Annotated in this window: 57 protein-coding genes (2 of these 57 running past the window's edge); 30 read left to right on the forward strand and 27 right to left on the reverse strand. The window is 72.6% G+C overall.

All coding sequences use genetic code 11. The features are described 5' to 3' along the window. From H7A69_RS03850 to H7A69_RS03860, 3 genes are all read right to left on the reverse strand, one after another. On the reverse strand, positions 1-983 hold the 5' portion of the coding sequence (locus tag H7A69_RS03850; protein WP_182045874.1) for a beta-N-acetylhexosaminidase. The gene continues 721 nt to the left of window position 1, outside the view; the window shows 983 of its 1,704 coding nt (coding positions 1-983); its start codon is at positions 981-983; its stop codon lies beyond the left edge, outside the window. 25 nt (positions 984-1,008) lie between these two features. Continuing rightward, a complete protein-coding gene (locus H7A69_RS03855; RefSeq protein ID WP_182045875.1) occupies positions 1,009-2,355 on the reverse strand; it encodes a hypothetical protein in 1,347 nt (448 codons plus the stop codon). 82 nt (positions 2,356-2,437) lie between these two features. Further along, positions 2,438-3,343: an ROK family protein gene (locus H7A69_RS03860; protein WP_182045876.1), complete on the reverse strand. Its 906-nt coding sequence runs from the start codon at positions 3,341-3,343 to the stop codon at positions 2,438-2,440. Positions 3,344-3,558: 215 nt separating this feature from the next. Between H7A69_RS03860 and H7A69_RS03865 the strand changes: the two genes are divergently transcribed. The 4 genes from H7A69_RS03865 to H7A69_RS03880 all read left to right on the forward strand — a co-directional run bounded on the left by H7A69_RS03865 (position 3,559) and on the right by H7A69_RS03880 (position 8,045). Beyond that, entirely contained in the window at positions 3,559-4,707 is a 1,149-nt protein-coding gene (locus tag H7A69_RS03865) for an ROK family transcriptional regulator (protein ID WP_182045877.1), read from the forward strand. 34 nt (positions 4,708-4,741) lie between these two features. Then, positions 4,742-6,070, forward strand: a complete 1,329-nt coding sequence (locus tag H7A69_RS03870; RefSeq protein WP_182045878.1) for a sugar ABC transporter substrate-binding protein — start codon at positions 4,742-4,744, stop codon at positions 6,068-6,070. Positions 6,071-6,138: 68 nt separating this feature from the next. After that, on the forward strand, positions 6,139-7,122 hold the full coding sequence (locus H7A69_RS03875) for a carbohydrate ABC transporter permease (RefSeq protein ID WP_220456187.1): 984 nt from the start codon (positions 6,139-6,141) through the stop codon (positions 7,120-7,122). Next, complete coding sequence (locus H7A69_RS03880) at positions 7,119-8,045, forward strand: carbohydrate ABC transporter permease (RefSeq protein ID WP_220456188.1); 927 nt, start codon at positions 7,119-7,121, stop codon at positions 8,043-8,045. The genes H7A69_RS03875 and H7A69_RS03880 overlap by 4 nt, the downstream gene beginning before the upstream one ends. A 91-nt stretch (positions 8,046-8,136) precedes the next feature. Here the strand turns inward: H7A69_RS03880 and H7A69_RS03885 are convergent, their stop codons facing one another. Together H7A69_RS03885 and H7A69_RS03890 are read right to left on the reverse strand one after the other, a co-directional pair. Continuing rightward, entirely contained in the window at positions 8,137-9,129 is a 993-nt protein-coding gene (locus H7A69_RS03885; protein WP_220456189.1) for an alpha/beta hydrolase, read from the reverse strand. Continuing rightward, on the reverse strand, positions 9,122-10,645 hold the full coding sequence (locus tag H7A69_RS03890) for an MFS transporter (protein ID WP_259346073.1): 1,524 nt from the start codon (positions 10,643-10,645) through the stop codon (positions 9,122-9,124). The genes H7A69_RS03885 and H7A69_RS03890 overlap by 8 nt, the downstream gene beginning before the upstream one ends. Before the next feature lie 147 nt (positions 10,646-10,792). Between H7A69_RS03890 and H7A69_RS03895 the strand changes: the two genes are divergently transcribed. After that, positions 10,793-11,596 carry an SDR family NAD(P)-dependent oxidoreductase gene (locus H7A69_RS03895; RefSeq protein WP_182045879.1) on the forward strand — a complete coding sequence of 268 codons (804 nt, stop codon included), beginning with the start codon at positions 10,793-10,795 and terminating at the stop codon, positions 11,594-11,596. Positions 11,597-11,630: 34 nt separating this feature from the next. Here the strand turns inward: H7A69_RS03895 and H7A69_RS03900 are convergent, their stop codons facing one another. The 3 genes from H7A69_RS03900 to H7A69_RS03910 form a co-directional block, all read right to left on the reverse strand. Continuing rightward, entirely contained in the window at positions 11,631-12,086 is a 456-nt protein-coding gene (locus tag H7A69_RS03900; protein WP_182045880.1) for a hypothetical protein, read from the reverse strand. A gap of 338 nt (positions 12,087-12,424) precedes the next feature. Next, positions 12,425-13,540 carry a Gfo/Idh/MocA family protein gene (locus H7A69_RS03905; protein WP_182045881.1) on the reverse strand — a complete coding sequence of 372 codons (1,116 nt, stop codon included), beginning with the start codon at positions 13,538-13,540 and terminating at the stop codon, positions 12,425-12,427. Continuing rightward, positions 13,537-14,337 carry a sugar phosphate isomerase/epimerase family protein gene (locus H7A69_RS03910; protein ID WP_182045882.1) on the reverse strand — a complete coding sequence of 267 codons (801 nt, stop codon included), beginning with the start codon at positions 14,335-14,337 and terminating at the stop codon, positions 13,537-13,539. Before H7A69_RS03910 ends, H7A69_RS03905 begins: the two co-directional genes overlap by 4 nt. Before the next feature lie 243 nt (positions 14,338-14,580). Here H7A69_RS03910 and H7A69_RS03915 point away from each other — a divergent pair, with 243 nt between their 5' ends. The 3 genes from H7A69_RS03915 (at position 14,581) to H7A69_RS03925 (ending at position 17,980) form a co-directional block, all read left to right on the forward strand. Then, positions 14,581-15,873 carry an MFS transporter gene (locus H7A69_RS03915; RefSeq protein ID WP_182045883.1) on the forward strand — a complete coding sequence of 431 codons (1,293 nt, stop codon included), beginning with the start codon at positions 14,581-14,583 and terminating at the stop codon, positions 15,871-15,873. Positions 15,874-15,967: 94 nt separating this feature from the next. Beyond that, entirely contained in the window at positions 15,968-17,290 is a 1,323-nt protein-coding gene (locus H7A69_RS03920) for a carboxylesterase family protein (protein ID WP_182045884.1), read from the forward strand. A gap of 99 nt (positions 17,291-17,389) precedes the next feature. Continuing rightward, entirely contained in the window at positions 17,390-17,980 is a 591-nt protein-coding gene (locus tag H7A69_RS03925) for a TetR/AcrR family transcriptional regulator (protein ID WP_182045885.1), read from the forward strand. Between the two features lie 69 nt (positions 17,981-18,049). Here H7A69_RS03925 and H7A69_RS03930 read toward each other — a convergent pair whose 3' ends face one another. Then, positions 18,050-18,817, reverse strand: a complete 768-nt coding sequence (locus H7A69_RS03930; RefSeq protein ID WP_182045886.1) for a DUF4184 family protein — start codon at positions 18,815-18,817, stop codon at positions 18,050-18,052. Positions 18,818-18,842: 25 nt separating this feature from the next. Further along, positions 18,843-20,126: an alpha/beta hydrolase gene (locus H7A69_RS03935; protein WP_182045887.1), complete on the reverse strand. Its 1,284-nt coding sequence runs from the start codon at positions 20,124-20,126 to the stop codon at positions 18,843-18,845. A 295-nt stretch (positions 20,127-20,421) separates the two neighbouring features. Here H7A69_RS03935 and H7A69_RS03940 point away from each other — a divergent pair, with 295 nt between their 5' ends. Together H7A69_RS03940 and H7A69_RS03945 are read left to right on the forward strand one after the other, a co-directional pair. Continuing rightward, positions 20,422-20,862, forward strand: a complete 441-nt coding sequence (locus H7A69_RS03940) for an NUDIX hydrolase (RefSeq protein WP_182045888.1) — start codon at positions 20,422-20,424, stop codon at positions 20,860-20,862. 99 nt (positions 20,863-20,961) lie between these two features. Then, the gene (locus tag H7A69_RS03945) at positions 20,962-21,312 is read left to right on the forward strand and encodes a hypothetical protein (protein WP_182045889.1); all 351 of its coding nucleotides are present in this window, start codon (positions 20,962-20,964) and stop codon (positions 21,310-21,312) included. A 28-nt stretch (positions 21,313-21,340) separates the two neighbouring features. Here the strand turns inward: H7A69_RS03945 and H7A69_RS03950 are convergent, their stop codons facing one another. Continuing rightward, positions 21,341-21,709: a VOC family protein gene (locus tag H7A69_RS03950; RefSeq protein ID WP_182045890.1), complete on the reverse strand. Its 369-nt coding sequence runs from the start codon at positions 21,707-21,709 to the stop codon at positions 21,341-21,343. A gap of 37 nt (positions 21,710-21,746) precedes the next feature. Between H7A69_RS03950 and H7A69_RS03955 the strand changes: the two genes are divergently transcribed. Both H7A69_RS03955 and H7A69_RS03960 read left to right on the forward strand, forming a co-directional pair. Then, the gene (locus tag H7A69_RS03955; RefSeq protein ID WP_220456190.1) at positions 21,747-22,388 is read left to right on the forward strand and encodes a nucleoside/nucleotide kinase family protein; all 642 of its coding nucleotides are present in this window, start codon (positions 21,747-21,749) and stop codon (positions 22,386-22,388) included. A 47-nt stretch (positions 22,389-22,435) separates the two neighbouring features. Then, positions 22,436-23,269, forward strand: coding sequence for an NmrA family NAD(P)-binding protein (locus H7A69_RS03960; protein ID WP_182045892.1), 834 nt, complete (start codon positions 22,436-22,438; stop codon positions 23,267-23,269). 408 nt (positions 23,270-23,677) lie between these two features. Here the strand turns inward: H7A69_RS03960 and H7A69_RS03965 are convergent, their stop codons facing one another. Together H7A69_RS03965 and H7A69_RS03970 are read right to left on the reverse strand one after the other, a co-directional pair. Next, the gene (locus H7A69_RS03965; protein WP_182045893.1) at positions 23,678-24,649 is read right to left on the reverse strand and encodes a helix-turn-helix transcriptional regulator; all 972 of its coding nucleotides are present in this window, start codon (positions 24,647-24,649) and stop codon (positions 23,678-23,680) included. 11 nt (positions 24,650-24,660) lie between these two features. Further along, complete coding sequence (locus tag H7A69_RS03970) at positions 24,661-25,614, reverse strand: AraC family transcriptional regulator (RefSeq protein ID WP_182045894.1); 954 nt, start codon at positions 25,612-25,614, stop codon at positions 24,661-24,663. 238 nt (positions 25,615-25,852) lie between these two features. Here H7A69_RS03970 and H7A69_RS03975 point away from each other — a divergent pair, with 238 nt between their 5' ends. The 3 genes from H7A69_RS03975 (at position 25,853) to H7A69_RS03985 (ending at position 26,996) form a co-directional block, all read left to right on the forward strand. Beyond that, a complete protein-coding gene (locus H7A69_RS03975) occupies positions 25,853-26,071 on the forward strand; it encodes a hypothetical protein (RefSeq protein WP_069712696.1) in 219 nt (72 codons plus the stop codon). 78 nt (positions 26,072-26,149) lie between these two features. Further along, the gene (locus H7A69_RS03980) at positions 26,150-26,329 is read left to right on the forward strand and encodes a hypothetical protein (protein ID WP_069712697.1); all 180 of its coding nucleotides are present in this window, start codon (positions 26,150-26,152) and stop codon (positions 26,327-26,329) included. Between the two features lie 70 nt (positions 26,330-26,399). Then, positions 26,400-26,996, forward strand: a complete 597-nt coding sequence (locus tag H7A69_RS03985) for a TetR/AcrR family transcriptional regulator (protein WP_182045895.1) — start codon at positions 26,400-26,402, stop codon at positions 26,994-26,996. A 324-nt stretch (positions 26,997-27,320) separates the two neighbouring features. Here the strand turns inward: H7A69_RS03985 and H7A69_RS03990 are convergent, their stop codons facing one another. The 4 genes from H7A69_RS03990 to H7A69_RS04005 all read right to left on the reverse strand — a co-directional run bounded on the left by H7A69_RS03990 (position 27,321) and on the right by H7A69_RS04005 (position 31,418). Next, on the reverse strand, positions 27,321-28,592 hold the full coding sequence (locus H7A69_RS03990) for a CynX/NimT family MFS transporter (RefSeq protein ID WP_182045896.1): 1,272 nt from the start codon (positions 28,590-28,592) through the stop codon (positions 27,321-27,323). After that, positions 28,589-29,251, reverse strand: coding sequence for an HAD hydrolase-like protein (locus H7A69_RS03995; protein WP_182045897.1), 663 nt, complete (start codon positions 29,249-29,251; stop codon positions 28,589-28,591). Before H7A69_RS03995 ends, H7A69_RS03990 begins: the two co-directional genes overlap by 4 nt. Positions 29,252-29,357: 106 nt before the next feature. Further along, positions 29,358-30,053 (reverse strand): endonuclease NucS, encoded by a 696-nt coding sequence (gene nucS, locus H7A69_RS04000; RefSeq protein WP_069712700.1) that lies wholly within the window; start codon positions 30,051-30,053, stop codon positions 29,358-29,360. Between the two features lie 9 nt (positions 30,054-30,062). Further along, the gene (locus H7A69_RS04005; protein WP_182045898.1) at positions 30,063-31,418 is read right to left on the reverse strand and encodes an MFS transporter; all 1,356 of its coding nucleotides are present in this window, start codon (positions 31,416-31,418) and stop codon (positions 30,063-30,065) included. Between the two features lie 106 nt (positions 31,419-31,524). Here H7A69_RS04005 and H7A69_RS04010 point away from each other — a divergent pair, with 106 nt between their 5' ends. Both H7A69_RS04010 and H7A69_RS04015 read left to right on the forward strand, forming a co-directional pair. Next, positions 31,525-32,673: a LacI family DNA-binding transcriptional regulator gene (locus H7A69_RS04010; RefSeq protein ID WP_182045899.1), complete on the forward strand. Its 1,149-nt coding sequence runs from the start codon at positions 31,525-31,527 to the stop codon at positions 32,671-32,673. 111 nt (positions 32,674-32,784) lie between these two features. Continuing rightward, on the forward strand, positions 32,785-33,864 hold the full coding sequence (locus H7A69_RS04015; RefSeq protein WP_182045900.1) for an alpha/beta hydrolase: 1,080 nt from the start codon (positions 32,785-32,787) through the stop codon (positions 33,862-33,864). 28 nt (positions 33,865-33,892) lie between these two features. On the opposite strand, the gene H7A69_RS04020 is transcribed toward H7A69_RS04015, so the two are convergent. From H7A69_RS04020 to H7A69_RS04030, 3 genes are all read right to left on the reverse strand, one after another. After that, positions 33,893-35,134: a lipopolysaccharide biosynthesis protein gene (locus H7A69_RS04020; RefSeq protein WP_182045901.1), complete on the reverse strand. Its 1,242-nt coding sequence runs from the start codon at positions 35,132-35,134 to the stop codon at positions 33,893-33,895. Then, on the reverse strand, positions 35,131-36,465 hold the full coding sequence (locus H7A69_RS04025; RefSeq protein ID WP_182045902.1) for an MATE family efflux transporter: 1,335 nt from the start codon (positions 36,463-36,465) through the stop codon (positions 35,131-35,133). The genes H7A69_RS04020 and H7A69_RS04025 overlap by 4 nt, the downstream gene beginning before the upstream one ends. 126 nt (positions 36,466-36,591) lie before the next feature. Further along, positions 36,592-37,929, reverse strand: coding sequence for a uracil-xanthine permease family protein (locus H7A69_RS04030; RefSeq protein WP_182045903.1), 1,338 nt, complete (start codon positions 37,927-37,929; stop codon positions 36,592-36,594). A 379-nt stretch (positions 37,930-38,308) separates the two neighbouring features. Between H7A69_RS04030 and H7A69_RS04040 the strand changes: the two genes are divergently transcribed. Next, positions 38,309-38,695, forward strand: coding sequence for a hypothetical protein (locus H7A69_RS04040; protein WP_182045905.1), 387 nt, complete (start codon positions 38,309-38,311; stop codon positions 38,693-38,695). A gap of 575 nt (positions 38,696-39,270) precedes the next feature. Here the strand turns inward: H7A69_RS04040 and H7A69_RS04045 are convergent. The 4 genes from H7A69_RS04045 to H7A69_RS04060 all read right to left on the reverse strand — a co-directional run bounded on the left by H7A69_RS04045 (position 39,271) and on the right by H7A69_RS04060 (position 43,358). Next, positions 39,271-39,786, reverse strand: coding sequence for a DUF3592 domain-containing protein (locus H7A69_RS04045; protein ID WP_182045906.1), 516 nt, complete (start codon positions 39,784-39,786; stop codon positions 39,271-39,273). Between the two features lie 242 nt (positions 39,787-40,028). Next, complete coding sequence (locus H7A69_RS04050) at positions 40,029-41,336, reverse strand: glutathionylspermidine synthase family protein (protein ID WP_182045907.1); 1,308 nt, start codon at positions 41,334-41,336, stop codon at positions 40,029-40,031. Next, on the reverse strand, positions 41,336-41,707 hold the full coding sequence (locus H7A69_RS04055) for a tRNA-dihydrouridine synthase (RefSeq protein WP_223246591.1): 372 nt from the start codon (positions 41,705-41,707) through the stop codon (positions 41,336-41,338). The genes H7A69_RS04050 and H7A69_RS04055 overlap by 1 nt, the downstream gene beginning before the upstream one ends. Positions 41,708-41,717: 10 nt before the next feature. Then, positions 41,718-43,358 (reverse strand): APC family permease, encoded by a 1,641-nt coding sequence (locus tag H7A69_RS04060; protein ID WP_182045908.1) that lies wholly within the window; start codon positions 43,356-43,358, stop codon positions 41,718-41,720. Between the two features lie 153 nt (positions 43,359-43,511). On the opposite strand from H7A69_RS04060, the gene H7A69_RS04065 reads away from it, so the two are divergent. Genes H7A69_RS04065 through H7A69_RS04075 form a run of 3 tightly spaced genes read left to right on the forward strand, consistent with a single transcriptional unit; the run spans position 43,512 to position 47,028 of the window. After that, positions 43,512-45,476: a M13 family metallopeptidase gene (locus H7A69_RS04065; protein ID WP_182045909.1), complete on the forward strand. Its 1,965-nt coding sequence runs from the start codon at positions 43,512-43,514 to the stop codon at positions 45,474-45,476. Next, positions 45,476-46,474 carry a serine hydrolase gene (locus tag H7A69_RS04070; protein ID WP_182045910.1) on the forward strand — a complete coding sequence of 333 codons (999 nt, stop codon included), beginning with the start codon at positions 45,476-45,478 and terminating at the stop codon, positions 46,472-46,474. The genes H7A69_RS04065 and H7A69_RS04070 overlap by 1 nt, the downstream gene beginning before the upstream one ends. Next, positions 46,471-47,028: a hypothetical protein gene (locus tag H7A69_RS04075; RefSeq protein ID WP_182045911.1), complete on the forward strand. Its 558-nt coding sequence runs from the start codon at positions 46,471-46,473 to the stop codon at positions 47,026-47,028. Before H7A69_RS04070 ends, H7A69_RS04075 begins: the two co-directional genes overlap by 4 nt. Before the next feature lie 18 nt (positions 47,029-47,046). On the opposite strand, the gene H7A69_RS04080 is transcribed toward H7A69_RS04075, so the two are convergent. Continuing rightward, positions 47,047-47,721, reverse strand: a complete 675-nt coding sequence (locus H7A69_RS04080) for a DUF4232 domain-containing protein (RefSeq protein ID WP_182045912.1) — start codon at positions 47,719-47,721, stop codon at positions 47,047-47,049. A 103-nt stretch (positions 47,722-47,824) separates the two neighbouring features. Here H7A69_RS04080 and H7A69_RS04085 point away from each other — a divergent pair, with 103 nt between their 5' ends. Beyond that, the gene (locus H7A69_RS04085; RefSeq protein ID WP_069712715.1) at positions 47,825-48,103 is read left to right on the forward strand and encodes a hypothetical protein; all 279 of its coding nucleotides are present in this window, start codon (positions 47,825-47,827) and stop codon (positions 48,101-48,103) included. Positions 48,104-48,155: 52 nt separating this feature from the next. Here the strand turns inward: H7A69_RS04085 and H7A69_RS04090 are convergent, their stop codons facing one another. Beyond that, entirely contained in the window at positions 48,156-48,587 is a 432-nt protein-coding gene (locus H7A69_RS04090) for an NUDIX hydrolase (RefSeq protein WP_182045935.1), read from the reverse strand. Continuing rightward, positions 48,584-49,906, reverse strand: coding sequence for a glutamyl-tRNA reductase (locus tag H7A69_RS04095; RefSeq protein ID WP_182045913.1), 1,323 nt, complete (start codon positions 49,904-49,906; stop codon positions 48,584-48,586). The genes H7A69_RS04090 and H7A69_RS04095 overlap by 4 nt, the downstream gene beginning before the upstream one ends. Before the next feature lie 117 nt (positions 49,907-50,023). Here H7A69_RS04095 and hemE point away from each other — a divergent pair, with 117 nt between their 5' ends. From hemE to hemC, 8 genes are all read left to right on the forward strand, one after another. After that, entirely contained in the window at positions 50,024-51,154 is a 1,131-nt protein-coding gene (gene hemE, locus H7A69_RS04100; protein ID WP_182045914.1) for a uroporphyrinogen decarboxylase, read from the forward strand. Continuing rightward, positions 51,151-52,479, forward strand: coding sequence for a protoporphyrinogen/coproporphyrinogen oxidase (locus H7A69_RS04105; protein ID WP_182045915.1), 1,329 nt, complete (start codon positions 51,151-51,153; stop codon positions 52,477-52,479). Before hemE ends, H7A69_RS04105 begins: the two co-directional genes overlap by 4 nt. Before the next feature lie 100 nt (positions 52,480-52,579). Continuing rightward, positions 52,580-52,834, forward strand: coding sequence for a hypothetical protein (locus H7A69_RS04110; protein WP_069712718.1), 255 nt, complete (start codon positions 52,580-52,582; stop codon positions 52,832-52,834). Continuing rightward, positions 52,831-53,265 (forward strand): phage holin family protein, encoded by a 435-nt coding sequence (locus H7A69_RS04115; protein WP_069712719.1) that lies wholly within the window; start codon positions 52,831-52,833, stop codon positions 53,263-53,265. The genes H7A69_RS04110 and H7A69_RS04115 overlap by 4 nt, the downstream gene beginning before the upstream one ends. 35 nt (positions 53,266-53,300) lie before the next feature. Further along, positions 53,301-53,531, forward strand: a complete 231-nt coding sequence (locus H7A69_RS04120; RefSeq protein WP_182045916.1) for a hypothetical protein — start codon at positions 53,301-53,303, stop codon at positions 53,529-53,531. Positions 53,532-53,601: 70 nt separating this feature from the next. After that, complete coding sequence (gene hemQ, locus H7A69_RS04125; protein WP_182045917.1) at positions 53,602-54,354, forward strand: hydrogen peroxide-dependent heme synthase; 753 nt, start codon at positions 53,602-53,604, stop codon at positions 54,352-54,354. A 56-nt stretch (positions 54,355-54,410) separates the two neighbouring features. Then, the gene (locus tag H7A69_RS04130; protein ID WP_182045936.1) at positions 54,411-55,631 is read left to right on the forward strand and encodes a ferrochelatase; all 1,221 of its coding nucleotides are present in this window, start codon (positions 54,411-54,413) and stop codon (positions 55,629-55,631) included. Continuing rightward, on the forward strand, positions 55,628-56,211 hold the 5' portion of the coding sequence (gene hemC, locus H7A69_RS04135; protein ID WP_182045918.1) for a hydroxymethylbilane synthase. 493 nt of this gene lie beyond the right edge of the window; 584 of the gene's 1,077 nt are visible here — the first part of the coding sequence; the start codon lies at positions 55,628-55,630; the stop codon falls past the right edge of the window. Before H7A69_RS04130 ends, hemC begins: the two co-directional genes overlap by 4 nt.

A 56,211-nucleotide genomic window follows, 5' to 3' on the forward strand; every position in this document is an offset into this window, starting at 1 on the left:
TTCGGGCACTCGTCCCCGCCGAGCCCGATGTACTCGGAGGGGAACAGCGCGACGACCTCGTCGAACACGTCGCGGAAGAACTGCACCGTGCTGTCCTCGGCGTTGAGCACGTCGTGCGCGATGCCCCACTCCGTCCAGACGTCGAGGTCGCGCTCGGGGTGCACGCCGAGCTCCGGGTAGGCGGCGAGGGCGGCGCGGACGTGGCCGGGCGTCTCGATCTCCGGGACGACGGTGACGAAGCGGTCCTCGGCGTAGGCGACGATCTCGCGGATGTCGTCCTGGGTGTAGGAGCCGCCGTGCGGGCGGCCGTCGTACCCGGCGACCCGCAGCGTGCCGTCGGCGTCCGGGACGTGCGCGCCGACCTGCGACTCGGTGCGCCAGGAACCGACCTCGGTGAGCCGCGGGTACTTCTTGATCTCGATCCGCCAGCCCTGGTCCTCGGTGAGGTGGAAGTGCAGGCGGTTGATGCGGTGCACCGCGAGCTGGTCGACCAGGCGCAGGACCTCGGCCTTCGTGCGGAAGTGCCGGGCGACGTCGAGCATCACCCCGCGCCAGGCGAAGGCCGGGGCGTCCTCGACCACCGTCGCCGGCAGCACCCACCCGTCCGTGCGGACCCGTCCGCGGCGGTACACGTCGGCGGGCAGGAGCTGCAGCAGGGCCTGGACGCCGTAGAAGACGCCGGCCGGTGCGCCGCCGGTGACGACCACGCCGTCCGTGGTGACCTCGAGCCGGAAGGCCTCGGAGCGGTCGCCCCCGGGGCCGGCCGGCAGCTCCTCGGGGTCGGTGGCGATCCGCAGGGCGACGACCGGCACGTCGGTCACTCCGCCGGCACCGAGGAGGGGCAGTCGGGTGGAGGCGCGGAGCACCTGCTGCAGGTACTGCGCGACCGGCTCGGCGGCCGGGTCCGCGGCGACGCGGGTCCGCTCGTCGAGCGTGAACGTGCCGACACCGTCGACGCGGGAGCGGGGCTGGGGGATGAGCATGCGGTGCTGTCCTTCCGGGGGTGGGTCAGAGGCGGAACGGGTTGGTGCGGGTGACGGCCAGCAGGTACCAGGCGGTCGCACCGGTGTGGAGGCTCGCGTAGTAGAGGTCGCCGAAGCCGGTGTCGAGGCCGTCGGACGACGCCGAGACGATGCCTCTGCCGTCCCCGTTCGGCTCCGTGCGCTGCGCGAGCTGCACGCTGTCGAGGATCGACGTCGCACGCGCCCGGTCTCCCCTCGCACCCCGGGCCTCCAGGGCGAGTGCCAGGTGGCCGGACCCCTCGAACCAGACCTTGCTCGTGTCCGCGTCGGAGAACGATGGACCCGTGTACGGCCCGTCGTGCGCGGTCAGCCGGTCGAGCACCCAGGTGACCGACGACGAGTACCGACGGTCGAGCGTGGCGAGGTACGCCCACGTCTGCACGTCCTCCGGGATCGGGGTGCGGTTGATCGTCGTGCCGTCGGGGTCGGTGCCGGTCCAGAGGTGCCCGTCGGTCGGGTCCTGCATCGCGCGGACGAACGACTCGGCCAGCGCGGCACGGCGCGCCCACGTCCGGTCGCCGGTGAGCTGGGCGAGCTGGGTGAAGAAGCCCGTGACGTCGATGTTGTGCTCGGTCGACTTGTAGGTGATCGGCTGGTCGTCCGCGTTCCGGCCGCCCGTGTAGCCCGCGGGTCGACGTGCGTCGTCACGGGCGTTCGTCTCGATCCACGTGCCGAGGCGGAGCGCCCCGTCGAGGAACCGACGCTGTCGGGTCACCGCGAACAGCCGGCAGAACGCCAGGCCCACCCAGGACTGGTTGCCCGTGTACGCCGCCGGCGAGCCGATGTCGATCGGCCGCGGGGGGTCCGCGACCGGGAAGGTGTCCGGCTGGTACGAGGCCCGGGTGCGGCCGTCGCCGATCGGGTCGGCCGCCTGCAGGGCGAGGAGGGCATCGCCGAGCGCCGTCGCACGCTGCACGTCACCGCGCCGGCGGCGTGCCAGCCAGGCGAGGACCATGAGTGCGTCGTCGTAGGCGAAGGAGGACACGAACTCGGTCGGCAGCGTCGCGAAGTACCCGCCGGAGTACGAACGTGGCAGGCGGGGCGCGCTGCCCGCGCCGTACTCGTCCATGCGGAGGTCGAGGTAGTCGTAGGCGAGGTCCCGCGACCGGCTGCGCGAGGGCACCGGGTGACCGGGTCGGTGCGTCGTGGCTGCGGACGCGGCGCCGCTCGGGGCGGCGGACGCCACGCTCGGCGTTCCGAGGGCGACGGCGGCCGCGGCGACGGTGGCGGCACCGCCGAGCACCATCCCGCGTCGGGTCAGGGTGGGCGGCGTACCGGGTGTCCGGTTGCCCTGGCCGCTCCGGGGGGCGGACGGACGGTTCGTCTCGGTCATGGGTTGCTCACTTCCGCCGCGTCGGTGCGGCGATCGGTGGATCCGTGCAGGGGAGGCGGTGCGGGCGGCCGGTCGGTCCGCGTCAGGCGGGCGCGACGGCTGACTCGGGCGCGGTGAACGCGGCACCGAGTGCGGCGAGCGGCTGGTCGGTGGGCGCGAGGAGCACGCGGGACGACAGGCCGAGCGACGCGACGAAGGGGGAGGAGCGTGCAGCGGCGTCGAAGCAGGCGCGCAGGGGAGCGAGCAGGCGGTCGCCGAGGACGGCGAGCCCGCCCCCGATCACGACCGACTCGACGTCGACCGTGACGACGAGGATCCGGACCGCCGAGGCGACGCCCGCGACGAAGCGGTCCCGCACGGCGACCGCGGTGGGGTCGCCCGCGTCGGCGCAGTCGAAGAGGTCCGTCGCGGCGTTGCCGGCGTGCCCGGGCCACGCGGTGGCGAGCGCGGACCCGGAGGCGACGGTCTCGAGGCAGCCCCGCTGCCCGCACACGCAGGGCAGTCCGTCCGCCAGGACCGGGACGTGGCCGATCTCGCCGGCGTTCCCCCGCGCTCCGCGCCAGAGCCGTCGGTCCACGACGAGTCCCGCCGCCAGACCCGTGCCGATGTTGAGGTACGCCCGCGGTCCGTCCAGCTGCATGGCCTGCGCGGCACCGAGGGCGGCGACGTTGACGTCGTTCTCCACCTGCACCGGCACCCCGAGCGCGTCGGCGACCAGCGGGCCGAGGGCGACCTCGGACAGCCCGAGGTTGACCGCGTGACGGACCCAGCCGGTCTCGTGGTCGATCAGCCCCGGGATGCCGATGCCCACCGCGGTCGTCGGTGTCCCGGTCCGGTCGACCAGGGACCGGATCACCCGCAGGGTGTTCGCGAGCACGGCGTCCGGTCCGGACCCGGTCGCGACGCGCACCCGGTCGAGCACCGCACCGGACGGCGCGACGGCGACGCCGTCGATCTTCGTCCCGCCGATGTCCAGGCCGATCCTCATGGTGTTCCCGTCGTCAGGGCGAGCGACCTCGCCGTCGAGGACGCCGCGTCAGGGCAGCGCATGCGGGTTAGTAAACACGCCTAACTGTCCCCTGGCAAGCGTCTTCTGCGCCACGTTTCCCCGAGATCACGCGGATGTTACGGCTGCAGATCGGGGGTTGACAGTGGATTAGGAACGGTCCTTTACTAAGGCAACTGCTCTACGAGGGAGATCTGATGGTGAACGAGACGGATGCTCCGGCACCCTTCGCCCCGCAGCTCCGCCGCCCGCGGAGCAAGGCGCTCCCGCAGCACAGCCGGGCCCTGAACCGGTCGCTCATCCTGCAGACGCTCTTCACCGACGGCGCGATGAGCCGAGCCGACCTGTCGCGCCACTCGGGCCTCACCCGGCCGACCGTGTCGGGCCTCGTCGCGGAGCTCGAGGCCGACGCCCTCGTCACCGAGCTCGGGCCGCGCGGCGACCTCCGCGTGGGCAAGCCCGCGACCCTCATCAACCTGAACGTCGACGCCTTCCACATCGTCGTCGTCGACCTGTCCGTCCCGGACCACTTCGTCGGCGCGGTCACCAACCTGCGCGGCGACGTGGTGGACAGCGCCAGGATCGAGGTCGACGGTGCCGTCGGGGACCAGGCGCTCAACCGCATCATCCGCCTGGTCGAGCGGCTCTCCGCGATGACCTCGCGCCGCCTGCTCGGGATCGCCGTCGGGTGCCCGGGTGTCATCGACGAGACCGGGACGGTCCTCGACTCGGTGGCCCTCGGCGGCGGCCTGCCCCTCCAGCAGCAGCTCGCGGACCACTTCCGACTCCCCGTGCACGTGCTGAACGACGCCAACGTCGCCGCGCTCGGGGTGCACGCCTTCGAGGCCGACCCGACCCGCGACCTGCTCGTCGTCGCGCTCGAGCACGGCGTCGGCACGGGCATGGTGCTCGGCGGGCGCCTCGTCCTCGGCGAACGGTACGCCGCCGGTGAGATCGGGCACCTGACGATCGACGAGGACGGCGAACCCTGCCCCTGCGGGCGGCGCGGGTGCCTCGAGGTCATCATCGGGGCCGACCACCTGGCGCGACGGCTCGACGCTGCGCCCGCAGCCGACCGCGGGGCCCTGCTCGGCTCCGCCGGCGACACCCTCGGCCGTGTCCTCGCCCCGATCATCAGCGCGGTCAACATCACCGAGATCGTCGTCACGGGACCGGCCGAACTGGTCGAGGGTCCCTTCGTCGACGCGGTGCACGCCACGGTCTCGGCCCGGACGCTCGCGAGCGTCGGCGACGACCTCGCCGTCACGGCCACCTCCACCAACAGCGACCTGATCCTCCGGGGCGGAGCAGCGTTCCTGCTCGCCGCGGAGCTCGGGGTCAGCTGACCCGACACAGCAGAACGACCACCAAGGAGAAGCAATGCGTACGAAGAAGTTCGCGGCAGCAGCTGCCGTGGCCCTGACCGTCGCCCTCGGGATGACCGCCTGTTCCAGCGCCGGCAACGCCGGCGCCGGTGGCAGCGGTGGCACCAAGGCGATCGGCGACGTCGAGGGCGACGGCAAGACGCTGACCGTGTGGGCGATGACCGGGGACTACTCCGACGGGACCATCGCCGCGATCAACGAGCAGTTCGAGAAGGAGACCGGCGCGAAGGTCAAGGTGCAGATCCAGCAGTGGGACGGCATCACTACGAAGGTGTCCACCGCACTCGCGACGAACACCCCGCCGGACGTGATCGACCTCGGCAACACGCAGGTGGCGAGCTACGCCGCGAACGGTGCGCTGCTCGACCTGACGCCGTACAAGAAGGACCTCGCGCAGGGGCAGACGTGGCTCGACGGCCTGTCCGACCCGGCGACGGTCGACGGCTCGCTGTACGGCGTCCCCGGGTTCGCCGGTGCGCGGTCGGTCATCTACAACAAGCAGATGTGGAAGGACGCCGGCATCACCTCGGCGCCGACCACGTACGAGGAGCTCACCGCAGACCTCGACAAGGTCAAGGCGAAGAACTCGGCGAGCGACTTCTCGGCCTTCTACCTGCCCGGGCAGTACTGGTACGCCGGCATGCAGTTCGTGTGGGACGCCGGCGGCGAGATCGCCACGGAGGACGGCGGCAAGTGGAAGGCCGGCTTCGGCGACGCGAAGGCACAGCAGGGCCTGCAGGACTTCAAGGAGTTCGCGAACGCGTACTCGACGAAGGCGTCGGCGACGCTCAACACCGACAGCCCCGACATGACCCAGGTCTTCGCGGACGGCAAGTCCTCGGCGATCCTCAGCACCAGCGGCGCACTCGGGCTCATCGAGAAGGCGAACCCGAAGATGACCGCCGACGCCCTCGGCACCTTCCCGTTCCCGGGCAAGTCCGGGAAGACCCAGCCGGTCATGCTCGGTGGCTCCGACTGGGGCATCGCGGCGAAGTCGAAGAACTCCGACCTGGCGCTGGCGTGGGTCAAGATCGCGACGAGCCCCGACGTGCAGAGCAAGTACGTCTACGGCGACACCGGGTGGATCCCGAACAGCGCCGAGGGCATCAAGGCCGCTGACTCGAGCCTGAGCGAGATCAACAAGGCGTTCTTCACCGCCGCGCTCAACTCGAAGGCGACCCCCGCGAACGCCCGGTGGGCGGACCTCGAGGGCGACCTGAGCATCAACGACCTGTTCTCGAGCATCGTCTCCGGATCGAAGACACCCGAGCAGGCCGCGGCGACCTTCGACGAGGCCGCCGACAGCACCCTCAACAAGCAGTAGGACGACCCAGCAGGACGGTGCGGGTGCTCCGGCACCCGCACCGTCCGACCCTCACGGAAAGGCCAGACGTGACCGTCTCCGCCACCCGCCCGAGCCTGGAGCGCCCGGACCGTCCCACACGCGCACGCGGCGATCGCCCCGGCGGCCCCCCGCGGCGCCGCACCACCCGCTCGTCCGCCCCCTTCTGGCTGCTCACGCCGGCCGGACTGGTGCTCGTCTTCGTGACGGTCGCCCCGATCGTCTTCCTGGTCTTCACGTCGTTCACCGACTACGACCAGCGCTCGCTGTTCACCGGTGCCTACGACGCCGTCGGCCTCGCGCAGTACGGGCAGATCCTGACCGATCCGGCCTTCTGGGCGGCGCTGGTCCGGACGGTGCTGTTCACCGCCGCGATGGTCGTCGGCAGCATCCTCATCGGAGCGGGCGTCTCCCACCTCATGACCCGGCTCGGCGTCGTGCTGCGGTACGCCGTCACGATCGTGCTCATCTTCGCGTGGGGCATGCCGAACGTGGCGTCGTCGCTCGTGTGGAACTGGCTGTTCCAGCCCGGGTACGGGGTGGTCAACTGGGCCCTCACGCAGCTCCGGGTCTTCGGTGACATGACCGACACCGACTGGGGCAACAGCGCCGGGCTCGCCTACACGTCGATCTGGATGCTCGTGGTCTGGCAAGCGGTGCCGTTCATCGCCCTGACGCTGTACGCGGCCGAGACCCAGATCCCGCTCGAGGTGAAGGAGGCCGTCCGGCTCGACGGCGGTTCCGAGTGGACCGTCTACCGCGTGGTGACCATCGAGTACCTCCGCCCGACGCTCCTGCTCGTGACGATGCTCTCGATCATCTGGGACTTCAACGTCTTCAACCAGATCTGGCTCGTCTCGCAGGGCGGTCCCGACGGGGCCACCTCGACCCTGGGCGTCTTCACCTACGTCACGGCCTTCGTCGGGCACGACATCGGCACCGGGTCCGCGGTCGCCGTGATCGCCGCGCTCATCCTCATGGTGCTCAGCGCGCTGTACATCCGGAACCTCGTCCGATCGGGAGAAGACCTGTGACCACCGCGATGCCGACGGGCGTCCCCGTCGAGGCCGACGTCCCCGCAGCCGTCCCGACCCCGAAGGGCGTCGCGGCGACGAAGCGGATCCGCCGTCGTCGTCGCCCGGTCCGCTGGATCAGCAGCACCATCGCGGTCGTGTTCTGCCTGGTGTGGATCTTCCCCGTCTACTGGATGGTGAACACCGCGTTCAAGCCGCGGTCCGAGGCCCTGACGAGCACACCGCTGTTCGCCCCCGCCCACCCGACGATCGAGAACTTCGTCACGGCGTTCACCCGGGCCGACTTCCTCGTCTACCTCGGGAACTCGACGATCGTGGTCGTCGGAGCCGTCGTGCTGTCGCTCGCGCTCGGCATCCTGGCGTCGGCCGCGCTGTCGCGGTTCCGGTTCCGCGGGCGCCGACCGATCCTCGTCGCGATCCTGCTCGTGCAGATGCTGCCCGGCACCGCACTGCTCATCCCGCAGTTCCTCATCTTCAACCAGGTCGGTCTGACCGGCACCTACGCCGGGCTCATCCTGGCGTACGTGGCCGCGGTGCTGCCGTTCTCGATCTGGGTGATGCGCGGGTTCTTCCTGGCGATCCCGATGGAGGTCGAGGAGGCCGCCCGCATCGACGGCGCGAGCACGTGGCAGGTCCTGACGAAGGTGCTCTTCCCGCTGGTGATGCCGGGGATGATCGCGACGAGCGTGTTCGCGTTCATCGCCGCGTGGAACGACTACATCGTGGCGTACACGTTCATGCAGGACCAGGCGCAGTACACGTTGCCGGTCTGGCTCGCGTCGTTCACCACGCAGACGACCGGGACGGACTTCACGGGGCAGATGGCGGCATCGGTGCTGTTCTCGCTGCCGGTCGTCGTGTTCTTCATGATCGTCCAGCGCAACCTGGTCTCCGGGATGTCGGCCGGCGCCGTCAAGGGGTGACCCACGGACGGGAGGCGCGGTGCGGGCCCGCACCGCGCCTCCCGTCCGTCCGCTGGTCGCGTCGCGGGTCCGCCCGGCTGCTGCGGTCCGGTCAGTCCCGGCTCGTGACCGGGCTCGTGGGACCGAGCAGCCGCGTGGTCCAGTCGGCCAGGGCGGCGGTCGCCGCCCTGGAGACCGCCGCGCCGGGCACCATGCTCGTGAACCCGTGGAACGCGCCCGGCCAGACGTGCAGCTCGGCGTCGACCCCGGCCGCCCACAGGGCACTCGCCCAGGCGACGGTCTCGTCGCGGAACACCTCGGCGCTGCCGCAGTCGATGTAGGTGCGCGGGAGCCCGGACAGGTCGTCCGCGCGGGCGGGTGCCGCGTACGGCGAGACGTCGGCCGTACCGCGTCGGTCGCCCAGGTAGGCGCCCCAGCTGAAGTGCATCGCCTGTCGGTCCGCGATCCCCACCCCGTCGATCTGGCGCGTCGACACGGTGTCGTCGCGGTCGTCGAGCATCGGCGAGACCAGGACCTGGGCGAACAGCTCCGGCCCCCGGCGGTCACGCGCCAGCAGTGCGGTCCCGGCAGCGAGCCCGCCGCCGGCGCTCTGGCCGGCGATGACGATGCGTGCGGGGTCGATGCCGAGCTCGTCCGCGTGGTCCGCGACCCACACGAGTCCGGCGTAGCAGTCCTCGACGGGGGTGGGGTCCGGGTGCTCCGGGGCGAGCCGGTAGTCGACGCTGACGAGCACGACGTCGTGGTCGAGCAGCCAGTCGTCGTAGGAGTCGAGGTTGCCGAGGTGGTGCCCCATCACCATCCCGCCGCCGTGGATCGTGTAGACCGCGGTGGTCGGGCCGGTCCGTCCGGTGCGCTGGATCACCGCCAGGTCGATCGGGACGCCGAGGTGACCGGGGACGCTGACGGTGCGACGTTCGTACCCGCGGGCGCGCAGGCGGTCGTCGAGCTCCTGCTCGGTGACCTCGAGTGCACGCATGCGGGGGAGGGCGGCGGCGTCGATCGTGAACGGACCCCGGGCCGTCAGCGAGGTGAGGAAGACGTCGAGCTCGGGGTCGAACGGCGGGCGGATCGTGGTGTCATGCACGGGAGGACTCCTGGGAGGTGGTGGGTGCGGGCTGCTGCGTGGACGGGAGGGGAGCGGAGGTCGGTGCGGGCTCGGTGCGGCGCCGTCGACCGCGCAGGATGCCGACGCCGACGAGCAGTGCGGCGGCGCAGGTGACGACGGCGCCGGCGACCTGGACGGCACCGAGGACCGCCGTCGTGTGGGCTGCGGTGGGGTGCGCCACGGTGACGCTGCCGGGGACGAGCACGGCGAGGACCGTGCCGGTGGCGGCGATGCCCACCGCGGTGGCGAGCTCGCTCGCGGTGTCGACGAGTGCCGCGCCGATCGAGGTGCGGTCGGCGGGCAGGCCGGCCAGGACGTTGTTGCCGGCGACCGCACCGACGATCCGCATGCCGGCCGCTACCAGGGCGAGTGCGACGGCAACCGCGGGGTAGCCCGTCCGACCGGCGACGGTGAAGACCGCCAGGCCGACGACGACCGCGGTGGCGCTGGTCCACGCGGCACGCTCGAGCCCGACGCGCCGCACGAAGGGTCCGACGAAGCGTCCGGCGGCGAGCAGCACGACGACCTGCGGCAGGGTGCCGACGGCGGCGAGTGCGGGCGGCCACCCCCAGGCGGACTGGAGCTGCAGGGTCACCAGCCACGAGAGCCCGGCGGTCGCGAGGCCCGCGGCCGCCTTGTGCGCGAGCCCGCTGGCGACGAGCGGCCGGGCGAGCAGGGCGAGGTCGAGCATCGGCGACCGGGCGGTCCGCTCGCGCAGGACGAACCCCGCGACCGCCGCGATCGTCGCGGCGGCGGCGGCCCACGCGGCCGTTCCGGCACCCTCGACCGCGAGGGTCGGCGTGACGAGGACACCGGTGACGGCGGCCGTCCCGAGGGCCGCGCCGAGCAGGTCGAGCGGCTCGCGGTGCAGATCGTCGGGGCCGTCGGGTCGCACCCCGGCACGGATGCCGACCAGCGCGACCAGCGCGATCGGGGCGTTCGCGACCAGGAGGACCTGCCACGGGGCCACCGCCAGGACGAGCCCGCCGATCGTCGGCCCGACCGCGAGCCCGACGAGGCCCGCGGTCGACACCACCGTGAGTGCGCGGACCCGCAGGTCGTCGGTGGCGACGAGCCGGAAGGTCAGTGCCATCGAGCCGGGCGTCGTCATCGCGGCGGCGAGCCCCATCAGGGCACGGACGACGACGAGCTGCTCCACCGAGGTGACGAGGGGGGTCGCCGCGCTGACCAGGGCGAGGAGCACCAGGCCGGTGAGCATCGTGCGCCGTCGGCCGAACCGGTCGGCGACCGACCCGAACAGGAGCATGAGCCCGCCGAACGCCACGGAGTAGGCGCCGGAGACCCACTGCAGCGACGTGGTCGATGCGGAGAGGTCCCGTCCGATGGTGGGCAACGCGACGGTGAGGACCGAGTTGTCGAGCATCTCGAACAGGAAGACGGCGGACAGTCCGGCGAGGGCGACCCACACGTCGCGCAGGCGAGCGGGCTCGGTGCGGGCGGGTGGGATGTGAGCAGGCGGGATCTGAGCAGGCACGGGTGCACTCCTTCGATGAAGAAGTGGCGACTCCCGTGAGACGCGTGCTCGCTCCCGTCCGCCGGAGCGGAGCAGGATTTTTCCCTCTGGGCGTGACTGTACCGCGATCACGGTCGACCGCGCCACCACCGGGTGTACGCAGGATCCATGAGCCGTCCCCGCAGTCCCTTCCGTGGCCTCCGTGCCCTCGTCACCGGCGCCAGCGGGGGGATCGGCGAGGCGCTCGCCCTCGGGCTCGCCGCAGCCGGCGCCGACGTCGTGCTGGTCGCCCGGTCCGAGGGGCGGCTCGACGCGCTCGCCGAGCGCATCCGCCGCGACCACGGGGTCGACGCGACGACGCTCCCCGCCGACCTCGCCACTGCGGACGGTGTCGACACCGTCATCACGCGGCTCGACGGCACGCGGATCGACATCGTCGTCGCGAACGCCGGCGTCGGCGACCACGGGCCCTTCGCCGCCGCGACCGACGAGCGGCTCCGGACCCAGGTCGACCTCAACTGCACCGCGGTCGTCCGGCTCGTGCACGCGTTCCTGCCCGGGATGCTCGAGCGGCGGGTCGGCGGCGTCATGACCGTCGCGTCGACCGCCGCGTTCCAGCCGACCCCGCAGATGGCCGTCTACGGTGCGACGAAGGCGTTCGTGCTGTCCTTCACCGAGGCGGTCTGGCAGGAGAACCGGGGGAGCGGGGTCCGGTTCCTCGCGCTCTGCCCCGGCCCCACCGCGACGGGCTTCTTCGACGAGGCCGCGCGGGGAGCGGGGTCGGCGGGCGTCATGGGACGCGGGCGGCAGTCGGCTGAGCAGGTCGCGGCCGTGGGGCTCCGGGCGTTCGCGCGGCAGGGCGGCCCGACGGTGGTGTCCGGCCTCGGCAACGCGGTGACGGCGAACGCGCACCGGTTCGTCCCGCGCGGACTGATGGCACGGATGTCGGCGCTCGTCACCGGCGGAGAGTGATCGTCCGGGCCGGCTGGTCACCGGGAGGGGCTGCTCACCCGTAGCCCTCGTCGTACAGCCGCCACCCGTCGGCGGTGTGGCGGAAGCAGAACTGCCACCCCTCGAGCGTCCCCGGGTCGTCGCCGGTCAGGTTCGTCTGCGTGACGTCCACCGGGATGCACTGCACTGCGACCCCGCCGTTGTCGTCCGCGGGCCGTCGCTCGACGGTGCCGACGTTCCGGTGCGCGAGCAGGTCCGGGTGCTCGTCGAGCCAGGACGTCGGCTGCCGCTGCCCGCACCACGCCTGGTCGGGTGACGACGGTGCGTGCGCAGCCGTGAGGGCCTCGGTCACCGCGCAGTCGTGGGCCTCGGCGGCGCGGAGGTACACCCGCAGGACCTGCTCCGACGAGGCGCTCGCCGGAGGGAGGCGCCGCGCGGTCTCGGCAGCGTGCTCGAGGTGCACGCCGATGCCGGCCCCCGTGGCGACGACGGCCAGCGCGGCAGCCGCCACGAGGACCGGCAGGCCCCGTCGTCGTGGAGCTCGGTCGTGCGTCGTGTCCGTGGCGCCTCCTTCGACAGCGGTCGGATCCCCCTCGTCCCGACCCTGACACGGCACCGCTCCCGTCGGCATCCTCCTGCGGGACGAAGCCGACCGGCCGGTCGGCTGGTCCTGCTCCGTGCGAGCGGGCAGGACACGCTGCTCATCGTCCGCCCGGAGGGCGGAGGACGTCGGTGTGCGGCTCTGGACGTGACGGATCTGGCCCGCTGGGCGGACCGGACGTACCGACGACGACGGACGGGAGGCGCGGTGCCATCTGGCACCGCGCCTCCCGTCCGTCAGGTGGCTGACTACGCGTCCACGCCCTCCGCGAGCACGGCGGCCGCGGGGTCGAAGTCCTCGGGCAGCGGCTCCGGCTTCGTGATGCGCGAGGTGATCTCGACCGCCTGGCCGGAGTCCGCGGCGTCGCGGATGCCGAGCATCACGTCGAGCGCGTGCGACGCGACGGCACCGGAGGCACGCTCCGGGCGGTCCTCGGCGATGGCGCGTGCCATCTCGACGACGCCCGTGCCGCGACCCCACGTGGAGCCCTTGTGCTCGAGGGTCGTCGGCTCGTCCTTGCCGAGCGTCCACAGCGTGCTGTCGCCGTCGAAGACGTTCGGGTCCGGGAGCACGATCGTGCCCTCGGAGCCGTTGATCTCGACGAAGCCGTTGCGGGGCAGGGCGTGCTGGAACGACAGGGTCGTCTGCGCGGACTGGCCGTCGGCGAACGAGATGAGCGCGGCGTGGTGCGTGGGCACCTCGACGGGGAACTCGGTGCCGGCGCGGGGACCCGAGCCGATCACGCGGGTCTCGCGCGACTTCGACGCCACGGCCTGCACGCGCGAGGCGGAGCCGAACGCGTGGAGCAGGGTCGTGACGTAGTACGGGCCGATGTCGAACAGCGGACCGGCGCCCTGCGCGTACAGGAACTCGGGGTCCGGGTGCCACTGGTCCGGGCCGGGCACGTGGAACATCGTCGTCGCGGTGAGCGGCGTGCCGATGTCACCCCGGGCGATGGCGCGGATCGCGGTCTGGATGCCGGCACCGAGCACGGTGTCGGGGGCGGTCGCGTACCGCACACCGGCGGCCGACGCGGCGGCGAGGAGCGCCTGGGCGTCCTCGGCCGTGGTGGCGACCGGCTTCTCGCTCCAGGTGTGCTTGCCGGCGGCGATGATCTGCTGGCCGACCTTGGCGTGCTCGGCCGGGATCGTGATGTTGACCACGATCGAGATGTCGTCGCGGGCGAGGAGCTCCTCGACCGTGCCGGACGCGGGCACGCCGTACTTCTCGGCCTGCGAGGCCGCGCGCTCGAGGATGAGGTCGGCGACCATCAGGACCTCGACGTCGGCGAACTGCGTCAGGTTGGTCAGGTACTGGTCCGAGATGTTGCCGGCACCGATGATGCCGACTCCGACGCGGGTCACTTGTCGTTGCCCTTGAGCCACTCGAGCGACTCGGTGATGCCCTGGAAGACGTCACCGGAGTACGCGTCGAACTCGACCACGCGGATCGCCTGCGGCGCGGCGGCGAGGATGCCCGCCACGTCGACGTCGCCCTGGCCGGCCGGAGTCTGGTTCTCGAAGGCACGCTGCAGGGCCTCGGGCACGACGAGCGCGCTCTCGGACGAGGGCAGCGCGGTGAGGATGTCACCGTCGACCTTGCCGTCCTTGACGTGGATCGCGACGACGCGGTCGCCGAGCGACTGCAGGACGGCCGGTGCGTCGGCACCGCCGACGGTCGCCCAGAAGGTGTCGACCTCGAGGACGGTCTCCGGCGAGAGCTGCGACACGAAGAGGTCGTAGACGGTCCGGCCGTCGACCTTGTTCGTGAACTCCCACTGGTGGTTGTGGTACCCGAACTCGAGCCCACGAGCGGTGGCCTCGGCGGTGAGCTCGTTGACGCGCTCGGCGATCTTCGCGACGTCGTCGGCGGTCTGCCAGCGGTCGGTCGGGATGAACGGGTCGATGACCGTCTGGATGCCGAGACGCTCGGCGGCGTCCCAGATCGGCGCGGTGTCCTCGGCGTCGATCACGGCGACGTGACCGGACGGGGCCTTCAGGCCGGTGGCGGCGAACGCCTTCTCCAGGTCGGCGGCGCGCTCGACGAACGCGTACGGCTCGACGTTCTCGTAGCCGATCTCGCGCACCCGGGCGATGGCCTTGTCGAGGTCTTCGGCGATGGCGTCGCGCAGCGAGTACAGCTGCACAGAGGTGGTGGGCATGGCAGAGGGCTCCTTCGGTCCTGTCTGGGTGTCGCGGCATCTGGTGTCGCAGCCCGTCGAGGATCGATGCTCCCCGGCGAGATCGATGACGACGCTACCCCAGAAACCACCCGCTGTGTAGTTTTTGTCGCGCGTCGTCCATCGGTAATCTGCGCAACACGTGTCGCACGCGGGCCGAGCGATGTACACTCGCCGACGGAAAACCTTGCAGCACAAGGTTTCCGTTCGACTCAAGGAGGCGTCATGAGCACACCCGAACCCGGCAGCCGCGCAGTGCTGGACCCGGAGGGCATCACCCAACCCGTCAGCACCATGCGGGTCGGCATCGGCTACCAGGTCGCCCTGTTCCTCGGGCAGTTCGGCCTCTTCGTGGCGCTCATGGCCCCGGTCTACGTGAGCATGCAGATCAAGGCGCAGGCCCTGGTCGGCGACGACGCCGCGACGGTGATCGGCTCGGTCCTGCCGATCGGCGCGTTCGGCGCGCTCATCATGAACCCCCTCGCCGGTGCCCTGTCCGACCGCACCCGCACCCGCTGGGGTCGTCGTCGCCCGTGGCTGCTCGCCGGCGTCGTGGTCTTCGCGATCGCCCTGGCCTGGATCGCCTACGCGCCGGACGTCCTCAACCTGACGCTCGGGTGGCTGCTCGCCCAGCTCGCGGCCAACGCCACGCTCGCCACGCTCCTCGCGAGCTTCGCCGACAACGTGCCGCAGCTGCAGCGCGGCCGGGCGTCGAGCATCATCGCCCTCGCGCAGAACACCGCCGTGCTCGCGGGCACCTACCTGTCGGTGTTCTTCGTGGCGAACCTGCCGGTCCTGTTCATCGCGCCGGGCATCCTGGCGATCGTCCTCGTGCTCGTCTACGCCCTCGTCGCCCGCGACGAGCTCCCGACGTACCCGCTGAAGCGGTTCACCTGGCTGAACCTCGTCTCGTCGTTCTGGACGAACCCGATCAAGAACCCGGACTTCGCGTTCGCGTGGTGGTCGCGCTTCCTCATCATCCTCGCGACCTTCATGTTCACGACGTACCGCCTGCTCTACATGCAGGAGCACCTCGGGATCGAGGACCTGCAGGACGCCACCGCGGCCGTCGCGTTCGGCGTGCTCCTGTACACGCTCGCCCTGCTCGTGAGCGCGGCGCTGTCCGGTTGGGCGTCGGACCGGCTCGGCCGCCGCAAGGTGTTCGTCGGTGGGTCGACGGCGCTGTTCGCCGTCGGACTCGTGGTGCTCGCACACGCCGACACCGTGACCGGGTTCTACGTGGCCGAGGTCGTCATGGGCTTCGCCTACGGCATCTACTCCGCGATCGACACCGCGCTGGTCGTCGACGTGCTGCCGAACGCCGACCGGCCGGGCAAGGACCTCGGCGTGATCAACATCGCCAACGCGCTGCCGCAGTCGCTCGCCCCGGCGATCTCGCTGTTCTTCCTGTCGATCGGCAGCGTGCACGCCGACAACTACACGCTCATGTGCTGGGCCGCCGGGGTGGTCGCCCTGCTGGGCGCCCTCGTGGTCATCCCGATCACGCGGGTCCGGTAGCGGCGGTCGCGACACGTGACTGCGGACGGGAGGCGCGGTGCCAGCTGGCACCGCGCCTCCCGTCCGTCCACTGGTTCCTGGGTACCGTGAACGGATGCTCCAGCCCGACACCCGTCCCTTCGACACCCCTGCCGGCACGATCGAGGCGGTGGTCGACGGCGACGTGACCCGTGCGATGGGGATCCCCTACGCGCGGGCGGCGCGCTTCGCGCCCCCGGAGCCGCAGCCGGTGTTCACCGAGCCGTTCCGCGCGGACACGCCGGCGCCCGTCCCGCCGCAGCAGACCGCGGTCCTCGTCGACCAGCTGCTGCCGCGGATGGACCACCTGCGGGTGGACGAGCACTGCCAGCGCCTCACCGTCACGGTGCCCTCGGACGTGGGTGCGGACGACCGGCTGCCCGTGATGGTCTGGATCCACGGCGGGTCGTACGTCCTGGGCGGCGGTGACCTGCCGATCCACGACGCGCACGACCTCGTCACCGAGCAGCGGGTCGTCGTGGTGACGGTGACCTACCGACTCGGCGTGCTCGGGTTCCTCGGTGACGGTGGGTCGGTGCCGGCCAACCTCGGGCTGCTCGACCTGGTCGAGGCGCTGCGCTGGGTGCAGCGGAACATCGCCGCGTTCGGCGGGGACCCCGGGACGGTCACCGTGTTCGGGCAGTCAGCCGGGGGCGACGCCGCCGCGCACCTGATGATCAGCCACGGGGCACGGGGGCTCTTCCGTCGCGCGATCGTGCAGAGCGCGCCGCTCGGCCTGTCCCGCGGGCGGGCACGGATGAACCGGGCGATGGTCCGGGCCGTGGGGACGGTGGCGGAGGACGCCCCGCTCGACACGGTCCTCGAGCGCCAGGAGCTCGCGACGAAGGCCGGTGCGCGGTACGGGCTCGCCGGGGGCATGCCGTTCGGGACGCAGTACGGCTTCCCGCCCCTGCCCGCCGAGCGGGACACGGACCGGGCCTGGCGCGCGGTCGCCCCGGACGTCGACGTGCTCATCGGCTCGGGGTCCGACGAGGCGGGCACGTACGTGCCGCTCGTGCCCGGCCTCGGGAGGGCGGCACGGTCGCGACTCGTGCGACCCCTGCTGCGCTGGCTGCTCGTCCGACCGCTGACCGAGGTGATCTACGGGCGCGACGCCCGCCGGTTCGCCCGACGGCACCGGGCGGCCGGCGGACGGGCGACCGTCTACCGGCTGCTGCGGCACCCGTCGGTGGTGCCGGTGGGCGCCGTCCACATGAGCGACCTGCCGCTGCTGCTCGGTGGTCGGGAGGTCTGGGGCGGCAGCCGCTTCGTCCCCGAGCGCGACCTGGCGGAGGTCGAGCGGCGCGGGCGGGCCTTCCGCGCGGTGTGGGCGGAGTTCGCCCGGACGGGCACCGTGACCGCGCCGGACGACGAGACGCTCGTGTTCGACCGGGGCTGACCGAGCCTGGTGGTCACGCCCGGGTCGCCTCGGCCGGGGATCGGTGACGCCCCCGAACGGGCGGTCGCGGCGGTTCGCGCGCCCGTGCAGGATCGACGCATGCCCGAGAGCGACGTCGACCTCCGCGCCCGCATCGTCCGCGGTGCCGCCGACGCGTACCGGGCGACGGACTTCCACCAGGTCGGGCCGGCGGAGGTCGCGGCGCACGCCGGGGTCACCGTCGACGAGGTCCGGCGGGCCTTCCCGTCCTGGGACCTCCTCGTCGTCGCGGTGGTCGACCGCTGGGGCAACGGCGGGCGACGGGCCACCTGGAGCGTGGCGGAGCGGCACGGTGCGGTCGCGTACCTGCGCGCACGCCTGGAGGACGGGCAGCGCGAGCCCGGGCTCGTGCGGCTCCGGATCGCCCTGCTGAGCGCCGCCTCCGCACCGGGGCACCCGGCGTCCGGGTGGTTCCGGCACCAGTACACGAGTTCGTTCGAGGACGTCGCCCTCGCCCTCGTGCGCGACGTCGTCGCCGGACGGGAGACGCGGGGCACCTCCCCGCGGCACGCCGCCGAGCAGCTCGTCGCGCTCTTCGAGGGGCTGCAGCTGCAGGCGATGCTCCTCGACGGGACGGACCTGCTCGCCGGCTGGGACCGGGCCGTCGCGCGCCTGCGGGCGGGATGGGCCGGCGCGGCCGTCACGGCCTGAACGGCACGACGACCTGAGCAGCACGACGGCCTGAGCAGGCCCGGTGGGCGTCCGCCTCGTCGCGTCCTGCTAGCGGGCCTCCCGCTCCGTCCCGCGACCGGTCCACCGGTGGTTCGTGAGGAGGACCACCGCCCCCGCGACGAGCGCGACCGCGACGAGGGCCGGCACGCGGAAGGCCAGCGCCGTGACGACGTCCGTCGCACCGCCGCCGGCCAGCACGACCCGGACCCCGACGACGAGGGCGGCGCCGACGACCCCGACGAGGGCGACCACCGGCACCGCGATCTCGACCCTGCCGAGTGGACGGACCGCACGGGCCTCGGCCCGACGCCACCACACCACCGCGGCGACGAGCAACGCGAGCAGCCCGAGCACGCTCGACGCGTCCTGCAGGAGGAACGGCAGCGGGTACGTGCCGACGGTCGCGTCCCGGAGCGCCGGCCAGGCGCGCACCACGAACCCCGACTCGTGCGTGAAGCCGTCCCACACGACGTGCGTCACGCTCCCGAGCACGCAGCCGACGAGCACGGGGACGACGTCGCGGAAGGCGAGGGTCGGACGCCGGTGCCACGCCGCGGGCAGCCGTCGCCGGGCGGCCGGCGCGACCGGGGTCCAGGCCGGCCGGACGAGGAACCACCACACCGCGAGCACCACGAGGGAGACGGCGAGGTCGATCGTCACGACGCCCCACCAGGAGTGTGCCGCGTCGTACGGCGGCAGGAACGGCGCGAAGAGCACGGCGTCGGGCGCCATCGACCCGACCGCGACGGCGGCGACCGGCAGGGGCAGCCGACGCACGCCCAGGGCGACGACCGCGTGGCTCACGGTGAAGGGCACGGTCGGGTCCTCGTCCTCGTCCTCGTCATCGGGCCAGGTGCGTCCGGTGCATGAACCACACGACACCCTCGGCCAGGGCGACACCGGCGGTGTGCCAGTCGTGTCCACCATCCTCGACCACCCGTTCGGTCACGGCGACCCCGGCGGCACGGGCGGCGGCCGCGACCCGGGGCACCACCGGCCCGTAGCGGGTGTCGTCGGCACCCGCTGCGATGAACGCCGCGGAGTCGGGGTAGGGCGCGTGCTCGGCGAGCACCCGGAGGGGTTGTGCCGCCCGGAAGGCCGCACTGTCGCCGCGGAAACCCCTTGCGATGGTTTCATCACGATCGCGCAGCACCGGCCCGGGCTGCCCGGAGACGTCGATCCACGAGCCGAAGCGGTCCGGCCGTCCGGCCCCGAGCTGCAGGGCGCACGTCCCGCCCTGCGAGAAGCCCGAGACCGCCCAGTCGGCACCGTCGGTCGCCGCGTGCAGGTGCGCCTGCACCCACGCCGGGACGTCCCGCGTCAGGTAGGTCGCGCTGTCACCGAGCGGACCGTCGACGCACATCGGGTTGTTCGTCGCCTCGGCGAGCTGGTCCGGCATCACCACGATCGGGGCGAGCCCGTGGTGCCGCCGTGCGACCTCGTCGAGCCGGTCCGCCATGCGTCCGGCCTCGAGGATGTTCGCCGGGGCCGCTCCCGGGCCCTGCCCGGACAGCATCACGACGACGGGGAGCTCCGGGGCGTGGTCGACCAGTGCGGCCGGCGGCAACCACACGAGCGCGGGGCGCGCGCGGAAGTGCGACACCGTCCCGGGGATCCGCACCGAACCGTACCGACCGTGTGCGGGCAGGTCGTGCGGCGGCCGCCAGTCCGAGGCGTCGGCGAGCCGAGGCCCGGGGTGCGGGTCCGTCGGCAGCCGGAGCGCTGGCACGTGGGACTCGCCCAGCGCGTCCGCGATCGTCGGGAAGAGTCCCGCGTCACGGTTCACCGCGAGTCCGCCCGAGACGAGCGCGAGCGGCACCAGCAGGACCGCCACCGTCCGGGCGAGCAGGCGTCCGCGCACGAGCCCGACCACCGCGACGGCGAGCAGGGCGCACACGACGCCGGTCCACACCCGGTCGACCCAGGTGGGCGGGATGCCGAGCACGTCCAGCACGTCGCCGAGGAACCACGACAGCAGCGTCCCGAGCAGCGCACCCGCGACGACCGCCACCGCGATCCACCGCCACGACCGGCGCGCCGCGGCGGCGACGACCACCGCGGCCAGCAGGGTCAGCGCGTACAGCGGCAGGAGCACGTGGGCGGAGAGGAGCGGCAGGGTCGTCACGGGTGGTTCCGGCGGTCGGGGCCCTCCCGGGTGCCGGCGGCGGGGGACGGGCGGGAGCGGCGTCGTCCCGCGACCGTAGCGAGCGGAGGTGTCCGCACGGCCCCGGGATCGAGCTTCCTCGGCGCCTTCCCGGCTGACCCTGAGCAGGCCCGCACCGAACGTGGCCGGGTGACGGGACCGCCGTGTCCGGTCGGCCACCGAACGGCGGCCGACGGTGGACGGGACCGGGGGCTCCTGCCCGGCGTCCGCGGCGCGTCTGGGAGCCGCCGACGGTCCGTGCTGGCAGGGTCGGCGGATGGAGTACACGGACTACGACACCCGGCTCGCCGCCTACGCGGTGGTCACCGAGGGCGACCGCGTGCTCCTCGCCCGCCTGCGCGTCCCCGAGGCCGGGACGTGGACGCTCCCCGGCGGCGGGGTGGAGTTCGACGAGACCGTCGAGCAGGCCGTCGTGCGCGAGGTCCTCGAGGAGACCGGGTACGAGGCCACCTGTGGCCCCCTGCTCGGCGTGCGGCACCACATCGTGCCGAAGGAGCGCCGGATGCACGACAACGGCCGGCCGATGAAGGCGGTGCAGGTGGTCTTCCGGGCGACCGTGACCGGCGGCACCCTGCGCAACGAGACCGACGGCTCGACGGACGAGGCCGCGTGGGTGCCGGTCGCGGAGCTGCCCCGTCGTCGGCACGGGCTGCTCGTCCCGATCGCCCTCGGCTGGGCGGGGGCCCTGCGCGCCTGAGCGCGGTCCCCCGCCCGTCCCGCTGCCGATCGCCCGGACCACTGACCGCTGAGGGCGCCCGGGTACCCTCGGCGGCGTGACGAACCGAGGAGGACGGACGTGAGCGGTGCTGCCACCGACCTGTCCGCGCGCCTCTGGGACGAACGCGACGTGCTCGGGCGCCTGGTCCTCGCGGTCGACGACGCGGCCCGCGCCGACCCCCTGCTCGACCGGTTGCAGACGCTGCGCCTCGAGCAGGACGTCCTCGTGCACGCCCTCGCCGAGCAGTGGGGGGCCGCCCCGGACACCGCCACGCTCCGGACCCTGGAACGCGTCGCGCCACCGCCGTGGGACCTGCTCCTGCCGGACCACCTGGCGGCGCTGACGACGCTGACGGCCGAGCTCGACGGCATCGTGCCCGTCGGTCCGGTCGGGGACCGGTGGGACCGCCTGCGGTCCGCCCCGCGCTGAACCGGATCGGGCGCCGGTCCCGGCCGCGTCAGGACTCGAGCACGCTGAGCACGTTGCCCGACGGGTCCGTGAACCAGGCGATGAGCGGGCCGCCCCGTCGGTTCACGCCCCGCTCGTCGGTGACGCCCTCGTACCGGAGGAACGCGACCCCCTTCGCCGTGAGCTCGTCGACCGCGGCGTCGACGTCCGGCACGGGGAAGTTCAGCACCGTGAAGGACGCCGGTTCGTGCGCCGGACCCTTCGGGTACACCAGCACCCCGGGACCGTCGCCGACCTCGAGCACGAGCATGCCGTGGTCCTCGCGGACGGGGAGCCCGAGCACGCCCTCGTAGAAGGCCCGGGCCTCGGGCACGTCACGGACCGAGAACCCGCTGAACGCCGTCGTCGCGTCGACCATGCGGCCAGTGAACCACCCGGCCTGCGAGGATGGACGCGTGACCGGTACCGAGCTGTCCGTCGACGACGCCGTCGACCGGGCCGTCGCGCTCGCCGCAGCACCGGGGCGGACGGTCCTCGGCATCACCGGTGCGCCCGGCGCGGGCAAGTCGACCCTCGCCCGGCGGATCGTCGCCGCCGTCGACGCCGCCCACGGCACCGGGACGGCTGTGCAGGTGCCGATGGACGGCTTCCACCTGGCGAACGCGGCACTCGACGCCCTCGGTCGCCGTGGACGGAAGGGCGCGGTCGACACGTTCGACGCGGGCGGCTACGTCGCGCTCGTGCGCCGCCTGGTGGCCGCGGACGAGGACGTCGTCTGGGCCCCGGACTTCGACCGTCGCGTCGACGAACCCGTGGCCGGGAGCATCCCCGTGCCCCGTTCTGCCCGGCTCGTGGTCACCGAGGGCAACTACCTGCTCGACGCCGACGAGCCCTGGTCGGCCCTGCCGACCCTGTTCGCCGAGACCTGGGCGTGCGTCGTCGACGACCGGGTCCGCGTCGACCGCCTGGTCGGGCGGCACATGCGCCACGGACGCGACCACGAGGCGGCCCGCAGCTGGGCGCTCGAGGTCGACGGCGTGAACGCGGCGAGGGTCGCGACCACGGTGACCCGTGCCTCCCGGACGGTCCGGACCTGACCTGACCTGACCCGACCCACCAGCCCGCCGACACGACAGGAGCGACCATGACCATCGCCATCACCGGGGCCACCGGCAACATCGGCGGCGCCGTCGCCCGCGCGCTCGCCGCGGCGGGCACGCCCGTCCGCCTGCTCGTCCGCGACGCGTCCCGGGCACCGGACCTCCCCGGCTCGGAGGTCGCCGTCGCGTCCTTCGCCGACGCCGGCGCCAGCCGTGCCGCGCTCGAGGGCGTGGACCTGCTCCTCATGGTCTCCGGCGCCGAGGCGCGGGACCGTCTCGACCAGCACCGCACCTTCGTGGCGGCGGCCGCCGACGCCGGCGTCGGGCACGTCGTCTACACGTCCTTCGTCGGCGCGGCGCCGGACGCGACGTTCACGCTGGGTCGGGACCACTGGGCGACCGAGCGGGCGATCGAGGAGTCGGGCGCGGCGCACACCTTCCTGCGGGACTCGTTCTACCTGGACTTCGTCGAGGACCTGGTCGGCGAGGACGGTGTGATCCGCGGGCCGGCGGGGGTCGGTGCGATGGCCGCGGTCGCCCGGGCGGACGTCGCACGGGTCGCCACCGAGGTGCTGCTCCACCCGGAGGAGCACCGTGACCGCACCTACGAGCTGACCGGACCCGAGGCGATCACCCTCGCGCAGGCCGCCGCCACCGTGTCCGAGGTCCGCGGCCGTGCGGTCACGTACCACCCGGAGTCGGTGGAGGAGGCGTACGCGTCGCGGGCGCGGTGGAACCCGGAGCCCTGGCAGGCTGACGCCTGGGTGAGCACGTACACCGCGATCGCCGAGGGTGCGCTCGCGCACGTGTCGACGGACGTCGAGCGCGTGACCGGTCGACGTCCGCTGTCCCTGCGCGAGGTCCTGCAGGCCGGCTGACCCGCCGAGGGAGAACGATCGTTCTTCCCGCGTTGTGGGTCTCGTGGTACCCGCCGACGAGGTGGTCGACTGTGCGGGTGTCCGGCGCTCGCGCCGGGATCGCTGCAGCCCTCCGGGGCGGCGGTCGACGTGTCTGGCTGTGTTCGGGTCACAGCCAGGCACCGCACCCAGCGCCGGCCAGACGCCTGTCCGGATGACGCACGCACCTGGGAGCGCCCCCGACCGTGCCTCGTAGTGTCGTCGGCGCTACTCCGCGCCGTACCCTGCGCGGAAGCCCGGATCCCTGTTCCCGGGCTGGTCTCGTCTCACCCAGCGTCGGACCCGACGGCGCCGTAGCGCGAGGGTGCCCGCCCGTGACCCGAACACCTACGGGCACCCTCGCAACCCCCGACCGGTGGTCGGTCCTGGTCAGGCGTGCCGCTCCCGGGCGGCTCGGAGCGTCTCGCCCGGGAGCTCGCCGAACTCCTCGCGGTACGCACCCGAGAACCGGCCGAGGTGCGTGATCCCGACGGCCCGCGCGACGTCCGCGACCGCGGCGTGCTGTCCGGTCTCGAGCTGCTGCCGGGCCATCAGGAGCCGGACGCTCCGCAGGTAGGCCATGGGGGTGGTGCCGTGGATGCGCTGGAACGCGCTCTGCAGTCCGCGGACGCTCATGCCCGCGGCCGCGGCGACGTCGTCGACGGAGATGCGCTCGGCGACGTGGTCGAGGAGGAACGTCTCGGCGTCGGCGAGCCCGGCGTGGGCGGTCCGCGGTGCGTCGACCCGCGCTGGCCAGTGCGGGATCGCGGTGAGCAGGCCCGCAGCGGCCATCGCGGCGAGCTCGTGCTCGCGTGCCAGGGAGACCTCGCCCGTGGTGCCGAGGATCTCCGCGGCGACGGTGCGGACCATCAGCCACCACGCGGCGAGCGGTGCCCCGTCCGGGATGTGGTTCGGCTCGAACTCGAGCGGCCCCGGCTCCCACCCGCCGCGTTCGGCGGCGACGCGCTCGACGACCTCACGGTCGATGCGCAGGACGTCCTTCTGGAACCGGTCCCACTGCACCTGCTGGCGACCGGGCGAGTACAGGACCGGGCGACCGATCGGCAGCTGCTGCCCACCCACCACCGCGTGGCCGGCCTTCAACCAGACCAGGACGATCGCCGCGGTCGCGTCGACCTCGCCGCGCACCGTGCCGGTGCAGCTGGTCGACTCGAGGGTCAGCAGCGGCGTGCCGGTCAGGGTCTCCTCGAACGTGAAGTCGCTGCTGCCGGTCACCTCGAGGCCGCGCACCAGGAAGGTGTGCAGGATCGCGTTCCGGGCGGTCGCGGTGTCGCGGGTCCGCGTCACGAGGCGCGTCCGCGCGATGGTGGCGGCGACCGGGCCGTCGTCGTGGTCGTGCATGCGTCCGTTCCTCAGCTGCGGCGGAGGGTGTCGCGGGGGTACTCCCCGTGCTGTTCGGCGTAGGAGGCGGAGAACCGACCGGCGTGCGCGAAGCCCCAGTGCCGCGCGACGTCGGCGATGTTCGTCGTCGCCGGGTCGCCGGCGAGCAGCGCGTCCCGCACCCGGTCGAGCCGGACGTGCCGGATGTACCCGTTCGGGCTCATCGCGACGGTGCGCTGGAAGGCGTGCTGCAGGGCACGGAGGCTGAGGTTCGCGACCGAGGCCAGGTCGGCCGTGGTGATCGGCAGGTGGGCGTGCTCGTGCACGTACTCCACGGCGGTGCGGACGTGGCTGTTCTTCGGCAGCAGCAGGTCGGCCGGCAGCGACGCGGAGACCACCGGGTACAGCTCGAGCAGGGCGAGCGCCCCCAGTCGACCCATCTCGGCCTGCAGGAGCGGTGACGCCTGACGGTCCATCACCGTGTGGGAGATGAGCTGCACGCTGCTGCGCCACACCTGCAGGGCCCGGTCGTCCGGTCGGACCGTGTGGTCGAGACGCAGGGCACCTGGTGCCGTGCCGCGCTCGCCCGCCACGGTCTCGAGCGCCGCACGGTTCACCTGGACGACGCGCTGGTCGTAGTCGTCGTACGAGAACACCGCACCCTGCTGCGGCCAGAGCTGCGGCCGACCGGGCTCCATCCGGACCTGGTCGTCACCGGTGCCGATCGTCGCGGTGCCCTTCGTCGTCCACTGCACGACGAAGTCCTCGGACGGAGTCATCACGCCGTCGAGGTGTCCGTCGAACCGGATGGTCCGGAGCGTCATGGACCGGTCACCGACGGCGGTGTACCGGAACGAGAACGGCTGCCGGGTCTGGTCGGCACTCCACTGCTGGCCCGCGTACGCCTCGGCGAGGAAGTCGCGAGCGACATCGAGGTCGGTGCTCTGCGTCGCTTCCTGGACACGGTTCGGGTTCGGGTCATCCATGGGGTGGCAGCAGTGTGCCGGAGGAACCGGGCAGGGGCCGACCAGTATCCGGAACGCGTCAGGATCTGACCCAACCGGCGCCGACCGATCCAGCCACATCCGCTATCCGACGGCGCCGCATCCGCTATCCGACGAGCTCGTCGCCGGTGGTCGCGGGCGTCGCCACCCGCGCCGTACGGTCGGACCACCGCCCGACGCCACTCCTGATCCGGCGCCGAGCAGAACGAGGGACACCCGCATGACCACCATCACCGCCACCGACCTCCAGGTCGCGCCGACGACCGCGCACGACGCCGTGTCGCTCCGTCGCCGTCGCCGTCCGGCACAGCGCAGCCCCTTCACCGAGGTCCTCGAGGCGCGTCGGCAGCACACCCTGCAGGTGGCAGCCGTGAGTTCCGGCATCCTGTCCGTCACCGTCGCGGCCTCCGCGGCGATCATCCTCACCCTCTCCGCATGAGCGCCCTGCTCGCGCACGACGACCTGGCCACCCAGGCCATCGACATGACCGCCCTCCTCGCAGAACAGGACCGAACCGATGCGTGACCGCCACGACCTCGCCGCCCTCCGCCAGGACCCCACCGAGTGGCACCGCCGCGGCATGACCGCCCCGGCGGAGCTCGACCGGATGATCTCCGAGCGCCTCGGGGCGCAGTTCTCCAGCACCGCCCGCTCCGCCTTCGAACCGTCCTACGCGGACTTCTTCACCGCGGCCTGATCCCGGCCGCGCCCGACCCGGGTGCCGGTCAGCACCCCGATCGGACCCCGCACAACGGACACGTCACACCATGACCCTCCTCACCCTCACGCCCTCCCACCGCGAGACCGACGTGCAGCGCGCCGCCTCCGGTGCCGCCGACGCCCTCTTCACCGAGCGCGGTGTCATCCCGGTCACCCTCGAGGAGGTCGCTGACCGCGCGGGGCTGACCCTCGCCGAGCTCACCGCCGCCTACCCGACCAAGCGCGAGCTGGTCGTCGCCGTGCTCCAGCGGTGGCACGGAGCCTGGCGCCGGGCGCTGGACCGGATCGCGTCGTCCGAGAGCGATCCGCGGGACGAGGTCCTCGCGATCTTCGGGTACCTCGAGGAGTGCTTCGAGGACGAGGGCTGGCGCGGTTGCGCCTTCATCAACGGCCACGCGGAGCTCGGTCGGCAGGACCCGGGCGTCGCCGAGCTCGCCCGCGAGCACTTCCTCGACGTCCAGCGGCACCTCACGCTCGTCTGCGAGCGTGGCGCGATGCCGGCGCACATCGCGCAGGGCCTGTCGCTCCTGATCGAGGGCGCACGCGTCGAGTCCGCCGTCCAGCGGTCCGCGCAGCCGGCGCGCTCCGCTCGGCTGGCCGCCGCCGTGCTCATGTCGGTCTACGAGTCGCGTCCGACCTTCTGAGGCCCGGGCGGACGGTCGCTGGTTCGTGGTGCGGCGCGCTCCCGCACCACGGCAGGCACGTCGCGCCGCGTGATCCCGTGGCGCGACGCGCTCCTCGTCGTGCACGTGCTGCTGCCGGCTGCGGGCTGCGCGGCTCCGGCCGGGAGGCTCGGTGCGCGTCCGCCACGGCGGCGCGCGGTGACCCCGTGGTGCGGCGCGCTCTCGCACCACTGCAGGCACGTCGCGCCGCGTGATCTCGTGGCGCGAGGCGCTCCCGGTTGTGCACGCGCGAACCGAACACGCGCCCGCGTGCGCGGCGCCCCGCGACAGCGCCCCGCGCCCGCGTCAGTCGACGCGACGCGCCGCGATCGTCCCCGCGACGCCGAGCGTCAGCACGGCGACGAGCACGACGAGCAGGGGTGCTGTCCAGTTCCCGGTCGCACCGTGCAGGGACCCGGCGACGAGCGGCCCCGCCGAGCCGATGAGGTACCCGCCGCCCTGCACGAACGCGGACATCCGCCGGGCGTCGTCGTCGCTCGTCACGATCCGGACGATCACGATGAAGATGACCGTGATGCCCCCGCCCTGCGCGGCCCCGCCGAGGATCGACCAGAGCAGCCAGAGCTGCGGTGCGAACAGCAGCCCGAGCGGCATCGCGAGCCACAGGAAGCCCACCAGGGCGATGATCCCGCGCGGCCGGAACCGGGTCGCGAGCACCGGGACCCCGAGTGCGCCGACGACCGCCATGATCTGGAACACCGACGAGCTCGCGCCGGACGACTCGGCCGAGAAGCCGATCTCGTCGTGCAGCAGCGTCGGGATCCACGCCGTGAGCGCGTAGTACGAGAACGCCTGCCCGCCGAAGGCCAGCGTCAGCCCCCAGGTGATGAGCCGTCGGGCCGGTCGTACCGGCTCGGCCGCGGCACCGGCCCGCGGGGCGGACGCGACGGTACGGATCGACCCGGTCTCGGTCAGCAGCTCGACGGGTCCCGTGGCCGCGACGGGCTCGTGGTGGAGCGGCCGGAGCCAGGCGGCCCGGGCGCCGACGGTGTACGTCCACGCGAGTCCGGCGACGACGGCGAAGACCGCCCACACGGCGATCGCGACGGGCCAGCCCCACGCGGCGGCGATCGGCGCGGTGCCGAGCGAGGTGATCATCGACCCGACGTTGAGCGCCGACGTGTACACGCCCGTGACGATGCCGACGCGCTCGGGGGAGGTGTCCCGCCGGATGACCACCGGGACGACCACGTTGCCGATCGTGATGCCGATGCCGATCACCGCGGTGCCGACGAGCAGCGCGGCCGACGACGGCAGCGACCGCACGACCGTGCCCACGAGCACGATGAGGAGCGAGAGCGAGACCGCCCGCTCGGGGTCGGCCTTCGCGATGACCCAGCTCGCGAACGGCGTCGCGAGCGAGAAGCACAGCACCGGGATCGTCGTGAGGAGCCCGGCGATCGTCGCGGTCAGCCCGAGGTCGACCCGGATCTCGCCGATCACCGGCGCCGGCGCGACGATCGGGCCGCGGAAGTTCAGGGCGATGAGGACGATCGCGGCCGGCAGCAGCCAGGCGGCCCCGCGGAGTCCGCGGCGGACCGCGGTGCCGTCCGTCACGAGGCCGGCAGCAGGATCGGCAGCAGGTCGAGCGGGGTCGCGGCCTGCGCCACGGTCCCCTCGGCCTCGGACGGGGCACCGTAGCCCCACTCGGCGAACACCACCGGGACGCCGTGCACGCGGGCGCCCTCGACGTCGTGCAACCGGTCGCCGACCAGCACCGGGCGGCTGACGTCGTGTCCAGCGGCTGCCAGGCGGCGCAGGGCCTCGGCGACGACGTCGGCCTTGGCGCTGCGGACCTCGTCGTCGCTGGCGCCGGTGACGAAGTCGATGTACCGCGTCAGGCCGTAGTGGTCGAGGATGACGGTCGCCGGGGTCTCGGGCTTGCTCGTCGCGGTCGAGATCGGCAGCCCGGCCTCGTGCAGGGTGCGGAGGACGACGTCGATCCCGGGGAACATCGCCGAGTCGAGCGCGCCGCGGGACAGGTAGTGCTCGCGGTAGACGGCGAGCGTGTGCTCCGCCTGCGCGTCGTCCATGCCCATCGCGGTCCGGAAGGTGTCCATGATCGGCGGGCCGACGAACGACATCAGCGTCGCGTGGTCGGGCACGGGCACGCCGACCGTCCGGAAGGTGTGCGTCATGCTCTCGAGGATCCCCGGAGCGGAGTCGCTGATGGTGCCGTCGAGGTCGAACAGGATGGCGGTGTACGGGCGCGTCATGTCCTGCCCAGCCTAGTCGGGGCGGTGACGGCGACCACGGGATGGCCGCAGCGGGGTGGCGGACCGCAGCCGTGCCTCCCGGCCGGACGTCAGAACCGGCCGGACGTCAGAAGAGGCGGGTGTGCCCGCCCTCGATGCCGCGCATCGCGTCGTAGTCGAGCACCAGGACGCGGATGCCGCGGTCCTCGGCGAGGGTGCGCGCCTGCGGCGCAACCGTCTGCGCGGCGAGCACACCCTGCACCGGACGCAGGTGCGGGTCGCGGTTCATGAGCTCGAGGTACCGGGTGAGCTGCTCGACGGCGTCGATGTTCGCGTTGCGCTTCATCTCGACCGCGACGCTCGCCCCCGCGTCGTCGCGCGCCAGGATGTCGACCGGTCCGATGGCCGTCATGTACTCGCGGCGGACGAGCGTGTGCCCGTCGCCGAGGAGTTCGATCTGCTCCGCGAGGAGCTGCTGCAGGTGCGCCTCGACGCCGTCCTTGACCAGGCCCGGGTCGGTGCCGAGGTCGTGGCTCTCGTCGGCGAGGACCTCGTACAGGCTCACGATGAGCTTGTCCTGCGTCTTCTTCTGCGTGACCGTCCACACCTGCGTGATGCCGGCGCTCGCCTGCTCCTCGTCGGGCTCGCCGATCTCGACGGAGCACGGCGGGCTCATCCAGTTCAGCGGCTTGTAGCTGCCGCCGTCGGAGTGGACGAGCAGCGAGCCGTCCGCCTTGAGCATGAGCAGGCGGGTCGCGAGCGGCAGGTGGGCCGACAGGCGTCCAGCGTAGTCGACGGAGCAGCGGGCGATGACGAGACGCACCCGGCGATCCTAACGGTCGGTGTGCGCTCCGGCGTCCGTCGGCTCGGCCTGGAGGCGCTGGGCACGCCCGTCGTCGGTCGTCCCGTCCGTCCCGTGGTCACCGCTCGACCCGTGGTCGCCCCCGTCCCGCCGCGCACGTCGGCGCCGCAGCGTCTCCGCCGCCGCACCCGTCTCGCGCGCCGCACCGGACGCCAGGCCGGCCGCGATGATGAACACGAACACCACGAGCAGTGCGCCGAGCAGGCCGATGTGCTCGCCGAGGAAACCGATGAGCGGGGGACCGGCGAGGAACGCCACGTAGCCGATCGTCGCCACCGCGCTGACCTTGAGCGCCGCCGAGCGGGGGTCGTCGGCCGCGGCGGACATGCCCATCGGGAAGCCGAGGCTGGCACCGAGGCCCCAGAGCACCACGCCGACGATCGCGATCGGGACGACGTCCACGAAGATGAGCATGCCGAGGCCCACCACGGCGACGATCGCGCTCGCCCGGAGCACCGGCACCCGGCCGAACCGGTCGATGAGCGGGCTGCCGGCGATGCGTCCCGCGGTCATCGCCGCGAGGAACACCGTGAGCACCGCGGAACCGGCCGCGTTGTCGAGCCCGTGCCCGTCGATCATCGCGAGGGGCAGCCAGTCGTTGGCGGAGCCCTCGGCCAGCGCCATGCCGAGCACGATCACGCCGATGAGGATCGTCGACGGCTGCGCCCAGACCTGCCAGCGCGTGAGCTGCGCGGGCGTCGGGCTCGTGGCGGTGGACTCGTGCTCCTCGTACCGGTGCTCGTCGCCGAACCGCGACGCGGCCGCGAGCATGACCAGGCAGACCACGACCCCGAGGACCGCGAAGTGCAGCACGACGGGCACCTCGAGGGCCTCGGTCAGTGCGCCGAGTCCGGCACCCGCGAGCGTCCCGACGCTGAAGGCCGCGTGGAACAGCGGCATGATCGTGCGCCCGCCGGCCTTCTCGGCGGCGGCGCCGGAGACGTTCATCGAGACGTCGACCAGGCCGTTGCCGAAGCCGAAGGCGATCAGGCCGACCCAGATGGCCGCGAAGCCCCAGCCGTACGTGACGGCGAAGCCGGCGAAGACCAGACCGACGGCCAGGCACACGGACGCGACCTGCACGCCCCGACGGGCGCCGACCTTCGACACGATGTGGCCGGCGAACGTCAGGCCACCGATGGAGCCGACGGCCATGCCGAGGACGAGCAGACCCATCTCGAACGTCGTCGCGCCGAGCGAGTCACGGACGCTCGGGATCCGGCCGAGCCAGGTCGCGATGGCGAGCCCGGAGAGCGTGAAGGCCACGAAGACCGCGGTGATCCACACCCGGGTCGTCGGGGCGGTGCGGGTGGACGTCGTCGTCATGTCGGTTCCGGTCTCGTGCTGATGGTGGCTGCTGCCGTGCGGTCGCGGTGCGTCCCGGCGGCTGTCGAATCGATTCGACCGCTCGGTGTGACTACGCTAACGGGCGATGGACCAACCGGCAACAGCACCCGGCGCGTCCGGGACCGACGACTCCCGCGACCGCGCCGCCGTCGCGCCGCGCCGTGGGCCCCGCCCCACGCTGGCCGCCGTGGCCCGGGCGGCGGGCGTCGCCCCGTCCACCGCCTCGCTCGCGTTCAGCGGTGCCGGCCCTGTCTCCGAGGACGCGAAGGCCCGCGTGCTCGCCGCCGCCGCGGAGCTCGGGTACGGCGGACCCGACCCCCGCGCGCGGTCGCTCCGCCGCGGGCGCTCCGGGGTGATCGGCGTCGTCATGGACGAACGCCTGAGCGACGCGTTCCGCGACCCGGTGAACGTCCTGACGCTCGACGGGATCGCCGAGGTCGCGGGCGAGGCCGGCGCGTCGCTGCTGCTCGTCCGCAGCCCCCTCGACGACGAGCGCGGCACCGGGCCCATCGTCGACGCCCCGATGGACGCCGTCGTCCTGGTCGGGTGCAACGTGCGCATCGACCCCGCGGTCGCCGTCCTCCGTCGTCGGCAGATCCCCGTCGTCGCGATCGAGGCGGACGACATCGAGGGCGCGGTGCCGATCCACCTCGACAACCGCGACGCCTCGCGGCGGGCGGCCTCCTACCTCGCGGAGCTCGGCCACACCGCCGTGACGATCGTGACCCTGCCGCTCGACGCGGGGCGCCGCTGCGGACCGGTCGACGCTGCCCGCGAGGCCGCCGGCGTCGCGCACACGACGCTCGAGCGGTTGCGGGGCGTCCGCGAGGTCTACCCGGACGCGGCCGCGGTCGAGGCCGCCGGGAGCTCGGTCGAGGACGGCCGCGCCGCCGCACGGACCCTGTTCACCGACGGGGCGCCCGTGCCCACCGCCGTCGTGGCGCAGAGCGACCTGCTCGCCGTCGGGGTGATCTCGGCCGCGCTCGACGCCGGGCTCCGCGTGCCGGAGGACGTCAGCGTGATCGGGTTCGACGGCATCACGGTCGACGACAGCCTGCTGCACCGCTCGCCGATCCAGCGGCTGACGACGCTCGAGCAGCCGTTCGAGCAGAAGGGCCGGGCCGCGGCACGTGCGGCGCTGGCGATGCTCGAGGGGGCCCAGCCGGAGCCGGCCGCGTTCCGGTCGGAGCTGCGGATCGGGGACACGACCGGGCCGGTGCGGACCGCGACCTGATCCTCCGGTCGCCGGTACCTCGACGGTCGCGGGACGTGTGCTGGGCGCTTCCTCAGCACTGCGCGGGCCGGTCGGTGCCCGTTCCGGGTCGCGGTCCCTACGCTCTGGACCGTGCAGCACGCGCGTCGTCCCTCCTCGCTCCCGGGAGTCCTCCTGACCATCGCGGTCCTGGTGGTCGCGGTCGTCGTCGCCGCCGTGGTCTGGACCCGTTCGCCGGCTGCGCCGGCACCCGCAGCGGCGTCGACACCGACCGCCGCCCCGACACCGGCGGGGACCCCGCTGCCCGTCGATGCCGACGGCATCCCCCTGTCGGAGCGGCCCGCGCCGCACGAGCCGGCCACGGTCGACCTCGCCAGGACGTGGCGTGCGCCCGCCGACCTGCCCCGGGACGGTCGACTGCTCCACGTGTCCGTCCCGGGCACGACGTCGCACTTCGTCGCTCGCGACGCCCTCCTCTGGCTGCCGCCGGCGGCGCTCGTCGCCGACCCGCCGCCGCTGCCGGTCGCGGTCCTCATGCCCGGACAGTCGAAGGGCTCCGGCCCCGACGACATGGAGTCGGGCGGGCAGATCGCCCGCACCATGGACGCGATCGCCGCCCTGCACCGGGGGCTCGCACCGATCGTCGTCGTCCCCGACCAGCTCGGACCGCGGTCGGGCAACCCGATGTGCATCGACGGCTCGCTCGGCAACAGCCGCAGCTACCTGGAGCACGACGTCCCCGCGTGGATCACCGGACACCTGCGGGTGCAGACCGGTGCCGCGGCGTGGACGATCGGCGGGTTCTCGCAGGGCGGCACGTGCGCGATCCAGCTCGGCGCCGGGGACCCCGACCGCTTCGGGAACATCATCGACGTCTCCGGCGAGCTCGGCCCCTCCCTCGGGGACCCGGCGCGGACGATCGCCCGCGGGTTCTCGGGGAACGCGGCGGCGTACCGGGCGGCCCAGCCCCTGGCGGTCATGGCCCGGCACGGCCACTACGCGTCGACGTGGGCGTTCTTCACCGCGGCGCAGCTCGACACCCACTACGGCCCGGCGATGCCCGTCGTCGCGGACCGTGCGGCGGCGGTCGGGATGCACGTGACGCGGTGGGTCCTGCCCGGTGCTCGGCACAACTGGACGATGGCGCGGGCGGCGATCGCCGCGGGGATGGCGTGGCTGGAGCCGCACGTGGGGCTGGCGCCCGCCGGCTGACGCGATGATCTGTTATGAACCGGCCGCTTCATACGAGATCATCGCGCTTCGACTGGTCAGGTGCAGTCGGCACCGACCGCAACCCCAGCACCACCACCGCCACCAGGTTCACCGCACTCCCCACGAGGAACCCCGTGGTCCCCCCGGCCACCCCGGTCGACGGCGCGAGCACCGCCATGAGCACCACGCCCACGACGAACCCCGCCACCGACGCCAGCGCCACCTGCCGTGACCGACCGGACGCCAGCAGGAGCGCCGCCGGCACGAGTCCGACGGTGAACACCCACACGCCGACCATCAGGTACCGCAGGTCCGCGACCGCGGCGGCTCCCTCGGCCGGGTAGACGAGCGGCAGGAACCACCCGGCGAGCCAGGCGACGAGGCCGAACACCACGGCGGTGCCCGCGGCGAACCCGCCGACGAGCAGCAGCACCCCGCGGGAGCGCAGCGACCCGCCGTCCGAACGGTGAGCGAACGCCGGCACGAGCACCTGCCCCAGGGCCTGGCCGACCATCGACGCGGGTGTCGCGAGCGTGAAGGCCGCGGCGTAGACCCCGGCCTCGAGCGCCGAGGAGGACACCTGCGCCGAGATCATCGTCAGCTGCAGCAGGCCGTTCGAGGTCACGACCGCGAGCACGTTCCACGCCGCGAAGCCGAGCACCCCCGCGGTCGGCTCCGGCGCGCCGGCGGCCCGGTTGCCCCGCGGCCAGCAGGCGATCGCGAAGACGGTGTACCCGACGGCGAGGGGGAGCAGGACGAGCGGCTCGAGCCGGGCGACGCAGGCCGCGACGAGCAGTCCGAGCGCGAGCAGGCTCGTGACCGTGTCCCACAGCGCGACGCGTGGTGCGCGGTCGTACCCGAGCTGGGCGCCGCGGGCGTAGCAGTACAGGCCGTACCCGACGACGACCCCGACTCCGCCGACCACCATGCCGGGGCTCGCACCCCAGGCGATCGCGACCGGTACGGTCACCGCGGCGAGCACGACGCTCGACACCGCCATCGAGGCCCCGAGCAGCCGGTTCACCGCCGTGTCGGACCGGCGCCCGCGCAGCGCGATCGCCAGCACCCGCGAGGCGGTGTTGCCCGCCGCGTTCGGCCACAGCAGGGCGGTGAACACCGAGAGCGACAGGAGCGCGGTGGTCTGCCCGAGGGTCTCGGTGCCGAACACCCGCCCGACGACCACCGTGACGAGCAGCTTCGCGAGTCCCTGCACGCCGATCCCGACCGTGGCGAGGAGCGCCGACGACGCGACGCGCGACCGCCCGCTCACCGGGCCAACGCCTGTCCGACCCAGCCGGGCCGGTGCGCGCGCACCCCGAGGGTGACAGCGCGGACGCCGATGTAGCCGAGCGCGAAGGCGGCCCAGAGCCCGGCGAGGCTCCCGCCGAGCCACCAGAGCAGCGGCAGGTACACGACGAGGTTCACGACGCCGGCCAGCGCGAGGTAGCGCGCGTCCCCGGCGCCGATGAGCACGCCGTCGAGCACGAACACGTATCCGGCGACGGGCATCCCCACGGCGATGAGCACGAGCACGACCGGCAGCGCCGACCGGACCGCGGCGGAGTCCGAGAACACCGGGCCGAGCACCCCGCTGACGGCGACGACGACCACGCCGAGCAGCACGCCGCCGACGATCCCGAGCACCACGAGGCGCCGCGTGACCAGCCGTACCCGTGCCGGGTCGCGCGCGCCGAGGCCGTGCCCGACGAGCGCCTGCCCGGCGATGGCGAGGGCGTCCAGCGCGAAGGCCAGCGTCGAGAACACGGTCAGCCCGACCTGCGTCGTCGCCAGGCCGGTCGTCCCGAGCCCGCTCGCGGTCGCCACGGTCGCGAGCATCGCCACCCGCAGCGACACGGTCCGGAGGAACAGCCAGGCACCGGAGCGCAGCGCCCGCACGACCCCGGAGGCGCCCGGGCGCAGCGGCGCACCCGAGGCCCGGGCGGCGCGCACGGCGATGACGACGTACACCGCGGCCATCGCCCACTGCACCACGACGGTGCCGGCGGCGGACCCCTCGACGCCCCACCCGACGCCGTAGATGAGCACGGCGTTGAGCAACCCGTTCGCCACGAAGCCGACGGTCGCCACGACGAGCGGCGTGCGGGTGTCCTGCAGCCCGCGCAGCAGTCCGGTCGAGGCGGTGACGACGAGGATCCCGGGCAGGCCGACCAGCGAGAGGGTCAGGTACGCGGTCGCTGCGGCCGACACCTCGGGCGACGCCCCGAACAGGTCGACCAGCGGTCCGGCGAGCGGCCACCCGACGAGCGCGAGCACGACGCCGAGTGCCAGCGCGAGCCACATGCCGTCGATGCCCGCGTGCACCGCTCCGCGACGGTCGCCGCCGCCGAGCGCGCGTGCGACCGCGGGCGTCGTGGCGTACGCCAGGAAGACGAGCAGCCCGGTGACCGTCTGCAGGACGACGCTCGCCAGCCCCACGGCCGCCAGGGCGGTCGCCCCGAGGTGGCCGACCAGTGCGGTGTCGGTGAGCAGGAAGAGCGGCTCGACGACGAGGGCCCCGAGTGCGGGGACGGCGAGGCGGACGACGTCCCGGTCGACCGACCGGCGCTCGGCGCGCTCGGCGGTGGTCGTGGGTCGGGGCACCGGCCCATTCTGGCCGTCCCGCGGCCGGTCCGGTGACCGGCGGCGCGCCCTGCGGCGTGACCGGTGGACGGACGGGAGGCCCGTGGCGGCGTCGCCACGGGCCTCCCGTCCGTCAGGTGGTCCGACTCAGTCCGCGCGCGGCTCTGCCGGGACCGCACCGGTCGCGGCGTGCGCCTGGTCCGACGCCTCCGGCGTCGCCGGGTCCGTGCCGCGGGCCCGGCCGACCAGGTCCATCAGGTGGTAGACGACGATCGCGGCGATCGTGCCCACGATGATGCCGCCGAACGTCGCACCGCCGAACGAGAACGTGAAGTCGGCGATGCCCATGATGAGCGCGATGCCGGCGGTGAGCTGGTTCTTGGGCTTGGCGAAGTCGACGCGGTTCTCGACCCAGATCCGGATGCCGATCACGCCGATCAGGCCGTAGAGCGCGGTCGTGGCACCGCCGAGCACCCCGGCGGGCACGGACGAGATGATCATGCCGACCTTGGGCGACAGCCCGAGCAGGATCGCGACGATCGCGGCGACCCAGTAGGCGGCCGTCGAGAAGACGCGGGTGGCGGCCATGACGCCGATGTTCTCGCCGTACGTCGTCGTCGCCGACCCGCCGCCCGCACCGGCGAGCACCGTCGAGACGCCGTCGGCGAAGAGCGCGCGACCGGTCAGCGGCGTGAGGTCGCGGCCGGTCAGCTGGCCGACGCCCTTCACGTGGCCGACGTTCTCGGCGACGAGGGCGAGCACGACCGGCACGAAGCCGAGGTAGACCGCGAGCTGCCCGGCGTCGAACGCGGGAGCGGTGAAGGTCGGCAGGCCGATCCAGGCCGCCTCGCCGACCTTCGACAGGTCGACCTGGCCGCCGACGAGCGCCGCGCCGTAGCCGACCGCGACGCCGATCACTATCGACAGCCGGCCGACCAGCCCCTTGAAGAGGACCGTGACGAGGATGATCGCCGCGAGGGTGATGAGCGCGACGACCGGGGCCTTCGTGAAGTTGTCGCGGGCGGCGGGTGCGAGGTTGAAGCCGATCAGGGCGACGATCGCGCCGGAGACCACCGGGGGCATGAGCCGGTCGATCCACCCGGCGCCCGCCAGGTGCACGATCGCACCGACGATCGCGAGCAGGACACCGACCACGATGATGCCGGACAGGGCGAGCGGGATCCCACCAATCTTCGTGGCCGCGCCGATCGGGGCGAGGAACGCGAACGACGACCCGAGGTAGCTCGGCAGCCGGTTGCCCGTGATGAGCAGGAACAGGATCGTCCCGATGCCACTGAAGAGCAGGGTCGTCGACGGTGGGAAGCCCGTGATGAGCGGGACGAGGAAGGTCGCGCCGAACATCGCGACGACGTGCTGGACGCCGAGCCCGATCGTGCGGCCCCAGGAGAGGCGCTCGTCCGGCGCCACGATGGTCGAGGAGGAGACGGTCGCGCCGTCACCGTGCAGCTTCCAGCCGAGTGCCATGGGATGACGGTACCGGGTGGGGTGGGTCCTTCGCGGGTGGAGTGTGTCGGCGCGGGCGCGCGCTCTACCAGTCCGCGCTGTTCCGGATCGTCCCTTCTTGTGGGGTGCGCAGGTGAGGCATGCTCCGTGGCGTCCTGAGTGTCACGACCTACACGGACGCGACTGGCACGAAGACCACGTCCGGGTACACTAACGGTGACCTGACCTCGATCACCGCGCCGAACGGCGGCGTCACCTTGTTCACCTACGACAGCTCCGACCGCGTCACGCAGGTGTCCCAGTCGAACGCGACGGCAGTTCACCCAGTACCGGGGTGACTCGTTTGTCGTATGTCAGCGACACGTCGACGGCGGTCGCGGACCCGCGGTCGGACCAGAACTTGACGGTCGCGAATGCGAAGCACACCACTTACACGCTCGACAAGAACGACATCGTCACGAAGACGGTCGACCCGGAAGGCCGTGAGCGGTCCAAGACCTACAGCTCGGCCAACAACGGTGTCGCCACGTCACAGGTCGGTGCTTCAGGGATGGACAGCACCGGTGAGACCACCAACGCCTACGACAAGAACAACAACCAGTCGCTGACCTCGTTTCAGTCCGGCTCGGGTTCCTCGTCCTCCGCTGAGTACGGATCCTCGTCCGCGGCGGCGGCGACGTACCTGCCGTCGAAGATCACGAGCAGTTCTGGCAGCAGCACGAGCATGGAGTACGACGACTACGGGAACCAAAATTCCTCGCAGCAATTGGCAGCGCCGCCATTCTAGGTGTAGCGACCCTTGGAATTGGAAGTTCGGGTGCCGGTCTGAAGGCTGGGAACGCTGCTGGTGTAGCTAGCGGAGCCTTCTCTGGACTCGAGATTGCGGCCGGATCGGCGTACACTGAGTTTCAGTGACTAGAGTGGTCGTATGTTTGCAGCAGGTGCCTCAGGGCTCGGTTGGATTGCACTGGCGATTCTCGCCATCAGTCTTACGATTGTTTTCCTAGTGAATAGGAAGAGAAAATGACTCAGGAGCTATCCGCCCCACCCGCCAGCCGCACTAGTACCCTGTTGAATGCAGGCGAACTTATCTTCAATGTGTGCAAACGCAAAAGTCGAGCCCTCACGCGGTCGATCAATATTCGACGTGCCTTGACTCCCAAACATTCAGATTGCTAGAAAGCTCAACCCGGCAGCTGGGCGCGAGTGCTTGTGACGGCGAATCTTCTCGAGTCAACAGCGTTGACGCACGACATCCTCCCGGGAGGTGCGGCGCAAATGCGATAAAGGCGAGCCGTGTTCCTCTGTGTCGTCAATTCACTAGAAGGGGGCGAGGAGCCAGCGGGTCACCTGAAGTAACGGCTACCATCTGTCGCTGGCACCTTCCGGTTGTGGCTTGCAGACGCCAGTGCCCGACGGGCGAGATGCCGCTACCTTGCAGTCTGTTGTGACCTTCGGTGTGGCCTGGGATCCGTTCGGAGTGCGCTGAATACGTTCGTCGTGAGCGATGGCTTCGGTCGGCTTCCCCGGCAAGTACCTGACCTCGACACCAGTCGCATCAGTGGTGACATCGGCAACTTCTCCGAAGCGGGCTGCGCCTTTGACCTCGTAGCGGCGTCCGTTGACGGTGTATGCGTAGATCGCCGCATACTGCGTGTATGAACCCCTGTGCTTCCGCACTTCAAAGGAACAGATCTCGCCGGTAGGTGTGCCGGTGGTGTTCGCGCCGTCATCGGCGAGACGTTCAGTGCTCGTCCTGGTCAGCCACATCCCAATGCTCGCCACGACGGTGACTGCCATGACGACCGCCAGAAGAACGAGCAGGCGGGCGCTGGTCGGTGCCGGGAACCTTCGCGCGCGTAGCGGTTCGATGCCCATGGACAGATCGTAGGTCGATGAGCCGTCAGCGCTCAGCGTCGGTACGTAGTTCCACTGGGTACCGCGGCCGGCAGCTCCGGGCGACATTCGCACCGCCGCCGAACAGGTGAACCGCGCTATTTCGGATCGTCAGCAGCAAGAACCGGTTCGTTGTTGACCGATAGGCGGAGCGCCTCCACTTGAGCAGAGATCAAGACGCGGGCGTCGATACGGCTCAACTACGGCGTACGAGCCGGCCCCGCTCAGCCCGGCGCGATGATGTTCGGCGCGAACCGACACCAGTAGTCCGTGATCGGGCCGTCGGACTCCCGGATGCCGACGCCGAACGACTCGCCGTCCACCACCCAGGACCCGAGGACCGGATGGTTGTGCCCGTTCGACCCGGGGAAGTCCGGCAGCTCGTGGTACTGCTGCCACACCCGCTCGCCGGCCGTCCCTGCGCGTCGGTACTCCGAGCCGTTCGACGTCACCGACCCATCGGCGCGGTGGACGGCGACGCCATCGCCCTCGCGGCCGAAGACCGGCTTCACGACGAAGTCCGTCATGCCGTTCGGCCCGTCGGCGTACGACGGCAGCAGGTTCTGGTGCCCGGGGAACAGCCGCCAGAGCGCCACGAGCAGGAGCTTGTTCGACAGGAACATCTTCCAGGCGGGCTCGTACCAGCGCCCGAGCCGACCGCGGTCCCGCACGAGGAAGGCCCCGAACTCCTGGTCGCCCGTGGCGCGGTCCTCCCCGGAGACCAGGTCCTCCCACGGGTAGAGCTTGAACAGGTTCCGGATGACCGGCCACTGTGTGCCGGGCTCGTCGCCGGGCAGGGTGAAGACGCTCCGCGCGGACCCCGCGGGCTCCTGGTTGCCGACGAACTGCCGGGCGACACCGTGCCAGCCGATGTCCTTCATCTCGATGCCGGTGTGCTCCCAGCCGGCCTCGCCGGCGAGGTCGCGCATGTACGCGACGGTGTCCCAGTCCTCGCCCGCGGTGTCGAGGTCCGAGTGCGCGACGAACAGCCGTCCGCCGTCCTCGGCGCGGAGCGAGTCGTGCAGGAGCGTCCGCCACCGTGCGACGAGCGCCTCGTGGATGCCGTTCCACTGGTCGGTGTCGGCTGGCAGCTCCCCTGACTCGACGCGCTCGCGCATCCAGTGCCACTGCGTGACCGACGCCTCGATGAGCCCGGTGGGGGTGTCGCCGTTGTACTCGAGGAGCTTCGCGGGGGAGCCGTCGCCGGCGTACGCGAGGTCGAAGCGCGCGTAGACGTCCGGCTCGCCCTGCTCGAGGGACCACGCTGCGAGCTCGAAGCCGTCCCGCGTCAGGCCGAGGGTGCCGAGTTCGCCCGACGCCATGTACCGGGCGGCCTCGAGGCACATCCGGTGCAGCTCCTCGGTCTGCTGCTCGAGCGCCTCGACCTCGGGGAGGGTGAAGACGTAGGCGGCGCCGTCGTTCCAGTACTCGACCTCGGTGCCGTCCTCGCGGTGCGACCGCGAGTAGACGAGCCCGGTCTGCTGGATCTTCCGCTGCCAGTCCGGTCGCGGCGTGTACTCCACGCGCTCCATCAGCCGCCGAACCCGCCGTGCTCGCCGGATCCGCCGAAGCCGCCCTTCGAGACGGAGCTACCGCGCGACGAGAGGCCGGACTTCGCCGTCTTCCCCGAGGGCAGCGACGTCGTCCCGCCGGAGGCGCGCTCGCCGACCGCGGGGACCCGGGTGCTGCGGCTGCTGCTCACCGGCAGGTAGTACCAGCCCGCGTGGCCGCCGTGGTTGTTGCAGTCGTCGTCCGGGAGGCGCTTCTGCGTCGAGTTGTCGCGGCAGATCTTCGCGTAGTCGGCGTTGACACCGGCTCCCTGGCCGCAGCCCGTCAGGGAAGCGGCCAGCGCGGCGACCACGCCGATGGAGACAGCGCGCGATGCGCGACGACGAACACTCACGATCACGACCCTAGCGATCCACGGTGGGCCGGGGCTGTCGTCGCTCGACCGGGTCCGGGTCCTTGCCCGCCGCGCCGGTGCGTCCGACGAAGAACCCCGGCGACCGGAGACGCCACACGACCATGAGGACGACGCCGACCGCGATGGCGGCGACGCCCACGACGGCGACCGCACCGATCCCGAGGACCGTCACGTTCCTCCCGTCCGCGTCCTGCAGCCAGTCGGGCCGTGCGAACTGCGCGAGCCCGTAGCCGAACGCGACCGTCAGCGTCGCGCCGCCGAGGAGCGGGACGACGCCGCGCACCACGAAGTGGCGCGCGCTGTCGAGCAGGGTCCGTCGGAACACCCAGACGCACGCGAACCCGGTGAGGGCGTAGTAGAAGGCGATCATCAGCCCGACGGACCCGATGAGCGCGGTGAGCAGGGTGCCGGACAGCACGGTGAAGAGCACGTAGCACCCGGCCGAGGCGATCCCCATCCCGAAGGTCGACCACGTCGGGGTGCGGAAGCGCTCGTGCACCCGGGCGAAGCGCGACGGCAGGGCACCGTGGGCCGCCATCGAGAGCGCCGTGCGGGCGGTCGGCAGGATCGTCGTCTGCGTGGACGCCGACGCCGAGGTCAGGATCGCGAACGCGAGCAGCGCCGTCGCCGCGTGCCCGAGGACGGACGACCCGAACAGTGCGGGCGCGATCGCGGCGAAGACGTCGTCGGCGTTGCCCGGTGATCCCAGACCGATGCCGTCCGTCCCGACGCCGGCGAAGGCGATCGTCGCCGTCGCCAGGAGGACGTAGATGCCGAGCAGCAGGACGGTGCTGATGACGGCCGACCGGCCCGGTGTGCGTCGCGGGTCGGTCGTCTCCTCGTTGAGCGAGAGGGCCGTGTCCCATCCCCAGTAGATGAAGAGCGCGGTCAGCATCGCGGGCGCGATCACGGTCGCCGGGTCGAGACCGCTCGGCCAGAGCCAGTCGAGCGAGGGGGTGATCGACGTCACGCCGGCCGTGCCGTCGAGCACGCGGAACGCCGCGACCCCCGCGAACACCGCCAGTGCCAGCACCTCGATGCCGAGGAGCGCGTACTGCGGGCGGGTGGACACCTCGACACCGAGGTGGCAGACCACCGTCATGACCGCGATCCAGGCGACACCGGCGACCGTCGACCACAGGGTGTCGCCGCCGAGTGCGGTGATCGCGTCGACGTCCGTGACCGCACCGACGAAGCGGAACCCGTACGACCCGGCGATCTGGGCCAGGTTGGCCATGACGATGACGTCCGCGGCGATGATCCCCCAGCCGCCGAGCCACCCGGTCGTCGGCCCGAACGCACGGGTCACCCACGTGAACGTCGTGCCGCAGTCCGGGTCGAGACGGTTCAGCTCCTGGAAGGCCACCGCGATCATCCACATGGGGACGAACGCCAGCAGCAGGATGCTCGGCGCCTTGACGCCGGCGAGCAGCACGCCGCCGCTCGCCACGACCAGGCCGAGGCTCGCGGCCAGGCTGTAGGCGGGGGCCGTCGACGACAGGCTGACGACGATGCTCCCCAGGAGCCCGACCGAGCCGGGCTTCAGGCCCTTCGCCGTGGTGCTCGGACCGGTCGTCGTCACGGCGGGGGCCGCTCCGGGGCTCGGGGTCGGTCCGGTGGTGGCACGCATCCCTGCACTCAACACGATCCGAGCACCGGCCGGGGCGCGGCGTGACCAGGATCGTCCGCCGTGAGCGCTGACCTCGGATCGGCGGGCACCCGGACTGCGCCGCTGCGCCCCCGACTCCGAGCGGCCGCGGCCCCGGTGGCTATCGTGGACCGCATGACCGACGTCGCACGCACCGCAGGGATCCACACCGACGAGCTCGACCCGGACGTCCGCCCCCAGGACGACCTCTACCGGCACGTGAACGGGACCTGGGTCGCGCAGACACCGATCCCCGACGACAAGGCACGGTACGGCTCCTTCACGGTCCTCGCCGAGGAGGCCGAGGTCGCCGTGCGCGACATCGTCGAGCGCTCGCAGCAGGCCGCACCCGGCACCGAGGAGCGCAAGGTCGGTGACCTCTACACGTCCTTCACCGACGAGCACCACCTCGAGGAGCTCGGCACCGGTCCGATCGACCCGCTGCTCCGCGAGGTCGACGCGGTCGAGACCGTCGACGACGTCATCGCGATGGTCGGCCGGTTCGAGCGGCTCGGCCTGCCCGGCTTCGTGCAGCTCTTCGTCGACAACGACCCGGGCGACCCGGAGTCGTACATCGTGTTCCTCGAGCAGTCCGGCCTCGGGCTCCCCGACGAGTCGTACTACCGCGAGGAGCGGTTCGCCGACATCCGCTCGAAGTACCGCGAGTTCGTCGCGTCGATGTTCCCGCTCGCCGGCTTCGCCGACAGCGGCCAGCGCACCGAGGCCGTCATCGCACTCGAGACGGCGCTCGCCGCGGTGCACTGGGACAACGTCACCACCCGTGACAGCCAGAAGACCTACAACAAGATGTCGTGGGACGAGGTCACCGTCCTTGCCAACGGCGCGGACCTGCACCTCTGGTGGCAGGCCATCGGGGCCCCGGAGGGCGCATTCGGGACCGTCGTGGTCCGTGAGCCCTCGTTCGTCACGGGCCTGGCCGAGCTGCTCCGCTCGCAGCCGCTCGAGGCGTGGAAGGACTGGCTGCGCTGGCAGGTCATCCGCGGTTCCGCGGCGTACCTGACGAGCGCGATGTCGGCGACGAACTTCTCGTTCTACGGCACCGCCCTGACCGGTGCACCGAAGCAGCGCGAGCGCTGGAAGCGCGGCGTCTCGCTGGTCGAGGGCGCGATGGGCGAGACGGTCGGGCGCATCTACGTGCAGGAGCACTTCGACGAGACGTCCAAGGCCGAGATGGACGAGCTCGTCGCGAACCTGGTCGAGGCGTACCGGCAGAGCATCACGGCGCTCGACTGGATGACCGAGGAGACCCGGGCCCGGGCACTCGACAAGCTCGACAAGTTCACGCCGAAGATCGGCTACCCCGTGAAGTGGCGCGACTACTCGGCGCTGCCCGTCAGCCCCGACGACCTGATCGGCAACGTCCGCGCGGTCGCGAGCTTCCAGGTGGACCGCGAGCTCGGCAAGATCGGCAAGCCGATCGACCGCGACGAGTGGTTCATGACCCCGCAGACCATCAACGCGTACTACAACCCGGGCTTCAACGAGATCGTGTTCCCCGCGGCGATCCTGCAGTTCCCGTTCTTCGACGCCGCGCGTGACGCCGCCGCGAACTACGGTGCGATCGGCGCCGTCATCGGGCACGAGATCGGGCACGGCTTCGACGACCAGGGCTCGCAGTACGACGGCGACGGCCGGCTCCAGAACTGGTGGACCGAGGCCGACCGCACCGCCTTCGAGGAGCGCACGAAGGCCCTCATTGCCCAGTACGACGCCCTGGTGCCGACCGAGGTGCCGGACGCGCACGTCAACGGCGCGCTGACGATCGGCGAGAACATCGGCGACCTCGGCGGCCTGTCCATCGCGTGGAAGGCCTACCTGCTGTCGCTCGACGGCCAGGAGCCCCCGGTGGTGGACGGCCTGACCGGTGCCGAGCGCTTCTTCCTGAGCTGGGCGCAGGCCTGGCGCATGGCGATCCGCCCGGAGGAGGCCGCGCGCCTGCTCAGCATCGACCCGCACTCGCCGAACGAGTTCCGCTGCAACCAGATCGTGCGCAACATCGACGTCTACTACGACACCTTCGGCGTGACCGAGTCGGACGCGATGTACCTCGACCCGGCCGAGCGCGTCGCGATCTGGTGATGACCGAGCCGGACGCGGCTCCGTCGTCCGATCCGGGTGCCCCCGAGCCGGGTGCGCAGCCCGGAGCCGACGCAGACGCACCTCGCCGTCCCCGTCGCCGACCACAGGTCGGTGGCGGGGACGGCGCCCGTGCGCGCGGACGGCACCGCGGCGGGGCGGACGAACGCTTCGGCGCCGGCCTGGAGGCGCTGGGCGCGTTGGCACGGGACGGCGCGTCCGTCAGTGCCTCCGTCATCGACACCTCGACCGGCAGGGCCCTGCTCGCCGTCGACGACACCCTCGTCCAGCCCGTCGCGAGCCTCGGTCGGATCCTCCTGCTCATCGAGGTCGCCGCCCAGCTCGAGGACGGACGCCTGCACGGCGACCGGCTCCAGCGGATGGCCCGCGACACGGCGACCGGTGCGGGCCTGTGGCAGTTCCTGCAGGAACCGACCATGCAGGTGCCGGACCTGGCGACCCTCGTCGGCGCGACGGCGGACGCGTGGGCGATGAACGCCCTTCTCTCGACGGTCGGCATCGACGCGGTCCGGCGCCGGGCGGAGGCGCTCGGCATCGACCGGACGGCGCTCATCGACCGGGTCCGCGACCGCCGCGGCCCGGACGACGCCCCGGACGCCTCCGTGGCGCCGTCGGGGGAGCTCGCCTGGCTCATGCGCGGCCTGGCGCTCGGCGAGGTCGTCGACGAGCCGGTGTCGAACCGGGTGCTCGGGTGGTTGTCCCTGGCGAGTGACACGTCACTCGTCGCGGGCGCGTTCGGCGTCGACCCGCTGGCGCACCGGGCGCTCGACCACGGGCTGCAGGCGGTCGTCGTGACGGGCTCGTCGACGGGGGTCCGCGCCGAGGCCGGGATCCTCCGCGGGCCGGGCTCGTCCGTGAGCTACGCCGTCACCGTGACCTTCGACGACGCGACCCTGCAGCAGCGCCTGGCGGTCATCGAGGCCCTGCGCACCGTCGGCACCGAGGTGCTCGAGGTCGTGCACACCCCCTCGTACCGGTGAGCCCCTCGTTGAGCAGGCCGGCCCGGGCGGGCGTGGGTGCGGTCGTCGCGGTGATCGCGGTCGCCCTGACGGGCTGCTCCGTCGAGGTGCACACTCCGACGTCGGACGCGACCGAGATCGCCGAGGCGAACGGGTCCCGCCTGCTGCGGGCCCTGAGCAGCACGGCGCTGGGGGCCCCTGATGGTCCCGCGCTCCAGGCCGCTGTCCGCGAGCAGCGCTTCGGTGGGTACGGGGACGTCGAATCGCTCACCCCTGCGGAGCTGGCTCGCCAGCGCGGCAACCTGCGAGCCGCCGTGTACGGGACGGCGCGGTCGTCCACGGGGGTCGAGGTGTCCGCCTACGCGTCGGGCACCGCGCAGGGCGGCGGTCTCTCGAGCAGTGCGACCGTCTACGGGTGCTTCCGCGCACAGCTCACCGCAGGGAGCTCCGCGGTGTCGTCGCGTGCTGTCCCGTGCCCGGACTTCGGGACGTCCGGCTCGGATACGGAGCGGACCCTCGTGCTCGACCTGCCCGCACCACCAGGGCCGGACCCACGAACGACGCCCGGCGGGTAGCCGGCCGGACCACGCACGTCACTCCGCCGCCTGCCCCTCCGGCACCAGTCCGAACACGTTGAGGAGCCCGGCGTCGGCGGACCGGCACGCGGTGAAGTCCGTGTCCCGCACGAACAGCGACTCCTTCGACCCCGGCGGGTAGACGCGGAAGCCGTCCGCCGCGACCGGCTGGCACTTCTCGGTGGGGTAGTTGGCGGCGGTGGTGACCTGGAGCGGGGCCACGGCGACGGCCCCGGGGGCGAGCGTCACGGTCGGGTGCGGCGAGTCCGTGGCGCGGGTCGCGGCAGCGCCGATCTGGCTGCCGTCACCACCCCCGACGAAGGACACCCCCGGCCAGCCCTGCAGCGTGCAGGTGCTCGACCCGGTGTTCCGCAGGGCCAGGTGCACGTAGGTGCTGCCCGCGGCACCGCCGCTGCCCGACTCGATGCTCCCAGCGAGCGAGCCGGTGTCACAGCGGCCGCCGGCCGCGGTCCCACCGCTCGAGCTCGGTGCCGCCGTCGAGGTCGGAGCCGTCGACGGCGCGGACGACCCGGGCGACGGTGCCGACGAGGACCCGGTCGTCGGCGCGGCGGTCACCGTCCGGGTCGCGGTGGGCGCCGTGTCCGGACCACCGGAGGAACAGCCGGTGAGCGCGAGGGCCAGGACGACCCCGGTGGTCGCGAGGAGGACGGGAGCGGCGGTGCTGCGGTGCATGCCTCGACGCAACTCCGGCCCGTCCCGTCGCGTTCGGGTAGCGTCCAGACGTCGCGTCCACACTCGCGACACAGCCAGGCACACGAGCGACGGAGGTCGGAACATGGCAGGCAAGCACGAGCAGGCACGCGGCGACGAGGGCCGGGCGGACGGCGTCGAGCCCCACGCCGGAGCCTTCACCGACAGCGAGATCCCGGGCGAGCAGCACGTCGAGTCGCACGAGCCCGCGGGGGAGTTCGTCTCCAGCGACATCCCCGGCGAGACGCGGCCGGACGACGCACCGGCGGCCGACACGGGCGAGTACGTCGAGTCGGACATCCCGGGTGAGGCCGAGCCGGCCCAGGACGGCGAGACCGGGCACTACGTCGACAAGGACGAGTGAGCGAGACCGACTGAGCGACGCCGAGTGACCCCGGCCCAGGCTGGTCGGATCTTCAGTCGACCAGGCCGGCGTCCACCAGCCGGCGGAGCGTCTCGACGCCCGCCGGCGGACACCGGTCGGCGTCCGCGGAGGTGACCCACTCCACCTCGTCGACCTCTGCGGAGGCGACGGGCGTGGCGGAGTCGGTCGCGCCTCCCGGCCGGACGATGAACAACGCCATCGCGACCATCGTCCCCTCGCCCTGGCCGTGCGCGGCCTCGGTGACGGTACCGAAGGGCTCGACGTCAGCCTCGGTGAGGTGCAGGCCGGTCTCCTCGCGCGCCTCGCGCAGCGCTGCCTGCACGTCGGTCTCGTGGGGCTCCGCCTTGCCGCCGGGCAGGTAGAGCACGTCGCGGCCGCGGGCACGCACCATGAGCACGCGCCGGTCGCGCACCAGCAGCAGCGCGCTGACACGGAGCGTTCGTGGTTGGGCCGGGAGGCTCAGCTCGCGTCCGCCTCGCCGGTGCGGTCCGTCGAGACGGGGCACTCGGGCGCGGTGCGCTCCGCGAGCGGCACCACGGGCGCCGGCAGCTCCGCCTCGGGCTCGGGACGGACCCCGAACAGGGCGTCGAGCGCCCCGACGAACTCCTCGCCGCGACCGGCACGGCCGAGCTCCCGCGCGCGGACCGACGGCCGGTGCAGCAGGACGCCGACCAGGTGCCGGAGCGCGCGCTCGGTCTGCTCGGCGGCCTCGGTGTCGCCCTCGCGGCGCTTCGCGCGGTCGATCTCGTCGTCGAGGATGTCGAACACGTGCTTGCGGAAGGCCACGAGTGCCGGGGTGGTCGACTGCTCGAGCGCCTGCGCCCGGAACCGGGACACGGCGTCGTCCACCATCTGGCGCGCCTCGGACTCGGCGTTCAGCTCGGCGATCGGGGCGTGGATGCTGATCGTCTCGAGGTCGAGCAGCTCGACGCCGTCGACGTGGGCCACGTCGGGATCGACGTTGCGGGGGAGCCCGAGGTCGATGACGATGCGGCGCCGACCGTCGTCGAGGTCCGCCGGCTCGACGACCGGGACCTCGGTCGAGGTGCAGGTGATGAGGACGTCGGACGCGCGGATCGCCTCGCGCAGGTCGGTGGCGGCCACGAGGTCGTGCTTCGCGGCGAACCACGGTGCCCGGCCGGACGGCGAGAACACCTGGATGTCGGCGGCACCGCGGTCGCGCAGCGCGGCGATGGTCGTGGCCGCGTAGCTGCCGGTGCCGACGAGCAGCACCCGGGTCCGGGCCCAGTCGGTGATGCGCGACGAGGCGAGCTCGAGGCCGAGACGCACGAGCGAGCGACCGGCGGCACCGATTCGCGTGCGGGTCTTCACGCCGCGCGAGGTGTGCGCTGCCTCCTGGAACAGGCGCTCGAGGTCGGAGGTCGTGGTGCCGTTGGCGCGGGCGTCCTCGAGGGCGCGGCGGACCTGGCCGGAGATCTCGGTCTCGCCGACGACGACGGACTCGAGGCCGCTCGACACGGCGAACAGGTGCTGCACGACGTCCCCGCCGCCGAGCACGTTGACGGACTCGAGCACCTCGGCGGGCACGAGGTCACTGGCGGTGGCGACGGCGTCGACGGTGGCCGAGACGGCGGAGTCGCGGTCGTCCCCCGCGATGTCGAGGTAGGCCTCGAAGCGGTTGCAGGTGGCGAGGACGACGGCCCCGTCGAGCACGCCCGAGTCCGTCACCAGACGGCTCGCCGCGGTCGGTGCGCCGATGCTCAGTCGCTCCAGGAGGTCGAAGCTGGCGTTGCGGTGCGACGCCGTGAGACAGATGAGCACGTGTTCCATGGTAACTCGCCATCGGTTCACCGGCTGTTCGCCCTCCGCGTGCACAGCGGACCGGCAGCCGGGAATGCGCTCGGTGTCCCCTCCGGCCGCGGATGGGATGATCGGAGCGTGACCACCGCCGCACCCGCCGCCCTGCCCGACAGCCACCCGCTCGTGACCGGCCGGACCTCGGGGTCGCCGCTCGTCCGGGCGCTCCGCGGGGACCGCCCGGAGACGCTGCCGGTCTGGTTCATGCGCCAGGCGGGCCGCTCGCTGCCGGAGTACCGCGAGCTGCGGGTCGGCACGGCCATGCTCGACGCGTGCCTCGACCCGGCGATGGCGTCCGAGATCACCCTGCAGCCGGTCCGTCGGCACGGGGTCGACGCCGGCATCTTCTTCAGCGACATCGTCGTGCCGATCAAGCTCGCGGGCGTGGACGTCGAGATCGTCCCCGGACGCGGCCCCGTGCTCGGTGCGCCGATCTGCACCGCCGCCGACGTGGACGCCCTCGCCCCGCTCGACCCGGACGCGCTCGCGCCGATCACCGAGGCCGTGCAGCGCACCGTCGCCGAGCTCGGGGACACCCCGCTCATCGGGTTCGCGGGCGCGCCCTTCACCCTCGCCGCGTACCTGGTCGAGGGCGGGCCGTCGAAGGACCACATCCGCGCCCGCACGATGATGCACAGCGACCCGGAGACCTGGGCGCGCCTGCTCGACTGGGCGGCCGGGGTGTCGGGTGCGTTCCTCCGTGCGCAGGTCACCGCGGGCGCGTCGGCTGCGCAGCTCTTCGACTCGTGGGTCGGCTCGCTGTCCCGCGCGGACTACGTGTCCTCGGTCGCCCCGCACTCGGCGACGGCGCTCGGGCACGTGGCCGACCTCGGCGTCCCGCGCATCCACTTCGGCGTCGGCAGCGGCGAGGTCCTGCACGAGATGACGACGCTGGGCGACCCGGCGGACACGGTCGCGGTGGACGCGGTCGGTGTCGACTGGCGGCTCCCGCTCGACGAGGCCGTGCGCCGCGTGGGCACCGGTGTGACCGTGCAGGGCAACATCGACCCCGCGATGCTCGCCGCCCCGTGGTGGGTGCTCGAGGCCCACGTGCGCGACGTCGTCCGCCGCGGCGGCACGGCCCGGGCGCACGTCGTGAACCTCGGCCACGGTGTCCCGCCGGAGACGGACCCGGCCGTGCTGACCCGCGTCGTCGAACTGGTCCACTCGCTGGGCGACGGCACGGGCGTGGGCGAGGAGTCCGCCGCGTGACCGACGTCGTCGTGGTCGGCGGCGGGGTCGCCGGACTGGTCGCCGCCCGCGACCTGGCGAAGGCGGGGGCCCACGTCGTCCTCGTCGAGGCGGGGGACCGCCTGGGCGGGATGCTCCGCCGGCACGCCGTCGCCGGGCTCGACCTCGACATGGGTGCTGAGTCCTTCGCGACCCGGACCGACGCCGTCGAGCGGCTCGCGACCGAGCTCGGTCTCGGCAACGACATCGTGTCGCCCGACCCGCGCGGTGCGTGGCTGATGACCCGCGACGGTCGGACGGCCCCGATCCCGCAGGCCGGGTTCCTCGGCATCCCCGGCAGCCCGATGGCCGCCGACGTCCTCGCCGTGATCGGTCAGGGCGCCGCGTTCCGCGCACAGATGGACTCGCTGCTGCCCTCGCCGGTGGGCGCCCGGGCGGAGTCGCTCGGGGCGCTCGTCCGGAAGCGGATGGGCGAGCGCGTCCTCGACGACCTCGTCGTCCCCGTCGCCGGCGGCGTCTACTCCACGCACCCCGACCAGCTCGACCCCGACCGCGTCGCACCCGGGCTCCGTGCGGCCCTGCAGCGGGAGGGCTCCCTCGCCCGTGCCGTGCTCGCCCTCCGCTCCCGTGCGGCGGCGGGTTCCGCGGTGCAGGGCATCCGCGGGGGCATCGTCCGCCTCGTCGACGAGCTCGTCGCCGACACGGTGACGTACGGCGTGGACGTCCGGCTCGGCACCCGCGCCACGGCCGTCGAGCGGTACGCCGTGGAGACCCTGGCCGCGGACGGCACCCGGGAGCGCCTGCCCGCGCAGCACGTGCTCGCCTCGACGGCCGACCCGACGCGGACCACGGCACCGGACCGCACCGGCATCGAGCTCGTGACGCTCGTCGTCGACCAGCCGGAGCTCGACGCGGCACCGCGCGGCACCGGGATGCTCGTCCACCCCGATGCGGCGGGGGTCGGTGCGAAGGCGCTCACCCACGCGACCGCGAAGTGGCCGTGGCTCGCCGAGGCGGCCGGTGGACGGCACGTGTTGCGGCTCAGCTACGCGACCCCGCCGCACGACGACGTGACGGACCCGTCGGGCGCGGCCACGAGCCTCCCGGTCGCGCCGGACGACGCCGTCGGCACCCGCGCCACCCGCGACGCGACCGCCCTGCTCGGGGTGCCGGTCACGGCGGACCGGGTGCTCGGCGCCGCCCGCGTCCGCTGGTACGGACCCGACCTGGCGGCGGCCGGCCTGACCGAGGGCGTCGTCGGCATCGGGGAGACCTCGTCCGGACGCGGTCTCGCGGGCATCGTCGCCGCCGCGCGCGCTGCTGCCGGACGCATCCTGGATTCCTGAGCGGACCGACGAGGCCCCGAGGGCTACTGTGAGTGGAACGCCGGACGTATACCGCTCGGCGCATGACCACCGCACACCCCTCAACAACGGAGGATCGCACATGCGAGGCAAGCTCCTGTTCGTCGCCGGCGCCGCACTCGGGTACGTCCTGGGATCGCGAGCCGGACGGGCGCGGTACGAGCAGATCAAGACCGTCAGCGGCAAGATCTGGAACAACGGCAACGTCCAGAAGGGCGTGCACCAGGCCGAGGAGTTCATCCAGGACAAGGGCCCGGACGTGGCGGAGTTCGTCGGTGAGCAGACCAAGAAGGTCGTCCGCAAGGTCAGCCAGAAGAAGGACACGACCACCTCATGACCGACACCCGCGACCGCAAGTCGCGATCGCTGTTCGGTCTGGTCGGGGACGTCCCGAAGCTGGTGAAGAACCTCGTCAAGGGCGAGGTGGACCTGCTCAAGGCCGAGATGATCGCCAAGGCGAAGGTCTTCGGCCTCGCCGCGGGGCTCCTCGTCGGCGCGCTCGTCATCGTGCTGTACGCGATCGGGGTCCTGCTCACGGCCGCCGTGATGGGTCTGGCGACCGTGATGCCGGCGTGGCTCGCCGCGCTCCTGCTCGCCGTCCTCATGCTCATCGTGGCCGGGATCCTCGGGTTCGTGGGCTGGAAGCGCTTCAAGAAGGGGCTGCCCCTCACGCCGAAGCGCACGATCGACAGCGTCAAGGACGACATCAACGCGGTGAAGGGCCTGGGCAACAAGCCCGGTCAGCACGACCGCACCCCCCGCTCCTGAGCGGGGCGACCGACACCCCCGACGTGAGGACCCCTGTGACCGACCAGCACGACGACCTGGCGAACCGCGTCGACGCGTTGCGCACGCAGCTGTTCGAGACGCTCGACGCGATCGAGGACAAGCTGAACGTGCCGAAGCAGCTCGGCATCGCGGCGTCGAAGGTCAAGCAGGGGATCGACGAGAAGCCGGTGCCCTACCTGGCCGGGCTCGCAGCCGGCGTGGCGGTGGTCGGGAGTATCGTCGTGGTGGTGCTCCGACGGCGGTAGACCGCCGGATCGGTGGTCCTCCGGACGCGGCGCGCAGCCACGACCCAGGCAACCGACAAGACGAGGAACCATGAGCTCCGACGTGCACGCAGCACCGCACGACAACGCCACCAGCAGCCCCGCGCACGAGACCGACCCGGCGAGCGGCATCGACCCGAACCTCCTCACCGCGTTCGCGCTGTGGGCCGTGTTCCAGCGGCCGCTCGGCCCCGTCTCGCACGACGACGACCGGGCGGTCGCCGAACTCGACGCCGTTGTCGCCCGCGCCGCCGAGCGCGGGGTCACCATCCGCGGCTTCTACGACGTCTCCGGCTTCCGTGCCGACGCCGACGTCATGATCTGGCTGCACGGCGACGACGCCCAGGCGATCCAGGCCGTGCTGCGCGAGATCCGGCGCACCGGGCTGTTCGCCGACGCCGAGCCCGTCTGGCACGTGATGGCCATGCACCGCGAGGCCGAGTTCAACAAGCGCCACACCCCCGCCTTCCTGCGCGGCAAGGACCCCGAGGCCTGGATCACGGTGTACCCGTTCGTCCGGTCCTTCGAGTGGTACCTCCTGCCGGAGGACGAGCGCTCGAAGATGCTCCGCGACCACGGCATCGCCGGCGCGAAGTACCGTCGCGTGCTCACCAACACCATCGCGACGTTCGCCCTGAGCGACTACGAGTGGATCCTGCCGCTCGAGAGCCCGGAGCTCGTCGACCTCGTCGACCTCATGCGCGACCTGCGCGCCACCGAAGCGCGCCTGCACGTGCGCGAGGAGGTCCCCTTCTTCACCGGTCGTCGCGTGACGACCGCCGAGCTGCCGGAGGTGCTGTCGTGACCGACACCAGCAACAACAACGAACGCGTGACCGACACCAGCGCAGTGCCGACGAGCATCACGAACGGGCAGGGCGCGGTCCTCGCCGCCACTGCCGCCGCGGTCGACGGCCCCGAGCACGTCGAGGTGCCGACCGCGTACGACGCGATCCTGCTCGCCGGCTTCGGCGGCCCCGAGGGCCAGGACGACGTCATCCCCTTCCTCCGCAACGTCACCCGCGGCCGCGGGATCCCGGACGAGCGGCTCGAGGAGGTCGCGCACCACTACCGCCACTTCGGCGGCGTCAGCCCGATCAACGCGCAGAACCGCGCGCTGAAGGCCGCGCTCGAGGCGGAGCTCGCGTCCCGCGGCATCGACATGCCGGTGCTGTGGGGCAACCGCAACTGGGAGCCCTACCTGGAGGAGGCCTTCACCGAGGCCGCCGACAAGGGCTACACGAAGCTCATCGCGATCGCGACGAGCGCGTACTCGTCCTTCTCGAGCTGCCGGCAGTACCGCGAGGACTACGCCCGCGTGCTCACCGAGACCGGCCTGATCGACACGATCCAGGTCGACAAGGTCCGGCAGTTCTTCGACCACCCGGGCTTCGTCCGTCCGTTCGTCGACGGCGTGCGTGACGGCATGGCCCGCGCGATCGCCGAGAACGAGGGGCTCGACGTCGCCACCGAGCTGCGCATCCTGTTCTCGACGCACTCCATCCCGTCGACCGACGCCGCGAAGTCCGGCCCCGACTACCGCGGCTTCGACGAGCACGGCGCGTACGAGGCGCAGCACCTGGCCGTCGGCGAGGTCGTCCTCGAGCAGGCGTGGAACGAGCTGCTCGAGCAGCCGGAGCACGCGCACCTCCGGGGCACGTCGAAGCCCGACTGGAAGCTCGTCTACCAGTCGCGATCCGGCCCCCCGACGCAGCCGTGGCTCGAGCCCGACATCAACGACTACATGAACGAGGAGCTCAAGGGCGGTCCGACCCGCGCCGTGCTCATCGTCCCGCTCGGCTTCGTGAGCGACCACATGGAGGTCATGTGGGACCTCGACGAAGAGGCGACCGAGACCGCGGGCGAGCTCGGCTTCTGGTCGCTCCGGACGCAGACGCCCGGTGTGGACCCGGCGTACGTGACCGGCCTGGTCGACCTCGTGCTCGAGCGCGTCAACGGCACGCCGACTGCGGAGCGCCCGCACCTGACGGACATCGGCCCCTGGTACGACGTGTGCCGCCCGGGCTGCTGCGAGAACGTGCGTGCCGGGTTCAAGCCCGCCGCGGCCGGCGTCGCCCCGTGACGGACGGCCCCGCTGCGATCCGGCTCGGTACCCGTGCCAGCCGGCTCGCGGTCGCGCAGTCGCAGGACGTCGCCGACCGCCTGGCGAAGGCGGCCGGGCGACAGGTCGAACTCGTCACCGTGACGAGCGAGGGCGACACGAACCGCGCCTCGCTCGCGAGCCTCGGCGGCACCGGCGTGTTCGCCAGCGCCCTGCGCGAGGCCCTGGTCGCCGGCGAGGTCGACGTCCTCGTGCACTCGCTCAAGGACCTGCCGACCGCGCCGTACGACGGCCTGACGATCGCCTCGGTGCCGAAGCGCGCCGACGCCCGAGACGTCCTGGTCGCGCGGAACGGCGCGACGGTCGAGACCCTGCCCGAGGGCGCGAAGGTCGGCACGGGGTCACCCCGCCGCGTCGCGCAGCTCAAGGCCAAGCGTCCCGACCTCGACGTGATCGACATCCGCGGCAACATCGACACCCGGCTCGGTCGGGTGGACGACGACCTCGACGCCGTCGTGCTCGCCGCCGCGGGCCTCGGACGCATCGACCGGCTGAACGCCGCGACGGAGCTCCTCGACCTCGGCTTCTGGCCGAGCGCCCC

Source organism: Curtobacterium sp. ME26, assembly GCF_903970945.1.
In the GTDB taxonomy this organism is placed as follows: domain Bacteria; phylum Actinomycetota; class Actinomycetes; order Actinomycetales; family Microbacteriaceae; genus Curtobacterium; species Curtobacterium citri.

What these genes read in the sequence shown, in the direction of transcription:
- H7A69_RS03980 (WP_069712697.1), top strand. Translation starts at nt 26,150, where the DNA reads ATGCGTGACCGCCACGACCTCGCCGCCCTCCGCCAGGACCCCACCGAG.
- H7A69_RS03910 (WP_182045882.1), bottom strand. Translation starts at nt 14,337, where the DNA reads ATGCCCACCACCTCTGTGCAGCTGTACTCGCTGCGCGACGCCATCGCC.
- H7A69_RS04115 (WP_069712719.1), top strand. Translation starts at nt 52,831, where the DNA reads ATGACCGACACCCGCGACCGCAAGTCGCGATCGCTGTTCGGTCTGGTC.
- H7A69_RS04070 (WP_182045910.1), top strand. Translation starts at nt 45,476, where the DNA reads ATGACCGAGCCGGACGCGGCTCCGTCGTCCGATCCGGGTGCCCCCGAG.
- H7A69_RS03860 (WP_182045876.1), bottom strand. Translation starts at nt 3,343, where the DNA reads ATGAGGATCGGCCTGGACATCGGCGGGACGAAGATCGACGGCGTCGCC.
- H7A69_RS03975 (WP_069712696.1), top strand. Translation starts at nt 25,853, where the DNA reads ATGACCACCATCACCGCCACCGACCTCCAGGTCGCGCCGACGACCGCG.
- H7A69_RS03855 (WP_182045875.1), bottom strand. Translation starts at nt 2,355, where the DNA reads ATGACCGAGACGAACCGTCCGTCCGCCCCCCGGAGCGGCCAGGGCAAC.
- H7A69_RS03925 (WP_182045885.1), top strand. Translation starts at nt 17,390, where the DNA reads ATGCCCGAGAGCGACGTCGACCTCCGCGCCCGCATCGTCCGCGGTGCC.
- H7A69_RS03895 (WP_182045879.1), top strand. Translation starts at nt 10,793, where the DNA reads ATGAGCCGTCCCCGCAGTCCCTTCCGTGGCCTCCGTGCCCTCGTCACC.
- H7A69_RS04045 (WP_182045906.1), bottom strand. Translation starts at nt 39,786, where the DNA reads ATGGGCATCGAACCGCTACGCGCGCGAAGGTTCCCGGCACCGACCAGC.
- H7A69_RS03940 (WP_182045888.1), top strand. Translation starts at nt 20,422, where the DNA reads ATGGAGTACACGGACTACGACACCCGGCTCGCCGCCTACGCGGTGGTC.
- H7A69_RS04085 (WP_069712715.1), top strand. Translation starts at nt 47,825, where the DNA reads ATGGCAGGCAAGCACGAGCAGGCACGCGGCGACGAGGGCCGGGCGGAC.
- H7A69_RS04110 (WP_069712718.1), top strand. Translation starts at nt 52,580, where the DNA reads ATGCGAGGCAAGCTCCTGTTCGTCGCCGGCGCCGCACTCGGGTACGTC.
- H7A69_RS03965 (WP_182045893.1), bottom strand. Translation starts at nt 24,649, where the DNA reads ATGCACGACCACGACGACGGCCCGGTCGCCGCCACCATCGCGCGGACG.
- H7A69_RS03865 (WP_182045877.1), top strand. Translation starts at nt 3,559, where the DNA reads ATGGTGAACGAGACGGATGCTCCGGCACCCTTCGCCCCGCAGCTCCGC.
- H7A69_RS04005 (WP_182045898.1), bottom strand. Translation starts at nt 31,418, where the DNA reads ATGACGACGACGTCCACCCGCACCGCCCCGACGACCCGGGTGTGGATC.
- H7A69_RS04060 (WP_182045908.1), bottom strand. Translation starts at nt 43,358, where the DNA reads ATGCGTGCCACCACCGGACCGACCCCGAGCCCCGGAGCGGCCCCCGCC.
- H7A69_RS03970 (WP_182045894.1), bottom strand. Translation starts at nt 25,614, where the DNA reads ATGGATGACCCGAACCCGAACCGTGTCCAGGAAGCGACGCAGAGCACC.
- H7A69_RS04080 (WP_182045912.1), bottom strand. Translation starts at nt 47,721, where the DNA reads ATGCACCGCAGCACCGCCGCTCCCGTCCTCCTCGCGACCACCGGGGTC.
- H7A69_RS03950 (WP_182045890.1), bottom strand. Translation starts at nt 21,709, where the DNA reads ATGGTCGACGCGACGACGGCGTTCAGCGGGTTCTCGGTCCGTGACGTG.
- H7A69_RS03995 (WP_182045897.1), bottom strand. Translation starts at nt 29,251, where the DNA reads ATGACGCGCCCGTACACCGCCATCCTGTTCGACCTCGACGGCACCATC.
- H7A69_RS04010 (WP_182045899.1), top strand. Translation starts at nt 31,525, where the DNA reads ATGGACCAACCGGCAACAGCACCCGGCGCGTCCGGGACCGACGACTCC.
- H7A69_RS04050 (WP_182045907.1), bottom strand. Translation starts at nt 41,336, where the DNA reads ATGGAGCGCGTGGAGTACACGCCGCGACCGGACTGGCAGCGGAAGATC.
- H7A69_RS03985 (WP_182045895.1), top strand. Translation starts at nt 26,400, where the DNA reads ATGACCCTCCTCACCCTCACGCCCTCCCACCGCGAGACCGACGTGCAG.
- H7A69_RS03915 (WP_182045883.1), top strand. Translation starts at nt 14,581, where the DNA reads ATGAGCACACCCGAACCCGGCAGCCGCGCAGTGCTGGACCCGGAGGGC.
- H7A69_RS03960 (WP_182045892.1), top strand. Translation starts at nt 22,436, where the DNA reads ATGACCATCGCCATCACCGGGGCCACCGGCAACATCGGCGGCGCCGTC.
- H7A69_RS03920 (WP_182045884.1), top strand. Translation starts at nt 15,968, where the DNA reads ATGCTCCAGCCCGACACCCGTCCCTTCGACACCCCTGCCGGCACGATC.
- hemQ (WP_182045917.1), top strand. Translation starts at nt 53,602, where the DNA reads ATGAGCTCCGACGTGCACGCAGCACCGCACGACAACGCCACCAGCAGC.
- H7A69_RS04030 (WP_182045903.1), bottom strand. Translation starts at nt 37,929, where the DNA reads ATGGCACTCGGCTGGAAGCTGCACGGTGACGGCGCGACCGTCTCCTCC.
- H7A69_RS03870 (WP_182045878.1), top strand. Translation starts at nt 4,742, where the DNA reads ATGCGTACGAAGAAGTTCGCGGCAGCAGCTGCCGTGGCCCTGACCGTC.
- H7A69_RS04065 (WP_182045909.1), top strand. Translation starts at nt 43,512, where the DNA reads ATGACCGACGTCGCACGCACCGCAGGGATCCACACCGACGAGCTCGAC.